Consider the following 54272-nt stretch of genomic DNA (forward strand, 5'->3'; position numbering starts at 1 on the left):
CGACGCCCCCACGCTGGCCGCCGCGGTGAACGTCTCGTCCTTCAACGTCGGCATCACCGCCGGTCCCTGGCTGGGCGGCCTGGCCATCGACGCGGGCCTCGGCTACCCGTCGGTGGCCTGGATCGGCGCCGCGCTCGGGGTCACCGCCCTGGCGGCGGTGTCGCTGGCGGCGCTCCTGCACAGCAGGACGAGTCCGGCCGTTCCGGAAATCCGTGAGATACCTTCGACGCTATGAAGCTGGCGAGCATCTCCCTCTATCCCGTCAAGTCGGCGGCTGGGCACGACGTGCCGGAGGCCGAGGTCCAGCCGTGGGGGCTGGCAGGCGACCGGCGCCACCTCATCACCGACGCGGGCGGCGAAATCCTCACCGCGCGGGAGGAGCCGCGCCTGCTGGCCTGTGTCCCGGTGCTCGACGGGGAGGTGCTCACGCTCACCGGCCCGCACGCCGAGCCCCTGCGGGTCGTGGCCGGCACGGCCCACTCGACGGTGGACGTCTGGGGCGACCCGGTGCGGCTCACCGACTGCGGCGACGAGGCCGCCGCGTGGCTGTCGGCGCTGGCGGGGCGGCCGGTCAGGCTGCGGTGGCTGGACGACCCGACGCGCCGCCCGGTCGACCCGGCGTACGGACAGCCGGACGACCGGGTGAGCCTCGCCGACGCCTATCCGCTGCTGCTCACCTCGACCGCCTCCCTCGACCGGCTGCGCGACTGGATCGCCGAGACCGCCCTCGAGCGCGGCGAGGAGCCACCCGAGCCGTTGCCGATGCGCCGGTTCCGGCCGAACGTGGTGGTCGAGGGGGCGGCGGAGCCGTTCGCCGAGGACGAGTGGAAGCGCGTGCGCATCGGCGAGGTGGTCTTCCGGGTGACCAAGGGGTGCGATCGATGTGTGCTGACCACAGTCGACACGGTGACGTACACCAAGGGCAAGGAGCCCATCCGCACGCTCTCCCGTCACCGGAAATGGGATGGGAAGGTATGGTTCGGGATCAACCTGATCCCGGACCGGCCCGGGCGGATCACGCAGGGGGATCCGGTCGTAGTTCTCTGAAATGTCGCGAAAAGACGGGATTTCTGCATTAAAAAAGGCCCACAATCCCCTTTGGGGTGATGTTGGGGGCTATGGGAAACTTCACCAGTGACCAGTGCCCCCGAGAAGACCGCGGTCTCGTCCCCTGACCGGATCCGTGCCGTCCAGCGGCGCACGCTGGCGGTGCTGTCCGCGGCGCAGATCGTGGGAGGCGTGGGCGTGGCCGTCGGGCTCGCCCTCAGCTCCGTCGTGGTGGACCGGCTGTCGGGCTCCACGGTGATCAGCGGCTTCGCAGGCACGGCGACCGTGCTGGGCGCGGCGTTACTCGCCCTGCCGACGGCCAAGGCGTCCGGCAGCGGCGGGCGGCGCGCCGGGCTGTCGCTGGCGTACGGGGCGGCGCTGACCGGCTGCGCCATCTCGGTGCTCGCGATCACCCTGGGCTCCTGGCCGCTGCTGCTGGCCGGGCTCGTGCTGGTGGGCGGCGGGAGCGCGGGCAGCCTGGCCGCCCGCTACGCCGCCACCGACCTGTCGCCCCGTGACCGGTCGGCCCGGCACCTGTCGCTGGTCGTGTGGGCCGCGACGATCGGCTCGGTGGCCGGCCCGAACCTGGCCAAGCCCGCCGACCAGATCGGCATGCGGCTGGGCATGGTCCAGACGGCGGGGCCGTTCGCGTTCGCGGCGCTGGCCTTCGCCCTGGCGCTGGCCGTGGTGCTGTTCCTGCTGCGGCCCGACCCGCTCACGCTCGCCCGCTCCCAGAACGGCTCCCAGCCCGCCGGGCCCGGGCGCAATCGGACGATCCGTACCGCCTGGCAGGTCCTGCGCACCACCCCGACGGCCCGCCGCGCGCTCGTCATGATCGCGGTCAGCCACACGGCGATGGTGTCGGTCATGTCGATGACCCCGGTCAAGCTCCACCACGACGGCTCCAACCTCGACGTCATCGGCCTCGTGATCAGCCTGCACATCGCCGGCATGTACGTGCTGTCGCCGGTCGTCGGCTGGCTGGCCGACAAGGCGGGCAAGGTGCCCGTGCTGCTGCTCGGCACGGTGCTGCTGCTCGCCTCCGCCGCCCTGGCCGGCACGGCGGGGCACCGGGTGTGGCAGGTGACGGCGGCGCTGGTGCTGCTCGGGCTGGGCTGGTCGTGCGGCCTGGTCGCCGGCTCGGCGCTGGTCACGGAGTCGGTCGCCTTCGACCGGCGCCCCGCCGTCCAGGGCCTGTCCGACCTCCTGATGAACGTCTGCGGCGCCACGGGAACGGTCGTCGCCGGCGCCATCGTGGGCGTCCTCGGCTACCCCACGCTCGGTCTCGTCGTCGGCGTCATGGTCGGCGCCGCCGGCCTCTGGCTGGCCCTCACCCGCGCCCGCTCCACTCCCGCGGCATGAGTCACCTCGATCAGACCGGCCCCTCCCCGCGGTAGGCCACGGCGTTCCTGGGCAGGCGTCGATGACATGTCGTCACGCACGGGGCGGAAGTGAGCGATCATGCCGGGGGTTCTCGTCACGGGGGCGAGTGTCGCGGGTCCGGCGCTGGCCTACTGGCTGGCTCGGGGCGGCTGGGAGGTCACGGTCGTCGAGCGCTTCGACGGCCTGCGCGACACCGGCCAGAACATCGACATCCGCGGCGCCGGCCGGCACGTCATCCGCCGCATGGGCCTGGAGGAAGAGGTGAAGGCCGCGGGCACAGGCGAGACGGGCACCGAGATCGTGGACGACGACGGCAGGTGCGTGGCCTACCTGCCCAAGGGACAGGACGACTCGGGCGGGATGACCGCCGAGGTGGAGATCCTGCGCGGCGACCTGGCGCGGCTGCTGTACCGGCGGACGGCCCACAGCGCGCGCTACGTGTTCGGCGACGAGATCGCCGGGCTCGTGGAACGTTCCAGCCATGTGGACGTCGACTTCAGCAGCGGGGCCCGGGAGAGCTTCGACCTCGTGGTCGTCGCCGAAGGCATGACCTCCCGCACCCGCCGCCTGGTGTTCCCGGACGCCGTACCGCGGTATCTCGGCCTGTGCCTCGTCTACACCACCGTCCCGCGCATCGCCGCGGACACCGACCGGTGGCGCTGGTACCACCCCGGCGGGGGCCGCGCGGTCACGCTGCGGCCCGACAACCACGGCACGATCCGCGCGACCCTGTCCTTCCTGAGCGACGCTCCCGGACCGGCGAACCTGCCTGCCGCGGAGCAGGAGCGTCTGCTGCGCCGCATCTTCCAGGACGCCGGATGGGAGACGCCACGCGTCCTCGACGCGATCGACGCCTCGCCCTTCTACTTCGAAGCGGTCGGCCAGATCCGGCTCCCGTCGTGGAGCAAGGGACGCGTCGCGGTGGTCGGCGACGCCGCCTACTGCGCGTCCCCTCTCAGCGGCATGGGCACCACCCTCGCCCTCACCGGCGCCTACGTCCTGGCCGGCGAGCTGTTCGCCGCCGCCGGCCACCGCACCGCGTTCGCTCGTTACGAGGCCCTGATGCGCCCCTACGCGCACAGCGCGCAGAACCTCGTGCCAGGCTTTCCCCGGATCGCCCATCCGCGATCACGACTCGGCGTGCGTTCCCTGCGGGCCGCGACGAGGCTGGCCACGAGCCCGGCCGTGCGGAAAGCCGTGCGACAGGCGAGCGCGCTCTTCCCGCACCCCGCCGAGAAGATCGACCTTCCCCACTACGCGTGACCCGCTCAAGCGGCGGTCACTTGGCGTCGGAGTAGGAGCCGACGGCGACGGCTTCCATCGGGAAGCGGACGGGGGTGGCGCCGAAGAGCAGGCGGCTGGCCTCGGCGGCTGCTTGCGACACGGCGGCGATCACCTCGTCCGCCTGCTCCAGCGGGCAGTGCACCATCACCTCGTCGTGCTGGAAGAACACCAGCCGGGCCGGCTCCGGCAGCAGCCCGCGCAGCACCGCCAGCAGCGCCAGCGCCCACTCCGCGGCCGTGCCCTGCACGACGAAGTTGCGGGTGAAGCGCCCGCGGTCGCGGGCCGCCCGACCGCCCTCGGGCCCCGACACCAGCTCGCGCCAGCGCTGCGACGGCGGCGGGCACGTGCGTCCCAGCCACGACCGGACGAGCCGCCCCTCCTCCCCCGCCTTGGCGGCGTCCTCCACGAACTGGTACGCCTTCGGGAAGCGCTGCCGCATCACGGCCAGCAGCTTGGAGGCGTCGCCGCTGGTGCCGCCGTACATGGCGGACAGCATCGCGATCTTGGCGTTGGCCCGCTCGCCCCCGAACGACTGCGCCAGCGCCGCGTACAGGTCGATCTCGCCGGCCGCTCCGGCCAGGCCCTGGTCGCCGGCCATCGCGGCCAGCACCCGCGGCTCCAGCTGGGCCGCGTCGGCGACGACCAGGGCCCAGCCGTCGTCGGCCATCACCACCCGCCGCATCACCTTGGGGATCTGCAGCGCCCCGCCCCCGTTGGTGGCCCACCGGCCGGAGACGACGCCGCCCACCACGTATTCGGGACGGAACCGCCCGCCGCGCACCCACTGGTCGGCCCACACCCACCCATGGGCGCTGAACAGCCGCGCCAGCTCCTTGTAGGCGAGCAGCGGCGTCACCGCCGGGTGGTCGACGCGCTTGAGCTCCCACGACCGGGTCGTCTTCAGCGCCACCCCCGCACCCTTGAACGCCTTGACCAGCTGCTGCACGGAGTCGGGGTTGACGGCGTGGCCGAAGGCCGCCGCCACCTCGTCGGCCAGCGCCTGCAGCTTGGCCGGCCGCATGCCGTGGACCGGACGCGGCCCGAGCAGCTCCGTCAGCAGCGCGTCGTGCACGTCTTTGCGCCACGGCATGCCCTCGTGGGACATCTCGGCCGCCACCAGCGCGCCGGCCGACTCGGCCGCCACCAGCAGCCGGAACCGGCCCGGCTCGGGCAGCGCCGCGACGCGCCCGAGCTGGTCGGCCAGCACCTCGGCGACCGCCTCCGCGGCCGGCGGCTCGGGCGCGAACAGCGTGCCGGCCGCGCTCGGCTGCTCCTCCGGCACCGGCAGCCCGCGCAGCCGGGCATGCGCGGCCCTGGCCGAGCGGGGCTCGCCGTGAAGGCCCTCGTAGGCGAGCAGCAGGCCCTCGGTCAGCGCGACGTCGTGGCAGCGCGCGACCCGCACCCCCCGCTCAAGCAGCGGTGTGTACGTCTCCCGTGTGTCGGCCCACACCCACCGCGGCCGCTCGGCGGCCTCCAGCTCACGCACGGCCTCGGCGAGATCGGCGGGACGCCGGGGCGTGCCTCCGACCGGCAGCACCGTCTCCCCCGCGACCACGACATACACGTGTCCAGGGTGCCAAACGCCACCGACAGAAACTCAGGCGAGGCGGATGCGGACCTCGTCCTCCAGCGGCGGTTCGAGCTCCTGGGCCAGGCAGCCGGTGGCGGCGAAGCACCGCAGGGTCAGTTCCCCGGGGGTGACCGTGGCGTGCAGGAACTGCTTGAAGAACGGCGGTGTGTCCCAGTCGGACAGCTCCGACAGGTAGCGGTGGAACACCCGGTCCACCGGCAGCCGCAGCGGCCACGGCCAGGCCCCCAGCAGCCGTGCCGCCCACCGCATCCGCCGGGTGATCGTGACCGGGCCCTCCGGGGTGCGCACCGGCTCGTTCCTGATCTGCTCGGACATGATGCAGGCCGCCTCGGCGGGGGTCAGATAGAGCCACTTCATCCGCAGCCGTTTCGCGTACAGCTGGCTGTAGAACGACAGCGAGTCGCCGCGCAGCGGGTAGCAGCGGAAGTCGTCCTCGTGCACCCCGCCGACGTCCACGCGGCGGATGGTGTGCGTCGCGTGCATGAACGCCCCGCCGCCGCCGGTCACGATGTACTGGATGACCCGGTCGCCGACCTTGACCGGATAGCGCTGGTAGTTGTGCACGTCGCCGCCGATGGCCGCGACGTACCGGTGCGCCGGGTCGCGCACGATGTCGTCGATCGTGCCGCCTTCTTCCAGCGGGGACGGTTTGTAGGCGTTGGCGGTGTAGATGGGCTTCCCGGTCACCAGGACCTTGGGCCTAGGGTCCTGCGAGATCCGCCGCAGCCAGGCCGTCTGGTCCCGGTCGATGACGTTCCTGATGCCGGTGTCGACCCCCACGACCAGCAGGTCGTCACTCTCGATCACCCAGTACGGCCCCGGCTGCGTCGCCTGCTGGGTGGGCTTGCCGCGCATCGAGCGCGCCTCGGCCAGCCGGGCCTCGTCGATCGTCTCCGGCCTGCGCCACAGCAGCCCGCGCAGCCCCCGGTCGGGCTTGGGCTTCAGCGGCGGCGCGTCGCAGAAGACCCGCATGAACCCGCCGAGCCCGTCGTACCAGTCGTGGTTGCCGGGGATGGCGTAAATAGGGGCGTCATAGTCCTTGTACGGACGGAAGAACTTGTCGCCGTACTCGTTGCCCGATCCCGTCGGATAGACGACGTCGCTCGCGATGATGGCGAACGCCGTTTGTTCGCCCATTCTCAGCATTCCGGGGACGACGGCGTACTGGGACGCGTCTCCTTCGCCGGTGTCACCCAGCAAGAGGAAACTGAAATTTCCCTCGACGGGTGGCTTGATGCGAAATTCCGGATCTATCCCACGGGCTTCCTGGGACTCCACCCATCGTGCCCGCACCTCACCGGAAGGATCTCCGAACAGGCCCGCGAGCACCTCGTTCCTCGACCGCCAGAGCGTGCGCAGATTGAGCCACGAGAAGCCCTGTTTGTCGGGTCTGAGCTGGGCGAACGTACCGACCTGGGCACAGGTCCACCCCGCCCCCTCCTCCGACACCCTGGACGAAAGCTGCTTTCCCCGTTCAGCCGCGACTTCCACCATGACCACATCTTTACCGTGATCTACCTTTCACGCACCTTGAACGCTCCGTACCGCCGAGAACACAGAAGGTGTTTCATGGTGTAGCCTCATGCCCCCAAGCAAGCGGTTGGGCCGCCGAAGGAGGCTCCCATGATCCGTAAAGGCTCGGACGACGCGACGCGCAAGGGCACCTCTGACGTGGAGGCCATCGAGGGATTGCTGGCGTTCGCGATGAACCGGCCGCGATGGGGTGGTTCGTCGGCGGTCAAGAGCGCGAGCGAGGCGGTCGCGCGGAGCCGGGCGCTGGTCAAGGCGTCGCCCGCCGAGCACACGGCCCTGCTGGCCCGCTGCCTGCGCACCAGCGCCAAGCTCCTGCTCGGCCGCGGCCGGGCCACGGAGGCGCTCCCCCTGGCCCAGGAGGCGGTGGCACTCACCCGCTCGATCGGCGGCGCCCCCCTGGTGATGGCCCTGGGCTGCCTGGCCGAAGCACTCGACGCCCTCAACCGCCACACGGAAGCCGCCGCCACGCTCGCCGAAGCCGAGTCCCTCGCCCGGTCCGACTGACCCGCCGTCATCATCAGGCGCCATCCCCGGCACGACCTCGCGCACCACACGCCCGGAGGGCGGCCGGGCGTGCTCGCCCCGCCCGGCCTACCGGCGATCCTGATCTCGCGGGCGCCACGGCCGCGGGTGGTCAGTCACGGGGGATGAGGGCGCCGGGGTTGAGGATGCCGGCGGGGTCGAGCTCCGCCTTCACGGCGCGCAGGACGGCCGTGCCCAGGGGGCCGATCTCGGTGGCGTAGGCGTCGCGGTGGTCGCGGCCGACGCCGTGGTGGTGCGTGATCGTGCCCCCCGCATCCACGATCGCCGTGTTGACCGCCGCCTTGGCCCGCGCCCACTGGGCGACGGGGTCTTCGTCCTGTGGGGTGACGACGGTGAAGTAGAGCGAGGCGCCGGTCTCGTACACGTGCGAGACGTGGCACATGACGAGCGGCGAGCCGAGCGCGCCGAGCAGCGCCAGGCGGACGGCGTCGTAGAGCCGGGGCAGGTTCGACCAGAAGCCGGCCGTCTCCAGCGTCTCGACGGTGGCTCCGGCGGCGAGCAGCGAGTCCCGCAGGTACGGCGCCGAGAAGCGCCCGTGCTTCCACGACTCCCCCGGCTCCGCGCCCAGCGGCTGCCCGCCCATCCGTGCCAGCACGGCGGAGGCGGCGGCGTGCCGGGCCCCCACCCGCTCCCCCTCGTACCCGGCGATCAGCAGGCACCCGCCGGAGACGCCCGGCCCGCCGGAGCCCGCAGAGCCGGCGGGCTCGTTCGAGCCGGTGGAGCCGATCGTGTCCGGTCTGGACAGGCCGATCAGGGTTTCGGTCTCGTCCGAGAGTCTGAGCACCGCCGGGAGCGGGCCGTCCTGGGCGAGCGCCCGCATGGCCGCCGTCCCCTCCGCGAACGACGCGAACCGCCAGCCTTCGTACCGCCGTTCGGCGGGTGCCCGCCGCACGCGCAGCCGCAGCGACGTGATCACCCCGAACGCGCCCTCCGAGCCGAGGACGAGCTGGCGCAGGTCGGGCCCGGCCGCCGACTTGGGGGCGCGGCCGAGCTCCAGGGTGCCGGCCGGAGCGGCCAGGGTGAGGCCGACGACCATGTCGTCGAAGCGCCCGTACCCGGCCGAGGCCTGCCCGCTGGAGCGGGCCGCCGCGAAGCCGCCGAGCGTGGCGTACTCGAAGGACTGCGGGAAGTGCCCGAGGGTGAGGCCGTGTGCGGCGAGCAGCCGCTCGGCGTCGGGCGCGCGCACGCCCGACTCGAACTCGGCCACCCTCGACCCGGCGTCCACCGACCGCAGCCGGTCGAGCCGGCGCAGGTCGAGCGCGACGACGCCGGCGAACCCGTCCCCGGCGGCGGCGAGCCCGCCGACGACCGAGGTGCCGCCGCCGAACGGCACCACCGCGATCCGCTCCCGCGAGCACAGCCGCAGCAGCTCGGCGACCTCGTCGTGCGAGCCGGGCAGTACCACCGCGTCGGGCGCGTCCGAGCCGTCCCCGGCGCGCATGCGCAGCAGGTCGGGGGTGGACTTGCCGCGCGTGCGGCGGACGCGGTCCTCGTGCCCGGTCAGCACGTGCTCCGCGCCGACGACCTCGGTGAGCGCCTCCAGCAGCGGCTCGACGAGTGCGACCGGCGCGAGCCGTACCGACTCCAAGGTGGCGGCGGGGGTCTGCGGGGCGCGCACGCCGAGCAGGTCGCGCAGCAGCCCGCGCACCGGTTCGGGCAGCTCGCGGGCCTGGGCGGGGTCGCCCCAGCCGGACCACAGCATGGGTTCTCCAGTCACCCTTACACTGTGACATATGGCGTCGATTCGTCACAATGAGGGCGTCCTGGACGCGGCCCGCGACTGCGTGCTCGCCTACGGTGTGCGCAGGACGACGCTCACCGACGTGGCCCGCCGCGCCGGGGTGTCGCGGATGACGCTCTACCGCCGCTGGTCCGACGTGCGCTCGCTGGTCGCCGACGTGATGACCAGGGAGTGGGTACGCGTGGTGGCCGGGCTGGACATGTCCGACCCGGTGCGCGCGGTCGTGACGGGCGTGCGCGAGCTGCGCGCCCACCCGTTGTGGCGCAAGATCGTGGAAGCCGATCCCGAGCTGCTGCTGCCGTACCTGCTGGAACGCCGCGGGGCCGCCCACGAGGCGATGCTCGACCTGCTCGGGAGCGCCGTCTGCGACGCTCGCAAGGCAAGGGCGGTGCTGCTGGTCGCCCAGTCGTTCCTGCTGTCGGCGCCCACCATGCTGGACCCCGTCACCATGGACGAGCTCGACGCCGAGCTCACCGCCCTCCTGGAGGCCTACCTTGGATAGCTCGCTGAACGCCGCCCGACGCACCCGCGAGCTGCGCCGGGTCGCCGAGGAACGCCTCGACGTGCTGGTGGTCGGCCTGGGCGCGACCGGCGCGGGCGCGGCCCTGGACGCCGCCTCACGAGGTCTGCGGGTGGCCGCCATCGACGCGCACGACCTCGCCTTCGGCACCTCGCGGTGGAGCTCGAAGCTGGTCCACGGCGGCCTGCGCTACCTCGCCAAGGGACAGGTCGGCGTCGCGTACGAGAGCGCGGTCGAGCGCGGGATCCTGCTGCGCCGCACGGCGCCGCACCTGGCCGGGGCGCACCCGTACGCGCTGCCGCTGACCCCGGCCGTCTCACGGAGGCAGGCGGCGCTGGTGATGGCCGGCTACCGGCTCGGCGACGGGCTGCGCGCGGCCGCCCGCACGCCGCGCCGCCTGCTCCCGGGCCCGACGCTGCTGAGCGCCGCCCGCGCGCACACGCTGGCGCCCGTGCTCAAGCGGGACGGGCTGCGCGGCGCGCTGCTGTCGTGGGACGGCCGGCTGCTCGACGACGCCCGCCTGGTGGTGGCGATCGCGCGCACCGCCGCCGCGCACGGCGCGTACGTGCTGACCCGCTGCCGCGCCCTGCGGCTGACGGGCCGGGGCGCGGACGTGCGCGACGAGCTGACCGGCGAGGAGTTCACCGTCCGCGCCAAGGTCGTGATCAACGCCGCCGGCGTGTGGGCGGACGCCCTCGACCCCCAGGTACGGCTGCGGCCGTCCCGCGGCACCCACCTGGTCCTCGCGCCCGGCACGTTGCCTGGCCTGATCGCGGGCCTGCACGTGCCGATTCCTGGAGAGGTCAACCGGTTCGCCCTGGTGCTCCCGCAACGCGACGGGCGCATCCACGTCGGGCTGACGGACGAGCCGGTGGACGGTCCGGCGCCCGACGTCCCGGAGGTTCCCGACGAGGACGTCAGAACGCTCCTGGAGGTGCTGAACGGGGCCCTTGAGACTCCGGTGACCCCAGAGGCGGTCGCGGGCGCGTACGCGGGTCTCAGGCCCCTTCTGGCGGCCGACGGGCGGACGGCCGACCTGTCCCGCCGGCACGCCGTCCTCCCCGGCGACGGCGTCGTCACCGTCGTCGGAGGAAAGCTCACGACATATCGGCGCATGGCCGAGGACGCGGTGGACCGGGCGGTCGCGCTGGCGGACCTCCGGGCCGGGCGGTGCCGCACGCGGAGGATCCCGCTCACCGGCGCGGGCCCGCAGCCGCCGGGCGTGCCGGCCCGCCTGACCGAGCGGTACGGCTCCGAGGCCGGGGCCGCGTACGAGCTCGTCAAGGCGTACCCCGAGGAGGTCGGGCTCGGTCTGACGGAGGGCGACCTGCTCTGGTCGGTGCTGCACGAGGGCGCCCTCGACACGGACGACCTGCTGGACCGGCGGACCAGGATCGGCCTGGTCAAGCAGGACAGAGAGCGTGCGCTCGCCGCGACACGGGACGTACTGGACCGAACACCCCACCTCTGAGCCCTCGCACCCGTTAGGTTAGTCTTACCTAAGCTCAATTCGGGGGAAGGGGTAGGAGCGTTGGCGAGGAGCTGCGACCATCCGGCAGGCTGCCACACCGGCGCGGTGCCCACGATGGCCAGCGCCACCGTGGGGGCCAGGCTGTGGCTGCTCATCGAGTACCCAGGGCCGTGGCCGTCGCACCTGGAGAGCCTCGCGCTCCCCGGACCGATCGCCGAGCTCGTCCAGCGGGCGCTCGACCGCGGCATCAGACCGCAGCTGATCCGCCGCCCGGGAAGGCGCACCCGTCCGCGGGATCAGGGTCTCCATGTGCTAGTGGCCTACGCGGCGGGCGAGAACCCCTGGTTGGCGCGTGGCGTCGTCGCAGGTCCAGACGATCTTGACCTCGACGCACTGGTGGCGGGAGTGGTCCCGGAGTCCTGCATACTGGAAGACGAGCCGGTATTTCTGGTCTGCACGCACGCCAAGCGCAATGCGTGCTGCGCCCGCATTGGACTACCCCTCGCTCGGTTCCTGGCCGAAAACCTGCCGGACAGAGTGTGGGAAACGTCACACGTTGGCGGCGATCGCTACGCCGCCAACCTCGTGTGCTTGCCACACGGAATTTTCTACGGCAGCATGTCTCAGGCTGCTGCACTGACAGCGGCCAACGCGTACCGGTCGGGCGAGGTCATCCTCGACCGTTACCGGGGACGCGCAGGCATCCCTGAGCCATCGCAAGCCGCGGAGCACTTCGCCCGAGCCCATTCGGGAGAGCGTTCCGTCGGAGCAGTGGCCGTGGAATCCTCGAGGTCGGACGGCGACGTCACCGAAGCCATCGTGCGCTGCGGCGACGTCCGGTTCCAAGTTGTGGTTGAGCCATCGGCGTTCACACCGCCGTGTGGTACGGCTTGCGCCGAGACGATCACGACTTACCGGCTGGTTTCGCTGGACAGGCTCGCGCCTGTGCAGTACGCCACGCCCGCTCTCACCTGACCAGGGAACATCACGGCCCGACCTTGCGTTGGAACAGTGACGCCAAAAGCGTCCAATGCGGCTCAAACACCGAAATACCTCTCACGAAGGTGGTTTTCTCATGTCTCAGGTACGTCGGCAGCTCGCCCGCCCGCGCCCCAGCTGGGGTTGGCAGGATGATGCCGCGTGCCGGGGTGAGGACCTCGTGCTCTTCTTCGGCCCCGATGGGGAGCGGCAGCCCGAGCGTGACGTACGTGAGCGGAAGGCCAAGGCGATCTGCGCCCAGTGCCCCGTCCGCAACGAGTGCCTTGACTACGCGCTGTCCCGGCCCGAGAAGTACGGCACGTGGGGCGGTCTCAACGAGGACGAGCGCGCCAGCGAGCGTCGCCGTCGTATGCGCCGCGCGGCCAGCGCCGGCATCTCCGCAGCCTGACACACCCGGCAGCTATCACCATGCATCGCGTGATCACGCAGTTGTCCCGATGAACCGGATCCTGGCCCGCCATGTCCAGGCTCTGGCGAACCCGGTCGGCGCAACTGCCTGATCAGGCTCTTCAGCGAAACGGCCACCCCACCTCACGGGGTGGCCGTTGTCGTTTCCGCACGCCTGCCTGTCGCTTCCAGAGCGCCGGGCGAACCCTGCGCGCCCTACCTCCAGGGCGTGGCGGCGAGGCGTTCGAACGCGGCGAGCGCATCGGCCGGGTCGAAGCCCGGCAGGCTCTCGCGGATCAGCTCCTCCGTCCTGCGCGCCGCGTCCAGCGCGGCGAGCCGGAGCGCGGCCAGGATCTCCTCGGCCAGCTCCAGGCTGCCGAGCCGCATCGCGCGCTCGCCGATGACGACCTGAAGCACCTTGCCGTCGGCCGCCACGGTGGCCGTGACCTGGCCGCCTGCGGCCTCGCCCGTGCCGGTGACCTCGTCGAGCGCGGCCTGCGCACGCTCGCTCCAGGCGCGGATGCGCTCGGCCTGCTCGGCGTCGCGGGCGAGCTCCTCCGGGCTGATGTCGGCGGGGTTCCTGCGAGGGCCGAACAACCTCGTCACCTCCGGTTCAGCGAAGATTGCGGGCGATCTGGTCGACCCGCTCGCGGATGAAGTCCTCACCCGGTGGCGGCGGCAGGTCGGCTGTGTCGGCCAGGGCGCCGTCCACGATCTGCTTGGTCTGCGTCTCGGCGTCCCGCTGGGCCGCCTGGAGCACTTCCGTGACCTGCCTGCCCAGCGCGCCCGCGCCGAGCCGCATCGCACGCGGGTTCAGGCGCAGCCCGGTGATGCCGCCGCGTCCGTCGGCGGTGGCGCGTACCAGGCCGTCGGCGCTCTCGGCCGTCCCGGCGACCGCCCCGATGCGGGCGCTGGCCTCCTGGAGACGGCGCATCGCGTCCCGTCCCCGTCTGAGGTACAGCTCCGCCTGCTCGACGTCGTCGTGCGGTGAAGGTGTCGGCATCGTTCCGGACTCCGCGCTGCTGGCTGCTGGCAAGGTCAGCCAGTTTACCGAGACGCCGGAGACGGAGTTACATAAGCGACATAGGTCACTGATCTTCATATATCTGCCAATCTCGGCTGATCGGTCCGCTAAGGTGACACGCCATGAGTTCGGGGATGGAGATCGCTCATGGGCAGGTCGCCCGGAACGCGGCGTCACTGCGGATTCACGGCGAAGACTACGCCGCCGCCCTGCAGCGACTGAGAGAACGCGGCTACGGCTGCGGCTCGTGGGGCGACGACACCGGCCTGTTCGCCGCCTTCCACGCCGAGTACAGCCAGTGTGGCGTGTACGCCGCCGAGGCCCTGCTGGGCATCTCCGGCGTGATGGGGCAGACCGGTGACGGCCTCGACATCGCCCGCGGCCGCATCGCCGAGGCCGAGGCGCTCGCCCAGGAGCAGTCGGCGAAGCTGTACCGTGAGCTCCCGCTCTGATGGACGTCACCGTTCCGCCCGAGGTCGACGCCGTCCTGGAGCTGATGGGCGTCCCCTGGCCCAACGTCAGCGTGGACGAGATCCTGGCCGACCGCGACGCCTGGGCCACCGTGCTCGCGGGCGCGGGAGCCTCCGGCGCGGGCGCGCTTGCCGCGGTCGGCGCCACCACCGGGGCGGCGTACCACGGCGTGGCGGCCACCGAGCTGGCCGGCCTGTGGGGCGATCCCGGCGGCGTCGGCCAGCTGCTCGGCCAGGCCGCCTCCGCCGTCCGGTACGTCCCCGCGCTGCTCGACAACGCCGCCTGGCTCACCACCGCCGTGAAGTACGCGGTCGCCGGCGGCGCGGTCTGGACGTCCGCCATGATCGCCCGCGCCATGCTCGTCGGCGGCCCCACCGCGGGGGCGCTGGCGCTGCGCGAGCTTATCCGCGGGCGCATCCTCGTCACCGGCGTCCAGCGCGAAGGGGCCGAGGGCGTCGGCCGCGTGCTGCGGCCCGCGCTCGCCGCCGGCTCCACCGGCAAGTTCCGCAACGTCCTCGACGACCTGCCGCGTCTCGGCATGGGACGCGGGCCGGGCGGAGCCGCGGACGGCGGTCCTCGCGGCATGTCCATCGCCCAGATGGGCCGCTTCCGCAAGAACTCCCCCGGCAAGACGAACTCGGGAACCCGGCACTTCGACACCCAGGACGAAGCCGTCACGGCGGCCAAGAAGGACGCCAAGGACGGCGGGCGCAGCCGGTTCCGCGGGCCGTGCTCCAGCGACGACCACGTGCACGTGGACTACATCAACAAACACGGCGAGGTCAGCCACACCAGGCACTATCCGTGGAAGAAGAAGAAAGACTAGACCGCGGCCGCGGAACCCGATGACGAGCGAGGAAGACTGACGACTGTGGCGAACGAACTGTCGGCGAAGGCCGCTGAGATGGGTGCGGCCATCGTGGAGCACGCGCGCGTCCTGGAGGAGTCGCCCGACGACTACCCGCGCGTGGCCGAGGCCCTCAACCGCCTGCGGTCGGCCGCGCTCGAATACGCCGAGCTGTGCGCCGACAGCACCGGCTGGGGCAACCCGTTCAGCGACCTGGAGGAGGATCGCGAGGACGAGGAGGAGACCGTCGGCGCGGCCGACGGCGCCACCGTCGACGTGGAGGCGCACTACCGGATCCGCGTCAACGACGTCGCCGCCCTGACACGCCTGCTCGGCGAGGCCGCCGCTGACGACGTCCTGGGAGCGCCGTCCGACGTCGTCGCCCAGTTGTTCATGCGGGACGGCTGGGACCCGGCCCAGTACGGCGGCCACCTGCTCACCCTGGTCGACCAGTCGTGGTCGTGCGGCCCGGCCGGCGACGACACCTGACGCCGGGCTGAGGCGCGGTTGGACACCGAGCCGTCATCGGCCGTTTCCCCGCGGTGGGGACGCCGTCGGCCCGGCCGCCCTAGTGTCGCGCGCCATGAGACGCATCGCCATCCTCATGTGCGCGGGCGCGATGGCCCTCGGCCTGGCCGCCCCCGCCACCGCTGACTCCCAGCCCTTAGGGCGGGCCACCCTGACCGGGTTCGCCTCCCTTCCCGCGCTGACCTTCGTCCCCGGCAGCGAGCCGTCGGGGTCGCTGCTCGGCACGGAGCCCGTCAACGGCGTCACCCCGCCGTTCCCCGGCCAGCCGGTGCAGGGCTTCAGCGGCATCGCGCGCCGCCACGACGGCACGTTCGACGTCCTGTCCGACAACGGCTACGGCAACCAGGGCAACAGCGCCGACTTCCTGCTGCGCGTGCACCGGATCAAGCCGGACTTCGCCGGAAAGTCGGTCAAGGTGCTCGGCGGGTTCAACCTGACCGACCCGCGCGGGTTCGTGCCGTTCCCGCTCACCCGGCAGGACCGCACGCTGACCGGCGCGGACTTCGACGTCGAGTCGATCGTGCGGCTGGTGGACGGCACGTACTGGATCGGCGACGAGTTCGGCCCTTTCCTGCTGCACTTCGACCGCAAGGGCCGGCTGATGGAGGCCCCGATCGCGCTGCCCGGCGTCATGGCCCCGGAGAACCCGGCGCTGAACGGCGGCACGCCGAACCTGGCCGGCAGCAAGGGCTTCGAGGGCATGGCCAGGTCGGTGGACGGCCGTCGTCTCTACCCGCTGCTTGAGGGCACGGTGACCGGCGACCCGGCCGGCACCCTGCGCATGAGCGAGTTCGACCTGCGCAAGGGCGCCTACACCGGGCGGCGCTGGACGTACCGGCTGGAGGACCCCTCCCACGCCATCGGCGACGCGATCGCGGTCGACGAGCACCGTTTCCTGGTCATCGAGCGCGACAACCTGCAGGGCGACGAGGCCCGGTTCAAGCGCGTCTACCTGGCCGACCTGCGCGACAGGGACCGCGACGGCGCGCTCGACAAGACGCTGGTCGCCGACCTGCTCGACCTCGCCGACCCGCGTGGTCTCGGCGGCGCGCCGGGCACGTTCCGCTTCCCGTTCCAGACGATCGAGGACGTCGTCATCCTCGACGACCGCACGCTCGGCGTGCTGGACGACAACAACTTCCCGTTCTCCAGCGGCCGCACGCCCGGCAGGCCGGACGACAACGAGTTCATCACCGTACGGCTGACGCGCGGCCTCCAGGCCGACCCCCGCGTCTACCGCTGATCACTCAGGATCCGGCGACCTCGGCGAGGTCGCCGGACACCTCGTGGCCCCTGACCGAAACCCGCTCGCGCCCCGCCCGAAAAGGGCTCAGACGATGAGGTCGTCGAACTCCCCGTCCTTGGCCCCGAGCATGAACGCGGTGATCTCCGCCTGCGTGTAGACGAGCGCGGGGCCTTCGGGGAAGCGTGAGTTGCGCATGGCGATCTCCCCGTTGGGCAGGCACGCGACCTCGACGCAGTTGCCGTTGGGGTTGCTCCTCTTGCTCTTGCGCCAGACGACGGGAAGGCGGCCGGCGGGCGTCCCGTTCCGGAACTCTTGCATGGGGGCGCTCCTCGCGATCTTACGGATGCACGTGCATCCGCGTTTGCGAGCTGACGATACGGCAGCATGAAGAGCTCCATATAGCGGACAACCAAAAATCCGCTATGGAGTGGATCACAGCGAGTATCGGCCGCTCACAGGGAGAGCATGCGCTCCAGGAAACGCCGGCTCGCCCGGGGCTCCTCCGCCTGGATGCTCAGCCGGTCCATGACCTCCATGTAGTGGTCGGAGTCGGCGGGCTTGTCCAGGTAGAGGGCGCTGGTCAGCTGCTCCATGTAGACGACGTCGGGCAGCTCGGGCTCGGGGAAGCGCAGGATGCTGAACGGCCCTCCGGCCGCCGCGTGGCCGCCGCGCTCGAACGTCATGATCTGCACGGTGATGTTGCGCTCGGCCGTGACGTCCAGCAGATGGGCGACCTGCTCGCGCATCGTCCCGGGGCCGCCCAGCATCCGGCGCATCACGGCCTCGTCGATCACCGCCCACAGGGTGAGCCCGTCCTCCAGCCGTTTCTGCCGGGTCGTGCGCAGCACCACCCGGCGCTCGATCTCGTCGCGCCCGGCATTCCCGTGCGCCAGCTCGATGACCGCCCTGGCGTACGCGGGGGTCTGCAGCAGGCCGGGCACGAACTGGTTCTCGAACGTGCGGATGCCCGACGCGGCGCCCTCCAGGCCGATGTAGACCTCGAACCAGGACGGCAGCAGGTCGCCGTAGCGGTGCCACCAGCCGGGGGCGTTGGCCTGCTTGGCGAGGTTGAGCAGCGGCTCGCGCTCGGCCGGGTCGGTGACGCCGTACAGGGTCAGCAGATCGGCCACGTCGCGCTGCTTGAAGCTGACCTGGCCGAGCTCCAACCGGCTGATCTTCGCATGAGAGGCGCGAATCGAGTACCCCGCGTCCTCGCGGGAGATACCCTTCTCCGTGCGCAGCCTGCGCAGCTGGGTGCCGAGCAGGATCCGAAGCACCGTCGGGCTTCCCGGCGCATAGCTGAGCAGCCTTCCTTCCGCGCTCTCTGCGCTCACTCAACCGCTCCTCATGGGGGCCTGCACGTGCAGATGCAATTCACGTTAGTGAACGACGAAAAGTCTTGCATCAATAACCACACCCCGTAAAGATGGGCACTGGATCATCAGAACGCGCCTCGGGGGCCAGAATGACGACTTTCGACGCCCGGCCGCATGCCGCCTGCGGCTCCCGGCCACCAGGATGGCTCGCCTCCGTCCTGGTGGAAGGTCAGGCCGCCGAGCGTGACGCCGTGTTCCCGTTCGATCCGCGTACGGCGCTCGAGCCGGCCTGCGTGGCGACCGCGCGGCACTTCGTCGACCGGACGCTCGGCGCCTGGGGCGCCGCGGGGCTGAGCTTCGACACGCAGCTGGTGGTCTCGGAGCTGGTCACCAACGCGATGCGGCACGGCGGCGGGGCCCGGGCGCTGCGGCTGCTGCTGCGGCACGGCGACGAGCTGGTGTGCGTGGTCTCCGACCACAGCAGGACGATCCCGGTGACGACCGCGCCCGACGTCTACTCCGAGTACGGGCGCGGCTTACGCCTGGTGGACGCCCTCTGCTCCGCCTGGGGCTGGCTCACCCCCGGCGGCCCCTGCAAGCTGGTCTGGGCCGTCATCGCCGCCACCTGACGCCCGTCATTCCTTGCCGAGCAGGTGGAGGACGTCGGCGTCGGTGAGCTGGTCGAAGTGCACGTACCACTGGCCGACCGCCCGGAAGTCGACGGGCGTCTTCAGCACCACCACCTCGTCGGCCTCCTTCTGCAGCGAACGCACGGTCTCACGAGCCCCGACCGGCACGGCCAGCGTCACCTTGGCGGGCTTGGCCGTGGCCACGGCCCGGAGCGCGGCCCGCGCGGTGCCGCCGGTGGCCAGCCCGTCGTCCACCACGATCACCTCCCGCCCGTCGAGTGCGGGCAGCGGGCGGTCGCCGCGGTAGACCCGCACCCGCCGGGCCAGCTCCCGCCGCTCCTGCTCCACCACCTCGGCCACCGACTCCGGGGTGAGGCCCAGGCGGTGCAGCAGCCCCATGTCGAACACCGGCTCACCGCCCTCGGCGATCGCCCCGACGCCCAGCTCGGGCGCGGGCGGGTAGCCGATCTTCCTGGTCACGAGCACGTCGAGGACGGTGCCCAGCCGGCGCGCGATCGGCACGGCCACCTCGACGCCGCCGCGGGGCAGCGCGAGGATCACGGGATCGTGCGCGTCCAGCAACCGCTCGGCGAGCAGCTCACCCGCCTCGACCCGGTCTGCGAAGAGGTCCATGCCCTCCGCCTACCCCGACGCGCCGCCTCCTCGCCTCTCCGCGCACGCGAACGCACCCGCCGGCCGGGGCCCGCCCGCAAGCCCCGGCCGGTCAGGGGATCGCACCCGCCGGCGTCAGGGGCGGTTGCGGCCGGTGCGGCGCATCTCCTTGTGGATGACCTTCCACTTGTTCTGTTGTTCCTTGCGCAGGCGGGCGTCCGTGCGGGACGCCATCCACAACGCCTCCCGCTGCAGCTTGCGCCAGCTTTCCAGCCGTCGTTCGGGCAGCTCGCCGCTTTCCAGCGCGGCCAGCACCGCGCATCCGGGCTCGCTGGTGTGACCGCAGTCGCCGAAGCGGCAGTGTCCGGCCAGCGACTCGATGTCGGAGAAGACGCGGTCGACGCCGACGGCCATGTCGTAGAGACCGATCCGGCGGATGCCCGGCGTGTCGATGACCAGCCCGCCCCGGGCGAGGGGGATCAGCTCACGGTGGACGGTGGTGTGCCGGCCGCGCCCGTCGGCGGCGCGCACCCGCTGGGTCTCCATGACCTCCGCGCCGGCCAGCGCGTTGACGAGGGTGGACTTGCCTGCGCCGGACGGGCCGAGGATGACGGCCGTACGCGACCCGCCGAGGTAGGAGGCGGCCAGCTCCACCCCGTCGCCGCGCAGCGAGGAGACGGCGTGCACGTCGACGCCGGGCGCGGCCGTGCGCACGTCGTCGAGCAGCCCGTCGAGGCCGTGCTCGAACAGGTCGGACTTGGTGACGAGCACCACCGGCGTGCCGCCGGACTCCCAGGCGAGCGCGACCAGGCGCTCGATGCGGGCCAGGTCGGCGAAGTCGGTGGCGTGCATGGACGGCTCGGCCACGAAGACGACGTCGACGTTGGCCGCGAGCACCTGGCCCTGGCCGTCGCCTGACAGGCCCCCGACCGAGTCGCGGCTGACGCCGCCCCGGACGAACGCGGACGTCCGCGGCAGCACCGCGTCGAGCTCGTAGCGGCCCTCGGACAGATACCGCAGCGCCGCCCAGTCGCCGACGCACGGCAGCGCGACCGGATCGGCCGCCGCGGCACGGCGGACGTGGGCGGCGTAGCGGACGTGATGCTGGCCGTCGGCGGCGATGACCTCGGCGGCGCCGCGGTCGACGCGGGCCACCCGTGCGGGAACGGCGCCGTCGGGCAGCTCGGCGGCGCGCGAATCGGTCCAGCCGAGCAGAGAAAGATCGTAAGACAACGGAGTGAAACCTTTGGTCGAGAAGGATGGAGCCGGGCGGCTCAGAAGGACGCCCGGAGGTGGGCTGACGGCAGGCAGCACATGGGGACCCGCATAGCCCTCACCTCCCCGATCGATTTCGTGTCACTTACCGGGGCGACTCTACGCACCCCGCCGACGCAGACGCAATCGGTTTGTCTTGCGCGATCCGTTGAACCCCGCCCACCCGGACGGCCGTACCACCTGCCGACGGACTGAGAAAGGGGCACGATGCGGATCAGTACGTATCCCCCGCCCTCGGCCGAGGGAGCCGCCCCGGCGGGCACGCCGCGCCCGCACCATCGGATCCGCCGCGTGCGCCCCGACGACGAGGTGGTCGTGTCCGCGCTCTACCGGGAGTATCACCGGCCGCTGCTGGCGTTCGTGATCCGGTTGACGGCGGGCGATCGGCAGTGGGCGGAAGACGTGGTGCAGGAGACGATGATCCGGGCCTGGCGCAGCGCCGAGCGGCTCGACACCGACGCGGTCTCGCTGATGCCGTGGCTCGCCACGGTGGCGCGGCGCATCGTGATCGACGACCGGCGGCGCAAGGACGCCCGGCCCAGGGAGTCGGGCGACGGGCCGCTGGCGAGCGTTCCCGTGCCCGACGAGATGGAGGTGCTGCTGCACCAGGTGGTGGTGTCGGAGGCGCTGAAGGCGCTGTCGCCGGCGCACCGCGAGATCCTCAACGAGACGATCCTGCGGGACCGGTCGGTCAACGACGCCGCGCAGGTGCTCGGCATCCCCGTGGGCACCGTGAAGTCGCGCGTCTACTACGCCGTACGCGCGCTGCGGATCGCACTGGAGGAGAGGGGGGTGACGGCGTGACTTCGAGAGTCGAGCACACGGACGTGGGTGCCTACGCGCTCGGCCTGCTGGACGACGACGACAGACTGGCCTTCGAGGCCCATCTGCTCGGCTGCGCCGCCTGCCGCCGCGAGCTGTCGGAGCTGGCCGGCGTGGCCGGCGTGCTGCACGGGATCGGGCCCGTCGAGGACTCACTCGACCGCCCGGGCGGGCCGGAAGGCGACGTGATCGACCTGCTGCGGCACAAGAAGGACGCGGACAGGCGCACGCGCAGGGGCACGTTCGTGATCGGGATGGCGGCGGCGGTCACGCTCGTGGCCGGCGGGCTGACGATCGGCACGCAGCTCGGCGCGGGCGCTCAGCCGCCGCTCGCCCACGGGCACGGCGGGCAGATGGGCGAGCACATGGGGCCGGCCGAGCAGTTCTACGTCGACGGGCGGCCCATCGCGGGCAAGGGCGCCGGCGGCGTGACTGGCGGGCTCGTGGTGGAGTCGAAGGGGTGGGGCACGCACGCGGCGCTGAAGCTGTCCGGGGTGACCGGGCCGCTGGAGTGCGAGCTCATCTCCGTGTCGAAGTCGGGAGAGCGGCGGGTGATGACCGGGTGGTCCGTACCTCCAGCCGGGTACGGAGTGCCGGGTTCGCCGGATCCGCTCTACATGCACGGCGGCAGCGCCACGCCGCTGGAGGACGTCGACCGCTTCGAGGTGGTCACCTCGGAAGGGAGGCGATTGCTGGCCGTCGACGTGTGACCGCCCGGGACCGGCGTCCCGCCGCGCACCGGGAGCCCGTGCGGCGGGACGCTCTCCACCACCGTCATGGCCCGCGGGGCGCCGTCACGGCGGGCCGGGTGTGCGGGTCAGCGGGCGTCACCCTGGAGGCCCCCGGCCACGGGCGCAGGGTGGCGCCCAGCCGGCTCCGCCGTGACGGAAGGAAAATCCCCGGACGGGCCCGCGGGTTTACAGGCCGGGAGCGGGGAACTGCGCGGTGAGCTCGCTGACCTCGTGGTGGACGCGGGTGATGACCGCCTCCGCGTCGCCCTTGGCGACGGCGGTGACGACCTCGTCGATCCAGGCGCCGATCTGCCGCATCTCGGCCTCCCCCATGCCGCGCGAGGTGACCGACGGCGTGCCGATGCGGATGCCGGACGGGTCGAACGGCTTGCGCGTGTCGAACGGCACCGTGTTGTAGTTGGTCTCCAGCCCCGCGCGGTCGAGCGCCTGGGCGGCCGGCTTGCCGCCGATGTCTTTCGGGGTGAGGTCGAGCAGGATCAGGTGGTTGTCGGTGCCGCCGGAGACGAGGTCGAACCCGCGCGAGCCCAGCTCGTCGGCCAGGGCCTTGGCGTTGGCGACGATCTGATGGGCGTATGCGCGGAACGACGGCTGCGCGGCCTCGTGCAGCGCGACGGCGATGGCGGCGGTGGTGTGGTTGTGCGGGCCGCCCTGCAGGCCGGGGAAGACGGCCTTGTTGAGCGCCTTGGCGTGCTCCTCGCTGGTGGCCATCAGCATGGCGCCGCGCGGGCCGCGCAGCGTCTTGTGGGTGGTCGTGGAGATCACGTCGGCGTGGCCCACCGGGGACGGGTGGGCGCCGCCCGCGACCAGGCCGGCGATGTGGGCGATGTCGGCGGCCAGCACCGCGCCGACCTCACGGGCGATCGCGGCGAAGCCCTCGAAGTCGATGGTGCGCGGGATCGCGGTGCCGCCGCAGAAGATCAGCTTCGGCCGGTGCTCCAGCGCCAGTTCGCGGACCTCGTCGAGGTCGATGCGGCCGGTGTCCTTGCGGACGCCGTAGCGGACGGGGTTGAACCACTTGCCGGTGGCCGAGACCGACCAGCCGTGGGTGAGGTGGCCGCCGAACGGCAGGCCCATGCCCATCACGGTGTCGCCGGGCTCCAGGAACGCCATGTAGACGGCGAGGTTGGCGGGCGAGCCGGAGTAGGGCTGGACGTTGGCGTGGTTGACGCCGAACACCGCCTTGGCCCGCTCGATGGCCAGGGTCTCGATCTGGTCGATGACCTGCTGGCCCTCGTAGTAACGCTTGCCGGCGTAACCCTCGGAGTATTTGTTGGTCAGCACGGTGCCCGTGGCCTCGAGCACGGCCTTGGACACGTAGTTTTCGGACGCGATCAGCTTGACGGTGTCGGCCTGGCGACGCTCTTCCGCCCTGATGAGCTCGGCGATCTGCGGGTCGACGCTCGCGAGAGAACCCATGACTCTCCTGTCACCATTGACGATGGCGAAGACCCAGGCGCACGGCCTCCGCTCCCTCCGCTCCCCGGTGGTCGTTCCCACCCAATGCGCCAGTCGCGTCTCGCTGTAGACGATAGCGGATGAGGCCGGGAGCCCAGGTCGGCGATCAGGCCGACGAGACGGCCACGTTCCTGACGACGCCGAGCGGGCCGAGGTTGACGTCGACGTGCTCGGTGTCCTCGGGGAGCCCGTCGTAGACGGCCCAGAACTGCAGCTGGTTGCCTCCCTCGAACGGCGCCGTGGGCACGTTGGAGCACTGGCAGTCGTCGCCCTTCCTGGCCGGGTAGAGCGGGTTGCCCACGCCCGGCGGGACGATGCTCACCCGCGAGACCGTGTTGTCGAGGGTGCCGTTGCCGAACTTGTTGTACAGGGGCGCGTTCTCGGTGCCGACGTTCTTGACCGTCCACTGCAGGCGCGCGGTGGCGCCCTGGCTCACCAGGGAGTCGATCCGCACCTCGAACCTGGTGCCGAGGGCGTCGATCGTGCTGGTGGTGGCGGCCGTGCCCGGCTCGGCGCCGCGGTCCTCCCAGGGGCGTACGGCGGCGAGCGTGGCACCGGCGCCGAGCACAGCGGCCAGCACGCCGACGACGACCGGCAGCCAGGGACTGCGCCGCGCGGGTCCCGGCGCGGGGACGCGCCGGGGAACGGTGACGACCGGGGACCAGCTCTCCGAGACGGCCTGCGTCGCCGCCGCGACCGGCACCTCGGAGCGCCCCAGCAGCTGGTCCATGAGCTGCTGGGCGGTCGGCCGGCGCCGCGGGTCCTTGTCGAGCGCCCGCTCCACCAGCGGCCGGATGCGCTCGTCCAGCCCGTCGAGCATGGGCGCGTGGTTGATCACCCGGTAGACGACCTCGTGGACCCCGCCGGTGCCGAAGGGCGGCCTGCCCATGCCCGCGTACGCGACCAGCGAGCCCCACGAGAAGATGTCGCTCGCCGGGGTCGCCTGCTCTCCCCTGGCCTGCTCCGGCGACATGTACGCGGGCGTGCCCATGCTCTGCGCGACCGTCATCACCGCCTGGCCGGTGTCGGCGAGCTGGGCGATGCCGAAGTCGATGACCCGCGGCCCGACCGGGCTGAGCAGCACGTTCGACGGTTTGAGGTCGCGGTGGACGACGCCCGCCTGGTGGATGGCGGCCAGCGCGGTGGCCACGCCGACGGCCAGGGCCTCCAGGTTGGAGCCGGCCAGCGGGGTCTGCGCGACGACGGCCGACAGGTCGGGGCCCTCGACGTATTCGGTGACGATGTAGGCGGTGCCGTTGTCGAAACCGGCGTCGAGCACGGGTGCGGTGCAGAACCGCGCGACCCTTCTCGCGGCCTCGGCCTCCTTGCCGAACCTGCGCCTGAACTCCTCGCGCGCGGCCAGCTCGGGGCGCATGGTCTTGAGCGCCACCGGCCGCCCGGCGGGGTCGTGGGCGAGGTGGACGTAGCCCATGCCGCCTTCGCCCAGCTTTTTGACGAGGGTGTAGGGTCCGACACGTTGCACGTCCATCGCAGGGATTATTCCGGACGCGCCCCCGTCATGGCTATTTCGTGCGGCTCTCGCCTGGCCAGAGCCGGTCGACCTCGGCGTTCAGGATGGCGCCGATGAGCACGGCCAGCGCGGTGATGTAGAGCCAGAGCAGCAGCGCGATGGGGGTGGCCAGGGAGCCGTACACGGAGACGGGCGAGAACCAGGCCGCCAGCACGGCCCGCAGCACGCCCGCGCAGACGATCCACAGGAACAGCGCCAGGATGGCGCCCGGCAGCTCGCGGTACCACTTGGTGCGCACCGGCACGCTCACGTGGTAGAGCACGGTGAGGAACAGCACCGAGCCGATGATCACGACCGGCCAGTAGAGCAGGTCGATCATGATGCCGTACTCCCCCGGCAGGGCGTCCCTGAGCAGGGTCGGGCCGATGACCAGGATGGGCATGACGATGATGCCGATGATGAGGCCCACGACGTAGAGGCCGAACGACATCAGCCGGGTGCGGATGATGCCGCGTTCCTCGCCAAGCCCGTAGGCGACGGAGATGAGGTCGACGTAGACGTACAGGGCGCGCGAGCCCGACCACAGCGACAGCAGGAAGCCCAGCGAGATGATCGACACCTTGCCGGCGTCGTCGCTGAGCACGTCGGTGATGAGCGGGTTGACCACCGTGGCGATCGCGTCCTCGGTGAACAGCAGGCCCGCCTGGTCGATCACCCACGTCTTGACCTGCGTGACCACGCTCGGCCCCAGCCAGGTGCCGAGCTTGCCGAGCACGCCGATGAGCCCCAGCACGAACGGCGGCAGCGACAGCAGCGCGAAGAACGCCGCCTCACCCGCCAGGCCGGTCACGCGGTAGGCGACGCCGGCGTTGGTCGCGGCGCGCACGATGGCCCACGACTTGGTGTCGAGCACCCAGCTCAACCGGGCCCGGGCATGGGAGGCGAGGCCTCGTTTGGGCCGGGATGGCGCTTCGGTGGACGTCATGGGCACCCAACGGAAATTCGCAGTGACTCTTCGGCACAGCTTACGTCCCTGGTCCAACCCTGGAGTCGCCCGGCACGATGCGGGCGCCCAGCGGGAGGAGGGAGACGGGGATCAGCTTGAGGTTCGCGATGCCCATCGGGATGCCGATGATCGAGACGAACAGCGGGATGGAGGTCACCACGTGCCCGATGGCCAGCCAGATGCCGGCGACCACGAACCAGATGATGTTGCCGAGGAGCGAGAACACGCCGGCGTCCGGGTCGCGTTCCACCGTCCGGCCGAACGGCCACAGCGCGTACGAGGCGATCCTGAACGAGGCGATGCCGAACGGGATGGTGACGATCAGGACGCAGCAGATGATCCCGGCCAGGGCGTAGCCCATGGCCAGCCAGACGCCGGCGAAGACCAGCCAGATGACGTTCAGAATCGTGCGCATGCCGCCAGCATGTCACCGATCTTGCCCGCGCCACCTCGGGCATCTCCCGGATTCCACCCGGATCTGTACCCGGAGTGATAATGCGGAGTGTGATCTGCGAGAGCTGCAAGGACAAGCGCCACGAGGAGTGCCGCGGCGGCTCGTGGTGCGACTGCCAGCACAAGACGGGTCAGGAGCAGGAGGAGTCGGAGCTGAGCTGGCCGCACCAGGGATGAGACAAGTCCCACACTCTGGACGCGGTCTTGGACATCTCGGACAGCCAGAGTAGTCTCGAACTATGCCAGCGGACCCCATGCTCGTCGGTCGACGCCACGTCGACCTTCTGCGTGTCCGCTCTGCCATCTGTTGCGACGCCCGCTGACCGTAGTTTCTGTCTGCCGCTGAGCGCGTCGCACTCCTCTTTTCACAGCCCTGCCCTCGATGACGAGGCGGGCGGGACGTTGCGCGCGCCGACGATCCGAAGGACGCGCAATGATCACCCCTGCCAGCCGCACTCCTGCCAACCGGCATCACAAGCGCCCGCGCGGCGAAGGCCAGTGGGCCCTCGGTTACCGCGAGCCGCTCAACAAGAACGAAGAGAACAAGAAGAACGACGACGGGCTCAACGTCCGCCAGCGCATCATCGACATCTACTCCAAGCAGGGCTTCGACTCGATCGACCCCGCTGACCTGCGCGGACGCATGCGCTGGTTCGGCTTGTACACCCAGCGCAAGCCCGGAATCGACGGCGGCAAGACGGCGATCCTGGAGCCGGAGGAGCTCGACGACCGCTACTTCATGCTGCGGGTGCGCATCGACGGCGGCCAGCTCGACCTCGCCCAGCTGCGCGCGATCGCCGACATCTCCAACGACTACGGCCGCGGCACCGCCGACGTGACCGACCGCCAGAACATCCAGCTGCACTGGATCGAGATCGAGTCGGTGCCCGACATCTGGGAGCGCCTGGAGGCGGTGGGCCTGTCCACCACCGAGGCGTGCGGTGACACCCCGCGCGTGATCCTCGGCTGTCCGCTCGCCGGGATCGACGCCGACGAGGTGCTCGACGCGACCGAGCAGATCCAGGAGGTCCACGACCGGGTCGTGGGCAACCCGGCGTACTCCAACCTGCCGCGCAAGTTCAAGTCGGCGCTCAGCGGCTGCCCGGCTCACTGCACGGTGCACGAGATCAACGACGTGGCGTTCGTCGGCGTGGTCAACGAGCAGGGCGAGGCCGGCTACGACGTGTGGGTCGGCGGCGGGCTGTCGACCAACCCGATGCTGGCCAAGCGCCTCGGCGTGTTCGTCCGGCCGGAGCAGGTGGCCGACGTGCACGAGGGCGTGGTCGCGATCTTCCGCGACTACGGTTACCGGCGGCTGCGTCACCGCGCCCGCATCAAGTTCCTGGTCAACGACTGGGGGCCGGAGAAGTTCCGCGAGGTGCTGGAGACCGAGTACCTCAAGGAGCGGCTGCCCGACGGGCCCGCGCCCGAGCTGCCGCGCGGCCGGCGGCGCGACCACGTCGGCGTCCACCGGCAGAAGGACGGCAACTTCTACGTCGGCTTCGCCCCCAAGGTGGGCCGGCTCGACGGCGACAAGCTGCACGCGATCGCCGACATCGCCGAGCGCCACGGGTCGGGCCGGGTGCGTACGACGGTCGAGCAGAAGATGGTCATCCTCGACGTCGCGCCCGAGCGGGTCGACTCGATCGTGGCCGAGCTGGAGGCCGCCGACCTGCAGGTCAAGCCGTCCACGTTCCGCCGCCAGACGATGGCCTGCACCGGCATCGAATACTGCAAGCTCGCCATCGTCGAGACGAAGGCCGCCGCCTCGGACCTGATCGACGAGCTGGAGCGGCGGCTGCCCGACTTCGGCGAGCCGCTCACCATCAACGTCAACGGCTGCCCCAACTCGTGCGCGCGCATCCAGGTGGCCGACATCGGCCTGAAGGGCCAGCTCGTCGTCGACGAGAACGGCGACCAGGTCGAGGGCTTCCAGATCCACCTGGGCGGCTCGCTCGGCGCGAACGCCGGGTTCGGCCGTAAGGTGCGCGGGCTCAAGACCACCGCCAAGGCGCTGCCCGACTACGTGGCGCGCGTCGTGTCCAACTACGACGGCCAGAAGAAGGAAGGCGAGTCGTTCGCCGACTGGGTGCAGCGAGCGGACGAGGCGGACCTGAAATGACCGAACGAGCGGTTCCCTTCCACTGCCCTTACTGCGGCGACGAGGACCTGGAGCCCTACGAGGGCGAACTGAGCGCGTCTGCCGGGTCGGCGGCGGGCGGCGGCTGGTACTGCCGCGCCTGCGCTCGCGCCTTCAAGCTGAAGTTTCTCGGAATCGGAGTGAAGATATGACGCTGGCCGACATCGAGGCCGGTCTGAGAGAGCAGGGCGGCGAGCTCGATCTGCGGGAGATCGTCGAGTCCGCCGCCACGTTCCTGGAGGGCGCCCCCGCTCGCGAGATCATCCGCTGGGCGGCGGCGACCTTCGGCGACCGGCTGTGCCTGACCTCCTCCATGAGCGACGCACTCCTCATCGACCTGGTGAGCCGGGTCAAGCCCGGCGTGGACGTCCTGTTCATCGACACCGGCTACCACTTCGTGGAGACGATCGGCACCCGCGACGCCGTGCGGCAGGTGTACGACGTCAACGTGATCGACATCAAGCCGTCGCGCACGGTCGCGGAGCAGGATCGCGACCTCGGCCCCCGGCTGTTCGGCCGCAACCCCGACCTGTGCTGCTACCTGCGCAAGGTCGAGCCGCTCAACCGGGCGCTGGAGCCGTACCTCGCGTGGATCTCCGGCATCCGCCGCGACGAGTCGCCGAGCCGGGCCGACACCAAGGTCGTGGAGTGGGACGCCAAGCGGCAGATGGTGAAGGTCAACCCGATCGCCGCCTGGACGCAGGAGGACGTCGACAACTACATCGCCGACAACGGGGTGCTGATCAACCCGTTGCACTACGACAACTACCCCTCGATCGGCTGCGCGCCGTGCACGCGGCAGGTCGCGGAGGGAGAGGATCCGCGCAGCGGGCGCTGGGCGGGCCTGGGGAAGGTCGAATGCGGCATTCACCTGTGATCCCCGACAGGGGTCCCGTCCCGTTGGCAGGCGGGGCGGCCCCCGGCGGCGTGCCACTGGTGGCGGTGGCGCACGGGTCTCGCGACCCGCGGGCCGCCGCCACCGTGGCCGCGCTGCTCGACCAGGTGCCGCTGGACGTGCGGGTGGCCTATCTCGATCACTGCGCGCCTTCGCTGGGTCAGGCGCTGCACGGCCTGGAGGAGGCCGTGGTGCTGCCGTTGTTGCTCACCGAGGCGTACCACAGCCGGGTGGACCTCCCGGCGGCGCTGAACGAGGCTCGGGCGCGTGAGCCGCGGCTGCGCGTCAGCTACGGCGCCACGCTGGGACCGCACCCGCTGCTGGTGTCCGCGCTGGAGCGGCGGCTGGCCGAGGCGGGCGTCCCCGCGGGCGACCCGGGCACGGCGGTGGTGCTGGTGTCGGCGGGGTCGAGCGACGCGCGCGCCAACGCGGTCGTCGCGGGGATGGCGCGGTCGTGGCGGCGGGCGGGCTGGTGGACGGTCTCGCCCGCGTACGCCTCGGCCGCGGGGCCCGCTCCGGGCGAGGCCGTGGCGGCGCTGCTGCGGGCCGGGGCGCCGCGCGTCGTCGTGGCGCCGTACCTGCTGGCGCCGGGGTACTTCGCCGACAAGGTGCGCCGCGAGGCGCTGGAGGCGGGCGCCGAGGTGGTGTCCGACGTGCTCGGCCCGGCTCCGGAGCTGGTGCGGGTGGTGCTGGAACGCTACGAGGCCGCCCGGCGGCAACCGGTGCCGCTGGCCGGCTGAGGAGCGGCGGGGCCGCCCGTCAGCCGCCGTGGTCCCTCAGTAGCCGTGATCCCTCAGTAGCCGTGGTCCGTCAGTAGCCGTGGTGGCGGTCGTCACGGAGTTGCCTGCGCAGCTCGCGGCCGTCGGCGCGCAGCTGCCGGCCGATCTCGCGCCAGTCGTCGCCGTGCAGCTTCCGCCAGTGCTCGCGCCAGGCCGCGAACCCGCGCTGCAGCGGCTTGGCCTGCGCGTCGCCGATCACCTTGACGTCGCCCATCACCGCGTACGCCTTCACCCGCACCACGGGCACGTTCGTGCCCGGGGCCCCCTCCAGGACGTCGACCTTCTTGTCGCCCATGATCGCCACGCCGTCCAGGTCCACGTTGACCCCGTCGGGCACGATGATCTTGACGTCGCCCATCACGGAGACGGCGAGAATGTCCACCTCGTCCGTGCGGACCTCGGCCTCGCGCAGGTCGAGCAGCACGTCGCCCATCACGGCCACCGCACCGAGCTCCTGGTCGATGCGCCAGGTGCCGCGGCGCTTGGAGTCGCCCATGACGCCGACGAACCACCGCCGCTTCCTGCCCGTCCTGGCGGGCGACGGCGACGGCGCGGTCATGCCGGCGGACGGCAGGTCCTGCGTGAGCAGGGCCAGCTCGGCGTGGGTGGTCGCGGTGTAGGCGGCCTCCGTGCGGTCGGTCAGCTCGGCGAGGGTGAGCCGACCCTCCACCGAGGCGACACGGAGCTGCTCGACGACGGCCTCGCGCTCGGCGTCCGACGCGCGGACCCCACCGGGATCAGTCATAGACGCAACATATCGCGTCTTTGCCGCCGTGAAGCTCCTCCTTTGGTAGGAATCCGTACGACGTTCGATCCATGCGCGTCCGGCATGGGCGGTGAACCCGTTCGCTGTCGGGCCGCGTACCACCTCATGACACGGGGCCCTGGCATGGTCCGGGGCGCGGCCGGTCCAGGCTAGGGTCCCTGTCATGCATGAGGAACAGCTCTACCGCGCGGCGTTGAACGGCGATACCGAGACCGTGGGCAAGCTCCTCGCGAGCGGCGCCGATCCCAACCGGCCCAGCGAGCCCGCGGAGGAAGGCGGAGAGGGCGGGCTGCCCCTGTGCGCGGCCGCCGCCTGGGACCGCACCGAGGTGGCCGAGGCGCTGCTCGCGGCCGGCGCCGAGGTCGGCGCCCGTGAGGCCGGCGGCTGGACCGCCCTGCTCTGGGCCGCCGCCAACGGCCACGCCTCCGTCGCCCGGGTGCTGATCGAGGCGGGGGCGGAGGTCGACGCCACCAACGACGACGGCGACACCCCGCTCACGCTGGCCGCCAGGCGCGGCGCGCTGGGCGTCGTGCGCGACTTGCTGGAGGCCGGGGCCGACCCGCAGAAGTTCGACGGCGACGGCGACACCCCGCTCGAGATCGCCGTCGACTGGGTGGGCGTGCACCTGGAGAGCGCCCTGCTCGACCAGATCGAGCAGGAGAGCTGGGAGTACGTCGTGACCCGCCAGTACGCCAAGGACGGCACCGAGCTGGTCACCGTCTCCGGGCGTTCGCCCGACGGCTCGCAGACCGAGGAGGTGCAGGCCCAGCGCGGCCACGCCGCCGTCGCGACCCTCCTGGAGGAGGCCGTCGACGTCCAGCCGCCGGTGGAGCGGCTGGTGGCGCGGGCACTGGCGCACCGCGACATCGACGAGGACGCCGAGACGTGGTGGATCGTGGCCGACGCGCTCGCCAAGCGGGCCGACGAGGCCACGTACGAGGTCCTCGCCCGGCTGTGCGTGAGCGAGGACGCGAGGGAGCGGGAGTTCGGGGTCGACGCGATCGCCCAGTTCGGGTTCGCCGAAGGCGAGAAGCCCTACCTGGAGCGCACGCTGCCGCTGCTGCAGAAGATGGTGACCACGGAGGCCGATCCGCAGGTGCTGCGCTCGGTGCTGGCCGCGCTCGGCCACCAGGGCGATCCGCGGGCGCTGCCGTACGTGCTCGACCTGATCGGGCGGCCCGGCCGCAAGCGCACGGTCACCGACCCGATCGCGCTGGCCGACGTGCTGCCGCCGGACCACGAGGAGGGCCTGGCGCTGCTCATCTCGATGACGACGGACGACGACGCCGAGATCCGCGACTGGGCCACCGCCGGGCTCGCCGGGCTCGCCGCCGACACGCCCCGCATCAGGGAGGCCCTCGCGGCCCGGCTGGCCGACTCCGACCTGCGCACGGTCGCCGAGGCCACCCGCGGCCTGGCGATCCGCGGCGACGACCGGGCCGGCCGGGGCGCGGAGCGCGTGCTGGCGGAGAGCGACGACGACTACGCCAGGGACCTCGTCACCCGGACCGCGGCGAGCTGAGCGCTTCAGTCGCCGTTCAGGACGCGGACGACCCAGTCGAGGGTGCCCGTGCTCAGGGCCTCCTCGGCCAGGCGTTTGCCGGTCGCGGTGGTGATCGCGGCGAGCGAGCTGTCGATCCAGCCCTGGACGTTGCGGTGACCCTGCTCGCGGTATTCGACGGCCTGGATGAGGCACTCCAGTTTGTCGGCGTCGCGGGCGCAGACGGCTTCGAGGCTGGTCTTCTCCTCGTACTCGGCGACCGCGTCGCTCACCATGTCGGCCACCGCCGCCGGTACGCCCCGCACCTGGTCGGCGGTGACGTCCTCGTTGGAGGCCGCTTTGAGGTAGCGCTTGCCGATGTACGGGATGTCGGTGATGCGGGTTTCCTGGGTGTCGTGGAACAGGGCCATGAACGCCGCCCGCTGCGGATCGCCGCCCTCCAGCCTGGCGATCACCGCCGCGATGACGGCCGCGCGGAACGAGTGCTCGGCGATGCTCTCGGGGTCGCGTACGCCCGCGACCAGCCATCCCGTCCGCTTGTACCGCTTGAGCAGCCCGAACTCGTACAGCAGCCCTGCCAGACCCGTCACGTCATCCGCCACGAGGACCCCCTCTCGTCATGGCGCAGAGCCTAGACGACGGTTTCCGCCGCCGCCGTGCCCCGCCCGGCTGTCGGGGGATGCCGTGACCGGTCGACCGGTCACGGCATCCGCCGTCATGTTCCGTCCGCGCGGCGAGCGGTTCACGCCCGGCCGCCGCGCACCGGGCTAGCGCCCGGAGTATTCGTTGTCGCCGTAGGTGTTCGGCTCGTCGGTGCTCACTTCGCCGTTGTCGTCGAAATAGATGTCGCGGACGATGGTGTTGTCCGGCTCGACGTCATCGCGGAAGGGCCACCAGTTGTCGCGCTCCCAGCCGCCGTCGTCCCCCACATCCCGCTTGTCCCACTTCCACTTGTCCTCGTCCCGCTTCTTGTCGTCCCGCTTCTTGTCGTCGACCACCGGCTCTTCGTCGACAACGGGCTCCTCGTCGACCACCGGCGGCGCCTCGCCGACCACCGGCGGCGCCTCGACGACCACGGACCTGTCGTGCCTGTCGTGGCGGTGATGCTGCTCCTTGCGGCGCTTGTTCTCGTTGATGTTGTGGATCTCGACCTCGTAGAAGGTGCGGGACCAGCGGGGGCCCCACGCGCATTTACGGCCGCAGCGGAGCAGCGGCTTCTCACCGGAGACATACCCGGGGCCAGTCTGGACGACGGCTGCGCCTGCGCTCGCGCCGGCGACCCCCTGGCCGGGAAGGAGGGTGAAGCCGGCGGCGGCGACGGCCACAGCCAGCCCTGCGATACGCCCGCGACGCGACGTATGCATACGTGTGGATTTTGCGTGCATTATTTCCGTCCATGGGTAGAGAAACCCGAAATCCGATGCTCATTTTCTAGGAGCACTCGGACATGATCAGACGTACCCATACGCAGAATCCCATTTACCTCCACGAACCCAAACAACCCGTCAAATCATTAGCGTTCGCCGGAGGAGTGATTAAACGATTATTTGATCCATGTTTGCGGCTTCTCCGTTGATACCGGACATCAGTCGTCGATCGCCGCGTACGCCGACGTCCAGAAGTCGCGGATCACCCTCGGCGCGCTGGGCGAGGTGAAGGCGACCTGGGTCATCACGACGCCGATCATCTCCTCCGCCGGGTCGGTGCAGGCGGAGGTGCCGAGGCCGCCGCTCCACCCGAACCGGCCGGTCCGCGTGGCCAGGTCGTCCCGGTCGCCGTCCACGGCCAGGCAGAAGCCCCAGCCGCCGGAGCCGAAGAACACCTCGTTGCCCGCCTTCTGCTCCGGCGTGAGGTGGTCGCGGGTCATCAGCTCGACCGCGGGCCGCGACAGCAGGCGCCCGCCGTCGTAGCGCCCCTTGTGCAGGAGCATGCGACAGAAGGCCAGGTAGTCGTCGGCGGTGGACAGCAGGCTCGGTCCGCCGCCGCCCGACGGGAAGGCCGGGGGACGGTCCCACGCGCCGTCGCGCGGATGGGGCCGCGGCAGCGGCGCCCCGGTGGCCGGATCGGGCGCGTACGAGCCCGCCAGCCGGCCGAGCTCACCGGTGGGCAGGTGGAAGCCGGTGTCGCGCATGCCGAGCGGCTCGAGGACCCGCTCGCGCAGGAACGCGTCGAAAGGCCGCCCCGAGGCCCGCGCGATCAGCACGCCGAGCACGTCGGCCGCGGTGTGGTACATCCAGCCCGCTCCCGGCTGGTGGACGAGCGGCAGCGCGCCGAGCCGTTTGATCCACTCGTCCGGCCCGCAGCCCGGCCCGTCGGCCCCGGCCGTCAGCCCCGCCTCCTCCATCGCGCGCTGGATCGGATACGCGCCCGGCGGCGCCATGACGACGCCGAAGCCCGCCCGGAAGGTCAGCAGGTCGCGTACGGTGATGGGCCGCGCGGCGGGGACCGTGTCGTCGAGCGGCCCGTCCACGCGCCGCAGCACCCGCCGCCCGGACAACTCGGGCAGCAGGTCGTCGACCGGGTCGTCCAGGCGCAGCCGGCACTCCTCGACGAGGATCATGGCGGCGACGGCGGTGATCGGCTTGCCCATGGACGCGATGCGGAAGACGGTGTCGCGCCGCATCGGCGCGCCTTCGCCGGCCTGCGCGGCGCCGGCCGTGGTGACGTGCGTCTCGCCGCGGCGGTGGACGAGCGCCACCAGCCCCGGTACGTCGCCGCGCTCCACGGCGGCGCCCAGCACGTCGCGCATCCGGTCCAGCCGCGCCGGGGAGAGTCCGCTCGGGCTCATCGAAGCTCCTTTTCGTCGGGTTCGTGAGGACAGACTCTCCGGCGGGCGGAAACTCATCGGCGGAACCCGCTTTTCCCCGCGTTTACTTATCCCGAAAAAGCGCCATACTCGAAATTCGTCCGATTTGCGGGACTAAGGGCCGGAAAAAGCGAGTGCCGTGGTGAGGACGTCCTGGGCGAGCGAAAGGTCGCCCTCGACTTCGGCGGGGAAATCCTCCGGGTCTCCCCTGCCGCCCAGCAGGAAACAGAATCTCACCACGTCGGCCGTGATGCGGACGTCCGGCTCCCCCGGCTCGGTGTCGGCCACGCCGAGGGCGACACGCCACTCGCCGCCGCCCGGGCCGGTCAGCGTGAGGTGCAGGGTGTGTCCCGCCCCGTCGAGGCCGGAGAAGAGCATCGTCCAGGGCAGCAGGCGGGCGCACAGGTCGGCCGTCGGGCGGATGTGCTCGGGGACGGGGTCGGGCAGGCGGATCTCGGCCACCTGCGCCGCGTCGGCCGCGTGGATCCACGTCTCCAGCCCGCGGGCCAGGATGTGGTCGCGCACCGCGAACTCCAGCCCGTCCAGCGTGGCCGGGGTGGTGGGCGGCAGCGCCGCCAGGTGACGGCACAGGGCGTCCGCCTGCGCCCGCCAGTCGCGACGCGTCTGCTCGGGGCTGCGCGCCCGCTCGTACGCCTGCACGTCGCCCGTCCGGCCCAGCGAGTCGGCGGCGCCCATCGGCGGGCCCAGCACGGGGGCGCCGACGGAGGCGGCCACCAGACCGTCCTTGGCGGCCAGATGGGCGACCAGCTCCTGGAGCGTCCAGCCCTCGACGATGACGCGCGCCCAGTCGTCGTCCACGGCCGAGGCCAGCAGCGCGTCCATGGCGGCCACCCGGCCGGCGTACGGCTGCGCCCAGTCCGCGGTGGGGGCCGCGGGCCTGCGCCGCGCCCGGGCCCCGGCCAGCAGCTGGGGCCGCAGCGAGTGGGCCGGCACCGCCGCGTCCTCCATCATCGCGTCCAGGTAGAGACGCTCGACGGGGTCCATCACACCTCCTCCTGAGCACGCACGGACGCCGGGCCCGCGTAGGGCAAGCCGGCGCCCATCACACTTCCTCCTCGGCCAGCGCGCCGGCCAGGCGCCGCAGCGCCAGCCGGATGCGCGACTTGGCCGTGCCCTCCGGCACGCCGAGCTCCTCGCCGACCTGCCGGTAGGTCCTGCCGCCGAAATAGGCCAGCTCGACCGCCTCCCGTAAGCCGTCGGGTAACGCGCTCACCGCCTGCCGCACCCGCTCGGCCTCGTCGGCGGCGAGCACGGTGTCCTCCAGCCTGACAGGCTCGCGTTCGAACAGCCTGGGCCCGATCGCCGACACCCTGCGCCGCTCCTCGGCCCGTACGTGGTCGACCGCGCGGCGGTGCGCGATCGTGGCCAGCCAGGCGCGCAGCGTGCCGCGGTCCGGGTCGTAGGCGAGCGGGCGTTCCCAGAAGAGCAGGAACACCTCCTGCGTGATGTCCTCCGCGATCAACCGGTCCCTGGTGACCCGCAGGGAGAGACCGAAGATCAGCGGGGAGAGCCGGTCGTAGACCTCCCCCAGCGCGGACTCGTCGCCGCCGACCACCCGCTGGTGCAGCAGGCGGTCGTCGTACGGTGCCTCCACTGGCACCACGCTCCCGTGTCTTCGGTTCATGGCGGCTCAGCCGCATGTCCGCCGCATGTCACTGTTCGCACCAAATGTAGAGCGGGATGACCGTCCAGGGACACGTCCGAGTAGGGATAGTGTCGAAAGTCGACATACGGAGGGGAACACATAGCCATGGCCACCACCCGCACCGCCACCACCCAGTGGAAGGGCGCCCTGCTCGACGGCTCGGGCACCGTCTCGCTCGACACGTCCGGGGCCGGCACGTTCGACGTCTCCTGGCCGTCTCGGGCCGAGTCGGCGAACGGCAAGACCTCGCCCGAGGAGCTCATCGCCGCCGCCCACTCGTCCTGCTTCTCGATGGCGCTCTCGCACGCGCTGGCCGGCGCCGGCACGCCGCCGGAGTCGCTGCGGACGAGCGCCGACGTGACGTTCCAGCCGGGCGAGGGCATCACCGGCATCGTGCTGACCGTGCGGGGCCGGGTGCCCGGCATCACGGCCGAGCAGTTCCAGCGGGCCGCCGAGGACGCCAAGGCCAACTGCCCCGTCAGCCAGGCCCTGGCCGGCACCAGCATCAGCCTCAAGGCGGAGTTGCTCTGACCTTGTCCTGCGGTCGTCTTTCGAAGAGCGTTCGGGTTAATAAGAGACCAAGAGCGTGTTCGCGTGCGACAATCGGGTCACATGCGTGAGGTCTGGCCGGGCGAGCCCTATCCACTCGGCGCCACCTGGGATGGCGTGGGCACCAGTTTCGCGGTGTTCTCAGAGGTCGCCGAGCGGGTCGAGCTGTGCCTTTTCGACGATGACGGCTCCGAGGAGCGCATCGAGCTGCCCGAGGTCGACGGGTTCGTCTGGCATGGCTACCTGCCGGGCATCCAGCCGGGGCAGCGTTACGGCTACCGCATGCACGGGCCGTACGAGCCGTCCCAGGGTCACCGGTGCAACCCGGCCAAGCTGCTGCTCGACCCGTACGCCAAGGCGATCGACGGGGATCTGACCTGGAACCAGGCGCTGTTCCCCTACTACTTCACCGATCCGAGCCGGCGCAACACCGAGGACAGCGCGCCCTACATGCCGAAGAACGTGGTGGTCAACCCGTTCTTCGAGTGGGGCAACGACCGGCCGCCGCGCACCCCGTACCACCAGACCGTCATCTACGAGGCCCACGTGCGCGGGCTCACGATGCGCCACCCCGACGTGCCGCCCGACCTGCGGGGCACGTACGCGGGAGTGGGGCATCCGGCGATCATCGAGCACCTGCTGTCGCTGGGCGTGACGGCGGTCGAGCTCATGCCGGTGCACCACTACATCCCCGAACACTTCCTGGTGGCCCGCGGGCTGACCAACTACTGGGGCTACAACACCATGGCCTACCTCGCCCCCCACGGGGGCTACTCCAGCGCGGGCACGCGCGGCCAGCAGGTGCTGGAGTTCAAGGCCATGGTGCGGGCGCTGCACGAGGCCGGCATCGAGGTCATCCTCGACGTGGTCTACAACCACACGGCCGAGGGCGACCACATGGGGCCGACGCTGGGGTTCAGGGGCATCGACAACAGCGCCTACTACCGCCTGCACGACGGCGACCGGCGCTACTACCTCGACTACACCGGCTGCGGCAACTCGCTCAACGTCCGCTCCCCGCACGCGCTGCAACTCATCATGGACTCCCTGCGCTACTGGGTGCTGGAGATGCACGTCGACGGCTTCCGCTTCGACCTGGCCTCGGCGCTGGCCAGGGAGCTGCACGACGTCGACCGGCTGAGCGCGTTCTTCGACCTGATCCAGCAGGATCCGGTGATCTCGCAGGTCAAACTGATCGCCGAGCCGTGGGACGTCGGGCCGGGCGGCTACCAGGTCGGGAACTTCCCGCCCCTGTGGACGGAGTGGAACGGCAAATATCGCGACATCGTGCGAGATTTCTGGAGAGGTACGCATTCGGCGCTGCCCGAGTTCGCCTCCCGCCTGACCGGCTCGGCCGACCTGTACGAGTCCTCCGGCCGCCGCCCGGTCGCCTCGATCAACTTCGTCACCTGCCACGACGGGTTCACGCTCAACGACCTGGTCTCGTACGACCACAAGCACAACGAGGCCAACGGCGAGGACAACCGCGACGGCACCAACGACAACCGCTCGTGGAACTGCGGCGCGGAGGGCCCCGTCGAGGACCCGCAGATCGTCACGCTCCGCCGCCGCCAGCGTCGCAACTTCCTGGCCACCCTGTTCCTGTCGCAGGGCGTGCCCATGCTCTCCCACGGTGACGAGCTGGGCCGCACCCAGCGTGGCAACAACAACGCCTACTGCCAGGACAACGAGCTGGCCTGGGTCGACTGGTCGCTGCTGTACACCGAATCGGATCTGCTGGAGTTCGTCAGGGCGCTGTCCAAGCTGCGCGGCGAGCACCCGGTCTTCCAGCGCCGCCGCTTCTTCCACGGCCGCAACCCCGACAGCGGCAAGCGCGACATCGTCTGGCTCACCCCTGGCGGGCGCGAGATGACGGCGAGCGACTGGCACATCAGCTACGCCAAGTCGCTGATGGTCTACTTCAACGGCGAGGCGATCACCGAGCCGGGGCCGCGCGGCGAGCGCATCGTCGACGACTCGTTCCTGCTGCTGATCAACGCCCATCACGAGAGCCTGGCGTTCACGCTGCCGGGCGAGGAGTTCGGCACGGGGTGGCTGCCGGTCCTCGACACCACCCGCGACACGGTGGAGGACGCCTTCGCCGACGAACAGTGGCGGGCGGGCGACGTCGTCGCCGTCACCGCCCGTTCCCTGCAACTCCTGCGCCAGCCCCGCAAGGCCGCCCGGCCCAGCCCGTCCTGAGCCCCGGCGGGCGCTACGCGGCGCGGTGCACGATCCGGCCGCGCTTGACGACGACCAGTGGGCGGGTGAGCGCCGCGATGTCCGCGGTGGCGTCACCGGCGACGACGAGGACGTCGGCGTCCTTGCCCGGCTCCAGCGAGCCCTTCCTGTCGGCGACGCGGAGCGCCTGCGCGCCGTGCAGGGTAGCGGAGCGCAGCGCGTCGACGGGGGCATAGCCGCCCATGTCGACGAGGTACGCGGCCTCTCGCGCCGTCGGGTGGTCCTCCCATGCGAGGTGGGGGGCGGTGCCGGAGTCGGAGCCGATCGCGACCTTCACGCCGTGCTCGCGGGCGATGGCGAGCGCGCGTTCGGTCTGCTTCACCAGCTGACGGGCCTTGCGCAGGAACGGCGCCGGCAGGTCGGGCGAGGCCGCGACGGTGGTGAACGCACCGACGGTGGGCACCAGGTACGCGCCCTGCTCGATCATCCGCTTGGCCAGCTCGGGCGTCAGCTGGTTGCCGTGCTCGACGGTGTCGACGCCCGCTTCGAGCGCCGTCCGGATGCCGTCCTCGCCCTCGGAGTGCGCGGCCACGGTGAGCCCGCGCTCGTGCGCGGTGTCGACGGCGGCGCGCAGCTCTGTGACGCTGAACTGGACGTCCTCGGGCGTCTGGCGCAGCGAGTAGACGCCGCCCGTCGCCATCACCTTGAGCAGGTCGGCGCCCGCCTTGATCTGGGTGCGCACCGCCGTGCGGATCTCGTCGACGCTGTCCACCTCGATCCCGAACGCGCAGCCGTGCCCGCCGGTGATGGTGAGGTGCGTGCCGCAGGCACGGATGTCCGGGCCGTCAAGAAGTCCCTGGGCGATGGCGTCCCGCAGCTCGATCGCGATGCCGTGGGGCGACGACACGTCCCGTACGGTCGTGACGCCGTGCCGCAGGAGCGTCTGCGCGTTCCGCACCGCCTGGAGGGTCGCGGCGGGGACCGTCTTCGCCATGGTCGACGCGACGGGGTCGGCGGACGCGTCGAACGGCAGATGCACATGGCAGTCGACCAGGCCGGGCAGGATGGTCGCGTCCGGGAGGTGCACGGCGCCGGCCGGCGGCGCGTCCGCGTACGTCCCGACCTCGGCGACCACGCCGTCCTCGATCGTGAGCACGGCGTTGTCCAATGGCGTCTCGCTCACCCCGTCGAACAGCCGGCTGGACGCGATCACGAGTCGGTTCATACTGGGTTCTCCTGCCTCTGCGGAAGGGTCTCTGGGAGCGGGATGCGGGAGGTCTCGGGGAGCTTGGCGACGGCGATCAGGCACACGAGGCCGAAGATCACCATGTAGAAGGCCGGTGCGATCGGTGTCCCCGCCTGGGTGATGAGGAACTGGGCGACGAAGGGGGCGGTGCCGCCGAACAGCGCGTACGCCACGTTGTAGCCGAGCGCGGAGCCCGAGTAGCGCACACTGGTCGGGAAGAGCTCGCACATGGCGGGGCCGAGCACCGCGGAGATGCCGGACAGCGGCACGACCATGAGCAGCTGACCGGCGATTGCCGCCCCCAGGGACCCCTGGCCGGCGAGCAGGTATCCGGGCACGGCGAGCAGCACCATCCCGATCGTGCCGACCAGGATGACCGGGCGGCGTCCGATCCGGTCGCCCAGCCGACCGCTGAACGGGAGCAGCACTGCGAGGACGGCGACCGCCGAGCTGCTCGCGACGAGCGCCGTCGCCTGCGGCAGCCGCGCGTGCTCGGTGAGGAAGGTCGGCATGTAGCTGGTGACCGTGTAGGACCCGACGGCGTTGAGCGAGGAGATCGCGAGGCCAGCAGGACCGGGCGGCGGTGGTGGCGCAGCAGGGTGCGCATCGGCTCCCTCTCGACTGCGCCGGCGTCCTCGACGGCGCGGAACGCCGGGGTCTCGTCGATCCTCAGCCGCAGGTAGAGGCCGACCAGCGCGAGCGGCAGCGCGAAGAGGAAGGGCAGCCGCCACCCGATGCTCTCGTAGGTCGCGGGGTCCATGCTCGCGGAGACGGCGAACACCACGAGCCCGCACACGGCGAACGGGAACACACCGGTCGCCATGGACAGGGTGGCCCACAGCCCTCGGCGCCCCGGTGGCGCGTACTCGACCAAGTAGGTGGACGCGCCGCTGAACTCCCCGCCGCCGAAGAAGCCCTGGGCGAGCCGGAGCAGCAGCAACAGGATCGGCGCGGCGACGCCGATCGACGCGTACGACGGCAGCAGGCCCATGACGGCCGTGGCGACCCCCATGAGCAGCACGGGTCAGGGAGAGCACCGGCCGCCGGCCGATGCGGTCGCCCAGCCGGCCCAGCAGAATGCCGCCGAGCGGGCGCAGCAGGAACGTCACGCCGAAGATCGCCAACGTGCCGAGGAGCGCGACGGCACCGTCGCCCTCGGGGAAGAAGACCTTCGCGATGACCGCGGCGCTGTAGCCGTAGACGGCGAAGTCGTACCACTCGACGAAGTTCCCGATCGACGCCGCGATGAGCGCCTTCCTTGCCATGTGGGGCTCTGCGTGCTGTGGCGTCGTGGCCATGCGCATAGCCTCCTCTCCGAAAGCGGCTGGAGACCATAATTGGATGCACGATGGCATGCAGTCAATTGTCTATGCGTGATGACCTTGTTGATCCGGGCCTGTTGATCCCGGGCGGGAGGGAGAGGCAGTGGCGCGCAGATACTCGATGACCAAGCGGGCGCAGGCGATCGAGGGCACCAGGCAGCGGCTGATGACGGCCGCCATGGATCTGGTGATGGAGACCGGCGGCGCAAACGTGCCCATGACCGCGATCGCCGAACGCGCCGACGTCTCGGTGCGCACCGCGTACAACCACTTCGCGTCCGTGGACGCGCTGCTGACCGCGGCGATGGCCGCGATCAACGAGCAGTTCGCCTCGCTCGCGCCGGCCCCCGTGACGGACCACCGGTCGCCGGAGGGAGCGCTGCGGGAGTTCGTCCGGCGGTGGTTCCAGGAGATGGCCCGACAGGAGGACAGGCTGGCCGCCCTGGTGATGATCCGCGACGCGCCGGAGCTGGAGCGGGCGCTGACGACCGCCCGCGAGATCAGGCTCGAGCGCGTACGGTCGGTTCTCGCCATCGCGCAGGAGAGCGGCCGGTTGCGCGCGCCGCTGGACGAGGCCGCCGCGGTGGCGTTCGTGCAGACCAGCTACCAGAGCTGGGTGGCCCTGGTACGGCAGCTCGGCCTGTCCAGCGAGGAGGCGGCCGATCTGGTCAGCCGATCGGTCGCCGCGTTCGCCTTCCACCACCCGTCATGGCCGGCGCGCCGCTAGATGACGTGGGCCGCGCTGGCGGTGAGGAACACCAGCGTGAACGTCGCCACCCCGGCCAGGCCGTGCAGCGTCACCGCGAGCACCGGGAACCGGCGCGCGGCCGTCCCGTGCCGGCCCGTCCCGAGCCACCGCGTGGACATCGTGAAGCCCAGCAGCGCGGCCGCCGCCAGCCCGCCGAACGCCGCCCAGGCCAGCGCCCGGCTCCCCGTGGCGAGGCCGGCCGCCCAGCACACCAGCGCCGACACCGCCAGCGCCGGATGGGAGAAGACCAGCGCCGACGGGAAACGGGTGACCTTGGTCCGGCGCGGAGCGCCGTGCGGCAGCCAGAAGGAGAGCAGATAGACCCCCGCGAGCACGGCGATCGTCCCTGTGAGGGCGGTTACCAGGCCCATTGTGCCTCCCAGTCAGTCCCCATCCCTCTTGTCACGTTAAGCGGAGAATCGCCCGTACGTCCGGGGATAGGGAAAAGCGATATCTGCCGGCGGATGGGATGTCGGTGGCGTGTGCCAAGGTAGAGGAGTGCGGCGCATCTATCCCGACATACAGGACAACCCAGACATCGTGCAGGCGTACGCCTACCCTGACGACCGGCCGTGGCTGCGGCTCAACATGGTCGCCAGCGCCGACGGCGCGGCCTGGCTCGACGGGCGCTCGGGAGGGCTGTCGAGCAAGGGCGACAAGCGGATCTTCCAGACCCTGCGCGGGCTGGCCGACGTGGTGGTCGCCGGCGGTGCGACCGTGCGCAAGGAGGGCTACGGCCCGGTTCCGCCGCGTGCGTCCTGGGCCGAGCTCCGCCGGGGGCGGCCCGAGGTGCCGCCCATCGCGGTGATCTCCCGCAGCCTCGCGCTCGACCTCGACGGGCCGCTGTTCACCGACGCCCCGAGCCGGACGATCGTCATCACCTGCGAGCACGCGCCGATCGACCGGCGCAGGCTGGCGGCCGAGCGGTCCGACCTGATCGTGGCCGGTGACGAGTGCGTCGACATGAAGCTCGCCGTCGCCGGGCTCCACGAGCGCGGGCTGACCAGGGTGCTGTGCGAGGGCGGGCCCCGCCTCAACGCCCAGTTGTCGGCCTGCGACCTGGTCGACGAGCTGTGCCTGTCGATCAGCCCGTTGCTGGTCGGAGGCGACGCGGCGCGCATCCAGAACGGCGAGCACGCGACGGTGCCACTGAATCTCAGCCAGGTGCTGGAGGAGGAGGGGGTCCTCTTCTGCACGTACACGAGGGAGCGCAGCGATGACCGAGCCGATGACGCAGTCTGAGCACGCCGCCACACCGGACGACATGCCGCCCGCGGACGTGCCGGTCGTGGAGGAAGAACCGGAGCCGGTGCCCAACCTGCCGGTGCGGCCGCCGGTGCCGCCGATGCTGGCCAAGCCGGTCAAGGCCATGCCCAAGCAGGACGGCACGCTCTTCTACGAGCCCAAGTGGGACGGCTTCCGCTGCATCGTGTTCCGCGACGGCGACGAGGTCTATCTCGGCAGCCGCAAGGAGCGCCCGTTCACGCGCTACTTCCCCGAGCTGGTCGAGGCGGTCAGGGCCGAGCTGCCGGACAAATGCGTGGTCGACGGCGAGATCGTGCTGCCCATGGGGTCGCAGCTCGACTTCGACGCGCTGCAGCAGCGCATCCACCCGGCCAAGTCGCGGGTGACGATGTTGTCGGAGCGCACACCCGCGCAGTTCGTCGCCTTCGACCTGCTGGCGCTGGGCGACGAGTCACTGATGGAGCTGCCGTTCGCCGAGCGGCGGGCGCGGCTGGAGGGCCTGTTCCCGGAGAAGGGCGGCTCGATCCGGCTGACCCCGGTGACGACCAGCGACGCGCAGGCGGCCGAGTGGTTCGACGCGTTCGAGGGTGCGGGGCTCGACGGCATCATCGTCAAGCCGGGCGACCAGCCGTACGTCCCCGACAAGCGCACGATGTTCAAGGTCAAGCACGAGCGCACGGCCGACGTCGTGGTCTGCGGCTACCGCGAGCACAAGTCGGGCCCGGTCGTGGGCTCACTGCTGCTCGGCCTCTACGGCGACGACGGGCGGCTGCACCACGTGGGCGTGGCGGCGTCGTTCCCGATGAAGCGCCGGGCCGAGCTGGTCGAGGAGGTCAAGCCGTACCTCGCGGAGCTGAGCGAGCACCCCTGGGGCCACTGGGCCGAGCAGGCGGCGGCCACCGCCGGTCAGCCGGCCGCCGGGCCGGCGACGGGCGGGCAGCGGGTGCCGGGCGCGGTGTCGCGGTGGAACGCCAAGAAGGACCTGTCGTTCATCCCGCTGCGGCCGGAGCTGGTGATGGAGGTGGCCTACGACCAGATGGAGGGCGACCGGTTCCGGCACACGGCGCAGTTCCGGCGGTGGCGGCCCGACCGCACGCCCGAATCATGCACGTATGAGCAGTTGGAGCGTCCGGTGAGTTACAACCTTGACGACATCCTTGCCCGGTAGCTCACCATGGCGTTATATCTCGACATGTGACTACTGGTGATGAGCTCAGGGCTGCCGTGTCCGCCCGCCGCGACCTCGGGCCCGAATTCGAGGACGCCGTCGTGGAGTCGTTCCTCGACAAGATGGGCCAGGAGATCGACCGCCGGGTGGACGAACGCCTGGCCGCCGCGCCCAAGGCAGGGAAGGCGGCGGCCGGCGGTCCCAACCATGCTCAGCGGCTGGCCCTGGCGATCGTCTCGCTCTCGCTCGGCACGGTCTCCACGCTCGTGCTCACCATCCTCGGCGAAGGGCACATGTCGGCGCTGATCCCCATCTGGGTCGCCATCTTCGTGCTCAACGCGATCTTCAACGGGTCGAAGAGCCGCGATTAGGCGAGCCAGACGATCCCGGCGAAGCGTCCGCCGGGCTGTTCGCGGCGGTGGGAGTAGAGCTCCTGCGACTCGATCGTGCAGCGCGCGTCGTGGCGCACGTCGGCCAGCCCCGCCGCGCGCAGCTGCGCCTCGATGCCGGCTCTCAGGTCGAGCGCGGGCGTGCCCCACGACGTCGTCGACCACGTCTGCGGCACCTTCGAGGCCACCCGCCCGCGCAGGTCGGCGGGCACCTCGTAGCAGCGGCCGCACGCGCCCGGGCCGATCAGCGCGACCATGCGCTCCGGCAGCGCGTCCTTGGCCGCCATGGCCTCCACCAGCACCGTCGCGATGCCCGCCTCCGTGCCGGGGCGGCCGGAGTGGGCGGCGCCGACCATGCGCGCCACCGGGTCGGCCACGAGCACGGCGGGGCAGTCGGCGCCGAGCGAGGCGAGGGCCAGCTTCGGCTCGGTGGTGAATACCCCGTCGAGCGGGGGCGGATCGTCGCCGAACGGCTCGCTCACGTACGCGACCTCGGCGCTGTGGACCTGGCGCATGAACACCACGGCCCGCACACCCAGCTCGGCGGCCACGCCCGCGCGGTTGGCGCGCACGGCGGCCGGGTCGTCGCCGACCATGCCGCCGAGGTTGCGAGAGCCGTACGGAGGGACGCTGACCCCTCCGTGACGATCGGTGATGGCGACGTGGACGCCGGGGGCCAGCTGCATGCCCCCGATCCTAGGACACCTCAGCGGCCCTGCCAGGCGACCCTCTCCTTGGCCAGGAACGCGGGCACGGCCGCGTGGAAGTCGGCGCTGCCGAAGACCTCGGCCACGATGTCGTCGCCGTCCGGCAGGCCGGCCACCCGCAGCCGTCTGACGGCCTCCTTGGCCGCCCACATCGACAGCGGCGCGTGCGACAGCAGCCGCTCCTCCACCTCGGCCTGGCGAGCGGGCAGGTCGCCCGGCTCGCACAGCTCGGCGGCGAACCCGGCCGCGTGCGCCTCCTCCCCCGTGTAGAGGCGGGCCCGCAGCAGCATGTCGAGGGTCCGCGCGGGGCCGAGGTGGTGCACGAGCAGCGAGTACGTGTTCATCGACAGGCAGTTGCCGAGCGTCCGCGCGATCGGCGCCCCGAACCGGGCCTCCGGCACGGCCAGCCGCAGGTCGCACGCGGCGGCCAGGATCAGGCCGGCGCCCACGCAGTAGCCCTGGACGACGGCCAGGGTGGGCACCCTGACGCGTTCGAGCCGGTCGACGACGCGCTGGATGCGGCGTTCGTAGGCGACGCCGTCGGCGCCGTCGGTGAACGCGGCGAACTGGGAGATGTCGGTGCCCGACACGAACGCCCGCTCCCCGGCGCCCGACAGGGCGAGCAGCCGGATGCCGGGGTCGGCGTCGGCACGTTCGCAGGCGTCGTACAGGCCGTCCCACATGACCCAGGTCAGGGCGTTGTGGCGGGCGGGCCGGTTGAACACGACCCGCAGCACGGGTCCGTCGGCGGTCACGAGTAAATCGCTCACATGATCTCCTTTCCCTTCCATGCTGCCCGTTCTGGCCTAGCGTGGATCACATGCGACGACGAGGAGGGACCCGATGACGAGCCTTGCCGACCTGCACGCCCTGATGGAGCGCCTCGGCCACCCAGTGGCCAGGGCCGCGGCCGAGTCCGGCGACCGTTTCGCCGACGGGGCGCCGTACCGGTTCGAGATCCCCAGCGTCGAGGGGCCCGCCGTGCTGGAGGCCGTGGTGGCGGAGGCGGACCGGCTCGGCGTGCCGGTCGCCCGCACCTCGCAGGGCAGCGGCGTGATGATGCTGACCGACGACGAGATCCGGCGCATGGCGCGGATCGGGGCAGAGCGCGGCATCGAGGTCAACCTGTTCCTGGGGCCGCGCGCCGCCTGGGACACCGGCGGCCAGGCCAAGCTCACCCAGGCCGTGGGCGCGGCGGCGCGGGGCAACGCGATGGTCGCGGCGTGCGTGGCCGACGCGCTGCGGGCCTGCGCGCTCGGCATCCGCAGCCTGCTCGTCGGCGACCTCGGCGCGCTGGAGGTGCTGCGCACGCTGAAGGAGGACGGCACGCTGCCGGCCGGTCTCGTGCTGAAGACGTCGGTGCTGATGCCGCTGACGAACGGCCCGACGGCCGCGATCTACGAACGCCTCGGCGCGACCACGGTGAACGTGGGCACCGACCTGACGATCCCGCACCTGGCGGAGATCCGGGCCGCGACCGGGCTGCCGATCGACCTCTACCTGGAGGTGCCCGACGACCAGGGCGGGTTCGTCCGCTTCTACGAGGCGGCGGAGATCGTCCGGGCCGCCGCTCCCGTCTACCTGAAGATGGGCCTGCGCAACGCGCCCAACATCTATCCCTCCGGCGGTCACCTCGGCGCGGTGCCGCAGGAGCTCGGACGCGAGCGGGTGCGCCGGGCCGCGCTGGCGCAGCGCCTGATCGAGCAGCTCGACCCAGGGCTGGGGAAGCCGTCCCCGGCGTCGGACGCGGGGGTTCCCGAGATCTAGACGTCCCGGCTTCTCCGGACGTGCGGGTCTCCAGGCGTGCAGGTCTCTAGGCGTGCAGGCGGTGGACCGTGAGCGGGCCGCCGCCCCAGCGCCCGATCGCCTCCTCGTCGGCGAAGGCGAGCACGCGCATCATGTTGCCGCCGTCGCTGCGGTCGACGTTGCGGCGCAGCCGCTTGCTCAGGTCGGGGTGCAGCGCGGTGGTGCCGGCCTCGATCGTGTCCCCGTAGTGGGGGGCGAAGGCGACGCCCGCGAATCCGGTACGGGCCAGCAGCGTGGGCACGGTCTTCGAGGAGTAGAACATCAGGTGGTTCTTGGTGAAGCCGCTCCACTTCGGCCCGTACGCCTTCAGCAGCAGCGACTGTGCGTTCACGGTGAGGATGAGCAGCACGCCGCCGGGCGCGAGCAGGCTCCTGAACTTCCTGAAGTCCTCCAGCGGCCTGGGCAGGTGCGCGAGCACCGACCAGAGCGTGATCACGTCGAAGCCGCCGGCGGCGATCTCGGGCACGTCCTCGGGCGCGCCGAAGTAGGTGCGCGCCCGGCTGAGCCGCTGGTTGGCCTGCTCGACCGACTCGGGCGACAGATCCACGCCGTACGCGTCGAAGCCGCGCCGCTCGGCCAGCTCCAGGAAGAGCCCGACGCCGGAGCCGAAGTCGAGCAGCCGGCGTTCCTTGCCCTCGTCGAAGACCGGAGAGAACGCCTTCATCGTCAGGTCGTAGCGGCGCTGCCGGTTGGCGGCGTACTTGCCGCTCAGGAAGTTGCTGTAGCCGGAGGCGTACAGGTCGCCGAGGCGTTCCGGCCGCACGTTCGGGTTGCGGTAGAGAAAGCCGCAGGAGGGGCAGCGGACGACGTGGTAGCGCCAGCCCTTGCCCGTGCCGCCGGTCGGCTCGAAGAGCGGCTGCTGCCGGGACTCCCCGCACATCATGCAACTGAGGAACTCCTCGATCTCGCCGAGCGCCCGCAGCCTCCTGTACTCCTCCAGCGTCATCACCGGCGCCCGCCGGATCAGCCGCTGCCACTGCGCCTCACGGATGAGCCGCTCCCCTGGCCGGACGTACACCCGCTGTCCCCACGGGACACGGTCGTAACGGGAGCCGTACGCCAGTCTGCCGAGCCATCTGTATGCCATCGCCACCACCCTGCGACCGGTTGTGCCCCTGCGTTATTGCGACTATGCGTCACTGTTCGGGCACTTTACGTGATGTTTGCGGTACGCGCCATCTGTCCGACTGTAGGCGAGAAATCTGAGCAAGCATATGCTTGGTTTCGGTCGCCGGCTCCGACCGTGAACGCCTGGCCGAAAGGCTGTTCTTGTCGGCGATTCCGTCGGATAGATTTACCGGTCATGAGCGAGTGGATCACGGACCGTCCCGAGCTGTCCGAGGAGGCCGCCCACTCCCGCGCCTCCGTGCTGCGCAGCCGCGCAGAGTCGTACATCGCGCTGGGCCGGCACGACGCGGCGATCGCGGACCTGACCGAGTCGATCGCGCTGGTGCCGGACAACGCCCGCGCCTGGCGGCTGCGCGGCGAGAGCCACCGCGTCACCGGGCGGCACGACGCCGCGCTCGAGGACTTCGACGAGGCCCTGAAGCTGGAGCCGGACAGCGCGTACGCCCTGGGCTCGCGCGGGCAGACGTACGCGGCCATGGGCCGGCTGGAGGAGGCCATGGACGACTTCGAGCACGCACTCACCCTCTCCCCCGACTCGCTGTGGATCCTGGAGGCCAAGGCCGACGCGCTGGCCGACCTCGACCGGCTGGACGAGGCCCTGGAGACGCACACCAAGATCATCGCGCTGGACGAGAGCCTGGCGTACTCGTGGGTGGCGCGCGGCGACCTCTACCAGCGGATGCAGCTCTATCCCGAGGCCGTCGACGACTACGCCAGAGCCCTGGAGGCCGAGCCGGACCACGTGCGGGCGCTGAGCAGGCGGGGCGAGGCGCTGCGCATGCTCGACCGCTACGAGGAGGCACTGGCGGACCTGAACCGGGCCCTGGAGCTCGACCCGGGCAACGACCGCGCGCTCGGCAGCCGGGGCGCGGTGCTGAGCGAGCTGGGCGACAACGAGGCCGCGCTGGCCGACCTCGACAAGGCGACCGAGCTCGACCCGGAGTACATCTGGGCCTACCGGGTGCGCGGCGAGATCCTGCAGGAGCTCGACCGGCACGAGGAGGCCGTCTCCGACTTCACCCGGGCTCTGCATCTGCAGTTCGGCGACTGATCCCGGCCAGCCACTCAAGGGCCGCCGGGGCCGCGCGCATGGCCGAGATGTGGCCGTCGCCGGGCAGGAGGCGGAGCTCGGCCGACGGGCAGCGGCCGGCCAGCCACCCGCCGTGCGCGCTGGGCACGACCCTGTCCTGGTCGCCGTGCATGATCAGCACCGGGGCCGTCACCTCGGCGGGGTCGCAGCCCCACGGGGCGACGTAGGCCAGGTCGTCGTCGATCTGCCCGCCGGGGCCGCCGGCCTGCGCGGCCGCCACGACCTCGCCGAACCAGGACCAGTCTCCCTCCAGCGCGGCGTGGTCTTCGGGGGTGAACATCTCCGGGTCGTACGCGGCCGCCGCCTGGTGACGCTCCAGCTCGGCCCGTCCCCGCAGGGCGGCGCGGAACCCGGCCGCGCCGGAGGCGTACATGCCCGTGAACCAGTCGAGGCCCTCGGCCCCGTACGGCGCCGGCGCGGACACGCTGACGGCGGCCGTCACCCGCTCACGCAGCAGGGCGGCACAGGCCAGGGCATGCGCACCCCCACCGGAGTGCCCCATGACGGCGAAACGCCCGATCCCCAGCGCGTCGGCGACCCGCTCACCCAGAACCGCCGCGGATCCAACCCTCCGCCCCGGCCACCGCGTGGACGCGCCGTAACCAGGCCGGTCATAGGCCACCCACCGCAGGCCGAGCTGCAAGGCCATGTCCGCCAACGGCTCCGGCGGCGCCCCGACGTTGGGCGTCCCATGGTGCCAGAGCACCGCCGGCAGCCCGTCATCACCCGGAGCGGCATCGTAGGCATGCACGCTGCGCCCATCCCCAAGCGCCAACTCGAACTCTCGCACCCGGACCTCCGCCTCCCACTCGCCGTCCCTGGCGACCCTAGAGAACGCCCCCGACAGAACCGCGCCACAAACCCCTGTCCGCGAGTCTCCCCGCCCAATCCGCCGACCCCCAGAAGGCTCCCGTCCGAGCGGAAGCATCGAGCACGAGCGAGCCCTTTCCGCCGGCAGGCGAGCGACGGCCCGCTCGCCACAAGCGCGATCGCGGAACGACGCCGGCAGCCGTCCCGCCACGTGTCTTTCCGGCCCTGCCGGCGGGTTTGGCCGTAGCGCATCGTGGCAGGGGAGATATCACGACAAAGGGGGACAAAAGGAATGAGCAATCCACAACAGCCAGAGCTTCGCAGGTCCGGCAAGGCCAGCACCGACTCCAAATCCGCGGACGCCGCCCGCGAGACCAAGGGAGCCGCCACGCGCGCCGCCGCCCACCCGCACGGCACGGACAAGGGCGGCAAGGGCGGAGGCAAGGGTGGAGGCGTGCCGCCGGCCCAGCGACCGAACCATCCGGGGTGAAGAGCGTGAAGGGAAGCCTGCAGTTCATCGGGAACGCGACGACGCTGATCCGCTATTGCGGCATCACACTGCTGACGGATCCGAACTTCCTGCACCAGGGGCAACGCGCGTACCTGGGCTACGGCCTGACCTCACGCCGCCTGCACGACCCCGCGGTGGAGATCGAGGACCTGCCGGTCATCGACGCGGTGGTCCTCTCGCACCTGCACGGTGACCACTGGGACCGCGTGGCGCGCAAGGGCCTCGACAAGGACACGCCGGTCATCACCACCACCTCGGCGGCGGGCAAGCTGCGCAGGCGCGGCTTCCGGCGCAGCGTCGGGCTGGAGAACTGGCAGCAGCACGAGCTGCGCGGCCCTGGCGGCACGGTGACGATCACCGCCCTGCCCGCCAAGCACGCGCCCGGCCCGATCGCGGGGCTGTTGCCGCCGGTGATCGGCACGATGCTGGAGTTCTGCGGTCAGGAGGGGCTGGTGGAGCTGCGCATGCTGATCAGCGGCGACACGCTGCTCGACCGCCGCCTGGACTCGATCCCGCGCCGCTTCCCCGACATCGACCTGGCGCTCGTGCACCTGGGCGGCACCAAGCTGCTCGGCTCGCTGCTCGTCACCATGGACGGCCGGCAGGGCGCCGGATGGGTGGACCTGATGAACCCGCACGCGGTCGTGCCGATCCACTACGACGACTACACGGTCTTCAGCTCACCGTTGGACGACTTCCGCCAGCACATCGAGCAGGCCGGCCTGGCCGACCGGGTCGTCTGTCTGGAACGGGGCGAGACCCGCGAACTCGCGCCGCACCGTCTCGTCAGACACTGACCCGCACCGCCTCGTCAGACACTGACCGACGTCAGGTGTCGGACCGGGCCTTGCTCGGCTGCACCCGCTTCGGCTCGCCCGGCATCTTCGGATAGTTGGGCGGGTACGGCATGTCGCCGCGCTCGTCCTCGGCGTACATCCGCAGGAGCGGCTCGATGGAGTGGGCGTGGTCGTCGATGGCCACGTGCACGTCGCCGACCTCGGCGAACCGGGCGGGCATGGTGCGGATGTCGAAGTCGCGCGGGTCGGCGTCGGCCAGCTCGTCCCAGGTGAGCGGGGCCGAGACGGGGGCGTGCGGCCGGGCCCTGACGGAGTAGGCGCTGGCCACCGTGCGGTCTCGGGCGTTCTGGTTGAAGTCGATGAAGACGCGGTCGCCGCGCTCCTCCTTCCACCAGGCCGTGGTCACCAGGGCGGGATCGCGCGCCTCGACGGCCCGGGCCAGGGCGATGCCGGCGTGGCGTACGTCGACGAAATCCCACCGCGGCTCGATGCGCACGGCGATGTGGACGCCGCGGTTGCCCGACGTCTTCACGTAGCCGGTCATGCCGAGCTCGGCGAGCACCTCCCTGGTCAGGAAGGCGGCCTTGCGGGCGGCGTCGAACTCCAGGCCCGGCTGCGGGTCGAGGTCGACGCGCAGCTCGTCGGGGTGCTCGACGTCGGCGGCGCGCACCTGCCAGGGGTGGAAGTCGATGGTGCCGAGGTTGGCGCAGTAGGCGATCGCGGCGATCTCGGTGACGCGCAGGGACTGCGCCGTGCGGCCGCTCGGGAACGTCACGGTCACCGACTGGAGCCAGTCGGGGTGCCGCGGCGGCATGCGCTTCTGGTAGATGGCCTCGGTCTGCACGCCGTCGGGATGGCGCTTGATGTTGGTCGGCCGGTCCCGCAGGGCGCGCAGTGCCCCCTCGCCGACGCTCACGTAGTATTCGACCAGCTCGCGCTTTGTCGCGCCGATCTCCGGGAAGTAGACCTTGTCGGGATTGGTGACCTTGACGGTCCGCTCCCCCACCTCGAGCTCGATGTACGGCGATGCCATGCCCTCGAACCTACTCCCCCGGTCCGACAACTCGGCCGGTTAGGCGGGGTGGGCTCGTCCCGGAGCCGCCGCGGTGGCGGGACCGAGGGCTCGACGGGACGAGCCACCAGACCGTCCGCCGCCGTTCCGGGCGCTGGCGCGCCACCCGGCCGGCCCCTCACGATCCCCGCGGCTCCAGCACGGGCGTGGGCTGCGCCGCTCGGCGGGATCTTGGCGGACGATCTCACCCCTTGCAGGAGGCGATGACACCCCCTTGCCTACAAAGACGCGAATTCGCCCCAGAACGGATGCTTCACCCTGCGGAGATCTCTTTTTGCCACCATCTCGTACTCTGGACGCATGGAGAACGTCGTCAAGAGCGAGGCGGAGTGGCGGGCCGAGCTGTCGCCCGAGGAGTACCACGTCCTCAGGGAGGCCGGGACCGAGCGCCCGTTCACGGGGGAATACGTCGACACCAAGACCGAGGGCATCTACTCGTGCCGTGCCTGCGGCGCGGAGCTGTTCCGGTCCGACACGAAGTTCGAGTCGCACTGCGGATGGCCGAGCTTCTTCGAGCCGTCCGAATCCGACGCGGTGCGGCTGA

Annotated in this window: 59 protein-coding genes, 3 pseudogenes and 1 riboswitch (1 of these 63 running past the window's edge); of the genes and pseudogenes, 33 read left to right on the top strand and 29 right to left on the bottom strand. The window is 71.5% G+C overall.

Annotation, left to right across the window (positions count from 1 at the left end; translation table 11 throughout):
- From E1286_RS09730 to E1286_RS09745, 4 genes and pseudogenes are all read left to right on the top strand, one after another.
- Nucleotides 1-235 (top strand): annotated as a pseudogene (locus E1286_RS09730) (MFS transporter); the annotation flags it as partial.
- The gene (locus tag E1286_RS09735; protein WP_132610878.1) at nt 232-1047 is read left to right on the top strand and encodes an MOSC domain-containing protein; all 816 of its coding nucleotides are present in this window, start codon (nt 232-234) and stop codon (nt 1045-1047) included. The pseudogene E1286_RS09730 and the gene E1286_RS09735, both read left to right, overlap by 4 nt.
- Nucleotides 1048-1134: 87 nt before the next feature.
- Nucleotides 1135-2409 (top strand): MFS transporter, encoded by a 1275-nt coding sequence (locus tag E1286_RS09740; RefSeq protein WP_246074644.1) that lies wholly within the window; start codon nt 1135-1137, stop codon nt 2407-2409.
- Between the two features lie 99 nt (nt 2410-2508).
- Entirely contained in the window at nt 2509-3693 is a 1185-nt protein-coding gene (locus tag E1286_RS09745; protein ID WP_132610880.1) for an FAD-dependent monooxygenase, read from the top strand.
- Nucleotides 3694-3709: 16 nt separating this feature from the next.
- Here the strand turns inward: E1286_RS09745 and E1286_RS09750 are convergent, their stop codons facing one another.
- The gene (locus E1286_RS09750; protein ID WP_132610882.1) at nt 3710-5278 is read right to left on the bottom strand and encodes a bifunctional 3'-5' exonuclease/DNA polymerase; all 1569 of its coding nucleotides are present in this window, start codon (nt 5276-5278) and stop codon (nt 3710-3712) included.
- 33 nt (nt 5279-5311) lie between these two features.
- Nucleotides 5312-6754: a metallophosphoesterase family protein gene (locus E1286_RS09755; RefSeq protein WP_425464746.1), complete on the bottom strand. Its 1443-nt coding sequence runs from the start codon at nt 6752-6754 to the stop codon at nt 5312-5314.
- Nucleotides 6755-6928: 174 nt separating this feature from the next.
- Between E1286_RS09755 and E1286_RS09760 the strand changes: the two genes are divergently transcribed.
- Nucleotides 6929-7342 (top strand): hypothetical protein, encoded by a 414-nt coding sequence (locus E1286_RS09760; RefSeq protein WP_132610886.1) that lies wholly within the window; start codon nt 6929-6931, stop codon nt 7340-7342.
- Between the two features lie 130 nt (nt 7343-7472).
- On the opposite strand, the gene E1286_RS09765 is transcribed toward E1286_RS09760, so the two are convergent.
- The gene (locus E1286_RS09765; protein WP_132611008.1) at nt 7473-9083 is read right to left on the bottom strand and encodes an FAD-binding oxidoreductase; all 1611 of its coding nucleotides are present in this window, start codon (nt 9081-9083) and stop codon (nt 7473-7475) included.
- 31 nt (nt 9084-9114) lie between these two features.
- Here E1286_RS09765 and E1286_RS09770 point away from each other — a divergent pair, with 31 nt between their 5' ends.
- From E1286_RS09770 to E1286_RS09785, 4 genes are all read left to right on the top strand, one after another.
- Nucleotides 9115-9624: a TetR/AcrR family transcriptional regulator gene (locus tag E1286_RS09770; RefSeq protein WP_132610888.1), complete on the top strand. Its 510-nt coding sequence runs from the start codon at nt 9115-9117 to the stop codon at nt 9622-9624.
- Nucleotides 9617-11113 carry a glycerol-3-phosphate dehydrogenase/oxidase gene (locus E1286_RS09775; protein ID WP_132610890.1) on the top strand — a complete coding sequence of 499 codons (1497 nt, stop codon included), beginning with the start codon at nt 9617-9619 and terminating at the stop codon, nt 11111-11113. Before E1286_RS09770 ends, E1286_RS09775 begins: the two co-directional genes overlap by 8 nt.
- Nucleotides 11114-11227: 114 nt before the next feature.
- Complete coding sequence (locus tag E1286_RS09780) at nt 11228-12088, top strand: sucrase ferredoxin (protein ID WP_246074646.1); 861 nt, start codon at nt 11228-11230, stop codon at nt 12086-12088.
- A 100-nt stretch (nt 12089-12188) separates the two neighbouring features.
- On the top strand, nt 12189-12500 hold the full coding sequence (locus E1286_RS09785) for a WhiB family transcriptional regulator (RefSeq protein WP_080036407.1): 312 nt from the start codon (nt 12189-12191) through the stop codon (nt 12498-12500).
- 215 nt (nt 12501-12715) lie between these two features.
- Here the strand turns inward: E1286_RS09785 and E1286_RS47730 are convergent, their stop codons facing one another.
- Nucleotides 12716-13096, bottom strand: coding sequence for a YbaB/EbfC family nucleoid-associated protein (locus tag E1286_RS47730; protein WP_165969667.1), 381 nt, complete (start codon nt 13094-13096; stop codon nt 12716-12718).
- Between the two features lie 16 nt (nt 13097-13112).
- Entirely contained in the window at nt 13113-13502 is a 390-nt protein-coding gene (locus tag E1286_RS09795) for a YbaB/EbfC family nucleoid-associated protein (protein WP_165969668.1), read from the bottom strand.
- Nucleotides 13503-13645: 143 nt separating this feature from the next.
- Here E1286_RS09795 and E1286_RS09800 point away from each other — a divergent pair, with 143 nt between their 5' ends.
- From E1286_RS09800 to E1286_RS09815, 4 genes are all read left to right on the top strand, one after another.
- On the top strand, nt 13646-13975 hold the full coding sequence (locus E1286_RS09800) for a hypothetical protein (RefSeq protein ID WP_132610898.1): 330 nt from the start codon (nt 13646-13648) through the stop codon (nt 13973-13975).
- Nucleotides 13975-14820 carry a hypothetical protein gene (locus tag E1286_RS47735; RefSeq protein WP_165969669.1) on the top strand — a complete coding sequence of 282 codons (846 nt, stop codon included), beginning with the start codon at nt 13975-13977 and terminating at the stop codon, nt 14818-14820. Before E1286_RS09800 ends, E1286_RS47735 begins: the two co-directional genes overlap by 1 nt.
- Before the next feature lie 45 nt (nt 14821-14865).
- The gene (locus E1286_RS09810) at nt 14866-15330 is read left to right on the top strand and encodes a hypothetical protein (protein WP_132610900.1); all 465 of its coding nucleotides are present in this window, start codon (nt 14866-14868) and stop codon (nt 15328-15330) included.
- A 94-nt stretch (nt 15331-15424) separates the two neighbouring features.
- Complete coding sequence (locus tag E1286_RS09815) at nt 15425-16612, top strand: esterase-like activity of phytase family protein (RefSeq protein WP_246074648.1); 1188 nt, start codon at nt 15425-15427, stop codon at nt 16610-16612.
- Nucleotides 16613-16699: 87 nt separating this feature from the next.
- Here the strand turns inward: E1286_RS09815 and E1286_RS09820 are convergent, their stop codons facing one another.
- Both E1286_RS09820 and E1286_RS09825 read right to left on the bottom strand, forming a co-directional pair.
- The gene (locus E1286_RS09820) at nt 16700-16933 is read right to left on the bottom strand and encodes a DUF397 domain-containing protein (protein WP_132610902.1); all 234 of its coding nucleotides are present in this window, start codon (nt 16931-16933) and stop codon (nt 16700-16702) included.
- A 134-nt stretch (nt 16934-17067) separates the two neighbouring features.
- Nucleotides 17068-17949: a helix-turn-helix domain-containing protein gene (locus E1286_RS09825; RefSeq protein WP_132610904.1), complete on the bottom strand. Its 882-nt coding sequence runs from the start codon at nt 17947-17949 to the stop codon at nt 17068-17070.
- A 131-nt stretch (nt 17950-18080) separates the two neighbouring features.
- On the opposite strand from E1286_RS09825, the gene E1286_RS09830 reads away from it, so the two are divergent.
- Nucleotides 18081-18560 (top strand): ATP-binding protein, encoded by a 480-nt coding sequence (locus E1286_RS09830; RefSeq protein ID WP_246074650.1) that lies wholly within the window; start codon nt 18081-18083, stop codon nt 18558-18560.
- Nucleotides 18561-18566: 6 nt separating this feature from the next.
- Here E1286_RS09830 and E1286_RS09835 read toward each other — a convergent pair whose 3' ends face one another.
- Together E1286_RS09835 and rsgA are read right to left on the bottom strand one after the other, a co-directional pair.
- A complete protein-coding gene (locus E1286_RS09835) occupies nt 18567-19193 on the bottom strand; it encodes a phosphoribosyltransferase (RefSeq protein ID WP_132610908.1) in 627 nt (208 codons plus the stop codon).
- 114 nt (nt 19194-19307) lie between these two features.
- A complete protein-coding gene (rsgA, locus tag E1286_RS09840; RefSeq protein ID WP_132610910.1) occupies nt 19308-20405 on the bottom strand; it encodes a ribosome small subunit-dependent GTPase A in 1098 nt (365 codons plus the stop codon).
- A 249-nt stretch (nt 20406-20654) separates the two neighbouring features.
- Here rsgA and E1286_RS09845 point away from each other — a divergent pair, with 249 nt between their 5' ends.
- Nucleotides 20655-21251: a sigma-70 family RNA polymerase sigma factor gene (locus tag E1286_RS09845; RefSeq protein ID WP_132610912.1), complete on the top strand. Its 597-nt coding sequence runs from the start codon at nt 20655-20657 to the stop codon at nt 21249-21251.
- On the top strand, nt 21248-21979 hold the full coding sequence (locus E1286_RS09850; protein WP_132610914.1) for an anti-sigma factor family protein: 732 nt from the start codon (nt 21248-21250) through the stop codon (nt 21977-21979). Before E1286_RS09845 ends, E1286_RS09850 begins: the two co-directional genes overlap by 4 nt.
- 207 nt (nt 21980-22186) lie before the next feature.
- On the opposite strand, the gene glyA is transcribed toward E1286_RS09850, so the two are convergent.
- The 4 genes from glyA to E1286_RS09870 form a co-directional block, all read right to left on the bottom strand.
- On the bottom strand, nt 22187-23437 hold the full coding sequence (glyA, locus tag E1286_RS09855) for a serine hydroxymethyltransferase (RefSeq protein ID WP_132610916.1): 1251 nt from the start codon (nt 23435-23437) through the stop codon (nt 22187-22189).
- A gap of 24 nt (nt 23438-23461) precedes the next feature.
- Nucleotides 23462-23544, bottom strand: a riboswitch (ZMP/ZTP riboswitch).
- A gap of 38 nt (nt 23545-23582) precedes the next feature.
- Nucleotides 23583-24965 (bottom strand): serine/threonine-protein kinase, encoded by a 1383-nt coding sequence (locus E1286_RS09860; protein ID WP_246074652.1) that lies wholly within the window; start codon nt 24963-24965, stop codon nt 23583-23585.
- Between the two features lie 34 nt (nt 24966-24999).
- On the bottom strand, nt 25000-25932 hold the full coding sequence (locus E1286_RS09865) for a YihY/virulence factor BrkB family protein (RefSeq protein WP_246074653.1): 933 nt from the start codon (nt 25930-25932) through the stop codon (nt 25000-25002).
- A 40-nt stretch (nt 25933-25972) separates the two neighbouring features.
- A complete protein-coding gene (locus E1286_RS09870) occupies nt 25973-26368 on the bottom strand; it encodes a YccF domain-containing protein (RefSeq protein WP_132610918.1) in 396 nt (131 codons plus the stop codon).
- Between the two features lie 80 nt (nt 26369-26448).
- Between E1286_RS09870 and E1286_RS51215 the strand changes: the two genes are divergently transcribed.
- From E1286_RS51215 to E1286_RS09890, 5 genes are all read left to right on the top strand, one after another.
- Complete coding sequence (locus tag E1286_RS51215; RefSeq protein WP_281282647.1) at nt 26449-26583, top strand: hypothetical protein; 135 nt, start codon at nt 26449-26451, stop codon at nt 26581-26583.
- Between the two features lie 62 nt (nt 26584-26645).
- Complete coding sequence (locus E1286_RS51980) at nt 26646-26729, top strand: putative leader peptide (protein ID WP_354532976.1); 84 nt, start codon at nt 26646-26648, stop codon at nt 26727-26729.
- Between the two features lie 110 nt (nt 26730-26839).
- Nucleotides 26840-28528 (top strand): nitrite/sulfite reductase, encoded by a 1689-nt coding sequence (locus tag E1286_RS09875; RefSeq protein ID WP_132610920.1) that lies wholly within the window; start codon nt 26840-26842, stop codon nt 28526-28528.
- A gap of 166 nt (nt 28529-28694) precedes the next feature.
- On the top strand, nt 28695-29423 hold the full coding sequence (locus tag E1286_RS09885; protein ID WP_132610924.1) for a phosphoadenylyl-sulfate reductase: 729 nt from the start codon (nt 28695-28697) through the stop codon (nt 29421-29423).
- Nucleotides 29405-30181 (top strand): sirohydrochlorin chelatase, encoded by a 777-nt coding sequence (locus tag E1286_RS09890; RefSeq protein ID WP_132610926.1) that lies wholly within the window; start codon nt 29405-29407, stop codon nt 30179-30181. Before E1286_RS09885 ends, E1286_RS09890 begins: the two co-directional genes overlap by 19 nt.
- A 70-nt stretch (nt 30182-30251) precedes the next feature.
- Here E1286_RS09890 and E1286_RS09895 read toward each other — a convergent pair whose 3' ends face one another.
- On the bottom strand, nt 30252-30965 hold the full coding sequence (locus E1286_RS09895) for a DUF1707 SHOCT-like domain-containing protein (protein WP_132610928.1): 714 nt from the start codon (nt 30963-30965) through the stop codon (nt 30252-30254).
- 184 nt (nt 30966-31149) lie between these two features.
- On the opposite strand from E1286_RS09895, the gene E1286_RS09900 reads away from it, so the two are divergent.
- The gene (locus E1286_RS09900) at nt 31150-32508 is read left to right on the top strand and encodes an ankyrin repeat domain-containing protein (protein ID WP_246074656.1); all 1359 of its coding nucleotides are present in this window, start codon (nt 31150-31152) and stop codon (nt 32506-32508) included.
- A 5-nt stretch (nt 32509-32513) separates the two neighbouring features.
- Here E1286_RS09900 and E1286_RS09905 read toward each other — a convergent pair whose 3' ends face one another.
- The 5 genes from E1286_RS09905 to E1286_RS09925 form a co-directional block, all read right to left on the bottom strand.
- On the bottom strand, nt 32514-33089 hold the full coding sequence (locus E1286_RS09905; protein WP_132610930.1) for an HD domain-containing protein: 576 nt from the start codon (nt 33087-33089) through the stop codon (nt 32514-32516).
- 165 nt (nt 33090-33254) lie between these two features.
- Entirely contained in the window at nt 33255-33812 is a 558-nt protein-coding gene (locus E1286_RS47740) for a hypothetical protein (protein ID WP_165969670.1), read from the bottom strand.
- 260 nt (nt 33813-34072) lie between these two features.
- Nucleotides 34073-35275 (bottom strand): serine hydrolase domain-containing protein, encoded by a 1203-nt coding sequence (locus E1286_RS09915; RefSeq protein WP_132610934.1) that lies wholly within the window; start codon nt 35273-35275, stop codon nt 34073-34075.
- A gap of 132 nt (nt 35276-35407) precedes the next feature.
- The gene (locus E1286_RS09920) at nt 35408-36298 is read right to left on the bottom strand and encodes a maleylpyruvate isomerase family mycothiol-dependent enzyme (protein WP_132610936.1); all 891 of its coding nucleotides are present in this window, start codon (nt 36296-36298) and stop codon (nt 35408-35410) included.
- 58 nt (nt 36299-36356) lie between these two features.
- Nucleotides 36357-36908, bottom strand: a complete 552-nt coding sequence (locus E1286_RS09925) for a sigma-70 family RNA polymerase sigma factor (protein ID WP_223189780.1) — start codon at nt 36906-36908, stop codon at nt 36357-36359.
- A gap of 156 nt (nt 36909-37064) precedes the next feature.
- On the opposite strand from E1286_RS09925, the gene E1286_RS09930 reads away from it, so the two are divergent.
- The gene (locus E1286_RS09930) at nt 37065-37490 is read left to right on the top strand and encodes an OsmC family protein (RefSeq protein ID WP_132610940.1); all 426 of its coding nucleotides are present in this window, start codon (nt 37065-37067) and stop codon (nt 37488-37490) included.
- A gap of 81 nt (nt 37491-37571) precedes the next feature.
- Nucleotides 37572-39710, top strand: coding sequence for a glycogen debranching protein GlgX (glgX, locus tag E1286_RS09935; RefSeq protein ID WP_132610942.1), 2139 nt, complete (start codon nt 37572-37574; stop codon nt 39708-39710).
- Between the two features lie 13 nt (nt 39711-39723).
- Here glgX and E1286_RS09940 read toward each other — a convergent pair whose 3' ends face one another.
- The 4 genes and pseudogenes from E1286_RS09940 to E1286_RS51990 all read right to left on the bottom strand — a co-directional run.
- Nucleotides 39724-40914, bottom strand: a complete 1191-nt coding sequence (locus tag E1286_RS09940; protein ID WP_132610944.1) for a metal-dependent hydrolase family protein — start codon at nt 40912-40914, stop codon at nt 39724-39726.
- On the bottom strand, nt 40911-41666 hold the full coding sequence (locus E1286_RS51220) for an MFS transporter (protein ID WP_425464747.1): 756 nt from the start codon (nt 41664-41666) through the stop codon (nt 40911-40913). The genes E1286_RS09940 and E1286_RS51220 overlap by 4 nt, the downstream gene beginning before the upstream one ends.
- Nucleotides 41567-41947, bottom strand: a pseudogene (locus tag E1286_RS51985) (MFS transporter); the annotation flags it as partial. The pseudogene E1286_RS51985 and the gene E1286_RS51220, both read right to left, overlap by 100 nt.
- A gap of 73 nt (nt 41948-42020) precedes the next feature.
- Nucleotides 42021-42290 (bottom strand): annotated as a pseudogene (locus tag E1286_RS51990) (hypothetical protein); the annotation flags it as partial.
- Nucleotides 42291-42360: 70 nt separating this feature from the next.
- Between E1286_RS51990 and E1286_RS09950 the strand changes: the two are divergent.
- Entirely contained in the window at nt 42361-42984 is a 624-nt protein-coding gene (locus E1286_RS09950; protein ID WP_132610948.1) for a TetR/AcrR family transcriptional regulator, read from the top strand.
- On the opposite strand, the gene E1286_RS09955 is transcribed toward E1286_RS09950, so the two are convergent.
- The gene (locus E1286_RS09955) at nt 42981-43376 is read right to left on the bottom strand and encodes a hypothetical protein (RefSeq protein WP_132610950.1); all 396 of its coding nucleotides are present in this window, start codon (nt 43374-43376) and stop codon (nt 42981-42983) included. The two genes, E1286_RS09950 and E1286_RS09955, sit on opposite strands and share 4 nt — an antisense overlap.
- Nucleotides 43377-43503: 127 nt before the next feature.
- On the opposite strand from E1286_RS09955, the gene E1286_RS09960 reads away from it, so the two are divergent.
- The 3 genes from E1286_RS09960 to E1286_RS09970 are packed head-to-tail and all read left to right on the top strand — an operon-like array spanning nt 43504 to nt 45789.
- The gene (locus tag E1286_RS09960; RefSeq protein WP_132610952.1) at nt 43504-44247 is read left to right on the top strand and encodes a pyrimidine reductase family protein; all 744 of its coding nucleotides are present in this window, start codon (nt 43504-43506) and stop codon (nt 44245-44247) included.
- Nucleotides 44222-45418 (top strand): ATP-dependent DNA ligase, encoded by a 1197-nt coding sequence (locus E1286_RS09965; RefSeq protein WP_246074662.1) that lies wholly within the window; start codon nt 44222-44224, stop codon nt 45416-45418. The genes E1286_RS09960 and E1286_RS09965 overlap by 26 nt, the downstream gene beginning before the upstream one ends.
- A gap of 26 nt (nt 45419-45444) precedes the next feature.
- The gene (locus E1286_RS09970; RefSeq protein ID WP_132610954.1) at nt 45445-45789 is read left to right on the top strand and encodes a hypothetical protein; all 345 of its coding nucleotides are present in this window, start codon (nt 45445-45447) and stop codon (nt 45787-45789) included.
- Here E1286_RS09970 and pgeF read toward each other — a convergent pair.
- On the bottom strand, nt 45786-46493 hold the full coding sequence (pgeF, locus tag E1286_RS09975; RefSeq protein ID WP_132610956.1) for a peptidoglycan editing factor PgeF: 708 nt from the start codon (nt 46491-46493) through the stop codon (nt 45786-45788). The genes E1286_RS09970 and pgeF overlap by 4 nt on opposite strands.
- A 20-nt stretch (nt 46494-46513) precedes the next feature.
- Nucleotides 46514-47284: an enoyl-CoA hydratase/isomerase family protein gene (locus E1286_RS09980; RefSeq protein ID WP_132610958.1), complete on the bottom strand. Its 771-nt coding sequence runs from the start codon at nt 47282-47284 to the stop codon at nt 46514-46516.
- 73 nt (nt 47285-47357) lie between these two features.
- Here E1286_RS09980 and E1286_RS09985 point away from each other — a divergent pair, with 73 nt between their 5' ends.
- Complete coding sequence (locus E1286_RS09985) at nt 47358-48281, top strand: U32 family peptidase (protein WP_223189782.1); 924 nt, start codon at nt 47358-47360, stop codon at nt 48279-48281.
- 46 nt (nt 48282-48327) lie between these two features.
- Here E1286_RS09985 and E1286_RS09990 read toward each other — a convergent pair whose 3' ends face one another.
- Nucleotides 48328-49407, bottom strand: a complete 1080-nt coding sequence (locus tag E1286_RS09990) for a class I SAM-dependent methyltransferase (RefSeq protein WP_132610960.1) — start codon at nt 49405-49407, stop codon at nt 48328-48330.
- A gap of 216 nt (nt 49408-49623) precedes the next feature.
- Here E1286_RS09990 and E1286_RS09995 point away from each other — a divergent pair, with 216 nt between their 5' ends.
- Nucleotides 49624-50499: a tetratricopeptide repeat protein gene (locus tag E1286_RS09995; protein ID WP_165969672.1), complete on the top strand. Its 876-nt coding sequence runs from the start codon at nt 49624-49626 to the stop codon at nt 50497-50499.
- Here the strand turns inward: E1286_RS09995 and E1286_RS10000 are convergent.
- Nucleotides 50465-51289 (bottom strand): alpha/beta fold hydrolase, encoded by an 825-nt coding sequence (locus tag E1286_RS10000; protein ID WP_223189784.1) that lies wholly within the window; start codon nt 51287-51289, stop codon nt 50465-50467. The two genes, E1286_RS09995 and E1286_RS10000, sit on opposite strands and share 35 nt — an antisense overlap.
- A 351-nt stretch (nt 51290-51640) precedes the next feature.
- Here E1286_RS10000 and E1286_RS10005 point away from each other — a divergent pair, with 351 nt between their 5' ends.
- Nucleotides 51641-51838, top strand: coding sequence for a hypothetical protein (locus E1286_RS10005; protein WP_132610966.1), 198 nt, complete (start codon nt 51641-51643; stop codon nt 51836-51838).
- 5 nt (nt 51839-51843) lie between these two features.
- A complete protein-coding gene (locus E1286_RS10010) occupies nt 51844-52656 on the top strand; it encodes an MBL fold metallo-hydrolase (protein ID WP_132610968.1) in 813 nt (270 codons plus the stop codon).
- A gap of 31 nt (nt 52657-52687) precedes the next feature.
- On the opposite strand, the gene ligD is transcribed toward E1286_RS10010, so the two are convergent.
- Nucleotides 52688-53689, bottom strand: coding sequence for a non-homologous end-joining DNA ligase (ligD, locus tag E1286_RS10015; protein ID WP_132610970.1), 1002 nt, complete (start codon nt 53687-53689; stop codon nt 52688-52690).
- A 339-nt stretch (nt 53690-54028) separates the two neighbouring features.
- Here ligD and msrB point away from each other — a divergent pair, with 339 nt between their 5' ends.
- On the top strand, nt 54029-54272 hold the 5' portion of the coding sequence (msrB, locus tag E1286_RS10020; RefSeq protein ID WP_132610972.1) for a peptide-methionine (R)-S-oxide reductase MsrB. 158 nt of this gene lie beyond the right edge of the window; 244 of the gene's 402 nt are visible here — the first part of the coding sequence; its start codon is at nt 54029-54031; its stop codon lies beyond the right edge, outside the window.

Source organism: Nonomuraea terrae (assembly GCF_004348995.1).
Taxonomy (GTDB): Bacteria; Actinomycetota; Actinomycetes; order Streptosporangiales; family Streptosporangiaceae; genus Nonomuraea; species Nonomuraea terrae.

Coding starts and splice junctions, on each gene's coding strand:
- E1286_RS09735 (WP_132610878.1), top strand. CDS start 232: ATGAAGCTGGCGAGCATCTCCCTCTATCCCGTCAAGTCGGCGGCTGGG.
- E1286_RS09745 (WP_132610880.1), top strand. CDS start 2,509: ATGCCGGGGGTTCTCGTCACGGGGGCGAGTGTCGCGGGTCCGGCGCTG.
- E1286_RS09760 (WP_132610886.1), top strand. CDS start 6,929: ATGATCCGTAAAGGCTCGGACGACGCGACGCGCAAGGGCACCTCTGAC.
- E1286_RS09765 (WP_132611008.1), bottom strand. CDS start 9,083: ATGCTGTGGTCCGGCTGGGGCGACCCCGCCCAGGCCCGCGAGCTGCCC.
- E1286_RS09770 (WP_132610888.1), top strand. CDS start 9,115: ATGGCGTCGATTCGTCACAATGAGGGCGTCCTGGACGCGGCCCGCGAC.
- E1286_RS09780 (WP_246074646.1), top strand. CDS start 11,228: ATGGCCAGCGCCACCGTGGGGGCCAGGCTGTGGCTGCTCATCGAGTAC.
- E1286_RS09785 (WP_080036407.1), top strand. CDS start 12,189: ATGTCTCAGGTACGTCGGCAGCTCGCCCGCCCGCGCCCCAGCTGGGGT.
- E1286_RS09795 (WP_165969668.1), bottom strand. CDS start 13,502: ATGCCGACACCTTCACCGCACGACGACGTCGAGCAGGCGGAGCTGTAC.
- E1286_RS09800 (WP_132610898.1), top strand. CDS start 13,646: ATGAGTTCGGGGATGGAGATCGCTCATGGGCAGGTCGCCCGGAACGCG.
- E1286_RS47735 (WP_165969669.1), top strand. CDS start 13,975: ATGGACGTCACCGTTCCGCCCGAGGTCGACGCCGTCCTGGAGCTGATG.
- E1286_RS09815 (WP_246074648.1), top strand. CDS start 15,425: ATGAGACGCATCGCCATCCTCATGTGCGCGGGCGCGATGGCCCTCGGC.
- E1286_RS09820 (WP_132610902.1), bottom strand. CDS start 16,933: ATGCAAGAGTTCCGGAACGGGACGCCCGCCGGCCGCCTTCCCGTCGTC.
- E1286_RS09830 (WP_246074650.1), top strand. CDS start 18,081: ATGACGACTTTCGACGCCCGGCCGCATGCCGCCTGCGGCTCCCGGCCA.
- E1286_RS09835 (WP_132610908.1), bottom strand. CDS start 19,193: ATGGACCTCTTCGCAGACCGGGTCGAGGCGGGTGAGCTGCTCGCCGAG.
- E1286_RS09845 (WP_132610912.1), top strand. CDS start 20,655: ATGCGGATCAGTACGTATCCCCCGCCCTCGGCCGAGGGAGCCGCCCCG.
- glyA (WP_132610916.1), bottom strand. CDS start 23,437: ATGGGTTCTCTCGCGAGCGTCGACCCGCAGATCGCCGAGCTCATCAGG.
- E1286_RS09860 (WP_246074652.1), bottom strand. CDS start 24,965: ATGGACGTGCAACGTGTCGGACCCTACACCCTCGTCAAAAAGCTGGGC.
- E1286_RS09865 (WP_246074653.1), bottom strand. CDS start 25,932: ATGACGTCCACCGAAGCGCCATCCCGGCCCAAACGAGGCCTCGCCTCC.
- E1286_RS09870 (WP_132610918.1), bottom strand. CDS start 26,368: ATGCGCACGATTCTGAACGTCATCTGGCTGGTCTTCGCCGGCGTCTGG.
- E1286_RS51215 (WP_281282647.1), top strand. CDS start 26,449: ATGCGGAGTGTGATCTGCGAGAGCTGCAAGGACAAGCGCCACGAGGAG.
- E1286_RS51980 (WP_354532976.1), top strand. CDS start 26,646: ATGCCAGCGGACCCCATGCTCGTCGGTCGACGCCACGTCGACCTTCTG.
- E1286_RS09875 (WP_132610920.1), top strand. CDS start 26,840: ATGATCACCCCTGCCAGCCGCACTCCTGCCAACCGGCATCACAAGCGC.
- E1286_RS09885 (WP_132610924.1), top strand. CDS start 28,695: ATGACGCTGGCCGACATCGAGGCCGGTCTGAGAGAGCAGGGCGGCGAG.
- E1286_RS09890 (WP_132610926.1), top strand. CDS start 29,405: ATGCGGCATTCACCTGTGATCCCCGACAGGGGTCCCGTCCCGTTGGCA.
- E1286_RS09895 (WP_132610928.1), bottom strand. CDS start 30,965: ATGACTGATCCCGGTGGGGTCCGCGCGTCGGACGCCGAGCGCGAGGCC.
- E1286_RS09900 (WP_246074656.1), top strand. CDS start 31,150: ATGCATGAGGAACAGCTCTACCGCGCGGCGTTGAACGGCGATACCGAG.
- E1286_RS09915 (WP_132610934.1), bottom strand. CDS start 35,275: ATGAGCCCGAGCGGACTCTCCCCGGCGCGGCTGGACCGGATGCGCGAC.
- E1286_RS09920 (WP_132610936.1), bottom strand. CDS start 36,298: ATGGACCCCGTCGAGCGTCTCTACCTGGACGCGATGATGGAGGACGCG.
- E1286_RS09930 (WP_132610940.1), top strand. CDS start 37,065: ATGGCCACCACCCGCACCGCCACCACCCAGTGGAAGGGCGCCCTGCTC.
- glgX (WP_132610942.1), top strand. CDS start 37,572: ATGCGTGAGGTCTGGCCGGGCGAGCCCTATCCACTCGGCGCCACCTGG.
- E1286_RS09940 (WP_132610944.1), bottom strand. CDS start 40,914: ATGAACCGACTCGTGATCGCGTCCAGCCGGCTGTTCGACGGGGTGAGC.
- E1286_RS09955 (WP_132610950.1), bottom strand. CDS start 43,376: ATGGGCCTGGTAACCGCCCTCACAGGGACGATCGCCGTGCTCGCGGGG.
- E1286_RS09965 (WP_246074662.1), top strand. CDS start 44,222: ATGACCGAGCCGATGACGCAGTCTGAGCACGCCGCCACACCGGACGAC.
- pgeF (WP_132610956.1), bottom strand. CDS start 46,493: ATGCAGCTGGCCCCCGGCGTCCACGTCGCCATCACCGATCGTCACGGA.
- E1286_RS09985 (WP_223189782.1), top strand. CDS start 47,358: ATGACGAGCCTTGCCGACCTGCACGCCCTGATGGAGCGCCTCGGCCAC.
- E1286_RS09990 (WP_132610960.1), bottom strand. CDS start 49,407: ATGGCATACAGATGGCTCGGCAGACTGGCGTACGGCTCCCGTTACGAC.
- E1286_RS09995 (WP_165969672.1), top strand. CDS start 49,624: ATGAGCGAGTGGATCACGGACCGTCCCGAGCTGTCCGAGGAGGCCGCC.
- E1286_RS10005 (WP_132610966.1), top strand. CDS start 51,641: ATGAGCAATCCACAACAGCCAGAGCTTCGCAGGTCCGGCAAGGCCAGC.
- ligD (WP_132610970.1), bottom strand. CDS start 53,689: ATGGCATCGCCGTACATCGAGCTCGAGGTGGGGGAGCGGACCGTCAAG.